The organism is Mesorhizobium sp. P2_D1, assembly GCF_056404455.1.
The window spans coordinates 1-55,695 of sequence record NZ_JBFUDZ010000024.1; the positions used below are offsets into that span (position 1 = coordinate 1).

General features: G+C 63.3%; 59 protein-coding genes and 1 pseudogene (1 of these 60 only partly in view). 34 read left to right on the forward strand and 26 right to left on the reverse strand.

Translation table 11 applies throughout. The features are described 5' to 3' along the window. Position 1: 1 nt before the first annotated feature. The 7 genes from AC1D0I_RS18135 to AC1D0I_RS18165 all read left to right on the forward strand — a co-directional run bounded on the left by AC1D0I_RS18135 (position 2) and on the right by AC1D0I_RS18165 (position 6,044). A complete protein-coding gene (locus AC1D0I_RS18135; protein ID WP_477396781.1) occupies positions 2-1,036 on the forward strand; it encodes a class I SAM-dependent methyltransferase in 1,035 nt (344 codons plus the stop codon). Positions 1,037-1,201: 165 nt separating this feature from the next. After that, a complete protein-coding gene (locus tag AC1D0I_RS18140; RefSeq protein WP_184874668.1) occupies positions 1,202-1,843 on the forward strand; it encodes a 50S ribosomal protein L25/general stress protein Ctc in 642 nt (213 codons plus the stop codon). Between the two features lie 23 nt (positions 1,844-1,866). Further along, a complete protein-coding gene (gene pth, locus AC1D0I_RS18145; RefSeq protein WP_477300340.1) occupies positions 1,867-2,589 on the forward strand; it encodes an aminoacyl-tRNA hydrolase in 723 nt (240 codons plus the stop codon). 98 nt (positions 2,590-2,687) lie between these two features. Continuing rightward, a complete protein-coding gene (gene ychF, locus AC1D0I_RS18150) occupies positions 2,688-3,791 on the forward strand; it encodes a redox-regulated ATPase YchF (protein WP_095090854.1) in 1,104 nt (367 codons plus the stop codon). A gap of 213 nt (positions 3,792-4,004) precedes the next feature. Next, the gene (gene corA, locus AC1D0I_RS18155; protein ID WP_095090853.1) at positions 4,005-4,979 is read left to right on the forward strand and encodes a magnesium/cobalt transporter CorA; all 975 of its coding nucleotides are present in this window, start codon (positions 4,005-4,007) and stop codon (positions 4,977-4,979) included. 127 nt (positions 4,980-5,106) lie between these two features. Next, positions 5,107-5,577: a MaoC family dehydratase gene (locus tag AC1D0I_RS18160; RefSeq protein WP_477396885.1), complete on the forward strand. Its 471-nt coding sequence runs from the start codon at positions 5,107-5,109 to the stop codon at positions 5,575-5,577. Further along, positions 5,574-6,044, forward strand: coding sequence for a MaoC family dehydratase (locus AC1D0I_RS18165; RefSeq protein WP_477289521.1), 471 nt, complete (start codon positions 5,574-5,576; stop codon positions 6,042-6,044). The genes AC1D0I_RS18160 and AC1D0I_RS18165 overlap by 4 nt, the downstream gene beginning before the upstream one ends. A gap of 124 nt (positions 6,045-6,168) precedes the next feature. On the opposite strand, the gene AC1D0I_RS18170 is transcribed toward AC1D0I_RS18165, so the two are convergent. From AC1D0I_RS18170 to petA, 6 genes are all read right to left on the reverse strand, one after another. Next, the gene (locus tag AC1D0I_RS18170; protein WP_095090850.1) at positions 6,169-6,714 is read right to left on the reverse strand and encodes an adenine phosphoribosyltransferase; all 546 of its coding nucleotides are present in this window, start codon (positions 6,712-6,714) and stop codon (positions 6,169-6,171) included. 9 nt (positions 6,715-6,723) lie between these two features. Then, the gene (locus AC1D0I_RS18175) at positions 6,724-7,869 is read right to left on the reverse strand and encodes an alpha-hydroxy acid oxidase (RefSeq protein WP_477396783.1); all 1,146 of its coding nucleotides are present in this window, start codon (positions 7,867-7,869) and stop codon (positions 6,724-6,726) included. A 181-nt stretch (positions 7,870-8,050) separates the two neighbouring features. After that, complete coding sequence (locus tag AC1D0I_RS18180; protein WP_184874675.1) at positions 8,051-8,746, reverse strand: acid phosphatase; 696 nt, start codon at positions 8,744-8,746, stop codon at positions 8,051-8,053. 129 nt (positions 8,747-8,875) lie between these two features. Further along, entirely contained in the window at positions 8,876-9,733 is an 858-nt protein-coding gene (locus tag AC1D0I_RS18185) for a cytochrome c1 (protein ID WP_477396785.1), read from the reverse strand. A 28-nt stretch (positions 9,734-9,761) separates the two neighbouring features. Next, positions 9,762-11,063 (reverse strand): cytochrome b, encoded by a 1,302-nt coding sequence (locus AC1D0I_RS18190; RefSeq protein WP_477396787.1) that lies wholly within the window; start codon positions 11,061-11,063, stop codon positions 9,762-9,764. 16 nt (positions 11,064-11,079) lie between these two features. Then, positions 11,080-11,640 carry a ubiquinol-cytochrome c reductase iron-sulfur subunit gene (petA, locus tag AC1D0I_RS18195; protein ID WP_457154199.1) on the reverse strand — a complete coding sequence of 187 codons (561 nt, stop codon included), beginning with the start codon at positions 11,638-11,640 and terminating at the stop codon, positions 11,080-11,082. A 314-nt stretch (positions 11,641-11,954) separates the two neighbouring features. On the opposite strand from petA, the gene AC1D0I_RS18200 reads away from it, so the two are divergent. Further along, positions 11,955-12,299 (forward strand): cupin domain-containing protein, encoded by a 345-nt coding sequence (locus AC1D0I_RS18200; protein WP_477396789.1) that lies wholly within the window; start codon positions 11,955-11,957, stop codon positions 12,297-12,299. A gap of 57 nt (positions 12,300-12,356) precedes the next feature. Here AC1D0I_RS18200 and AC1D0I_RS18205 read toward each other — a convergent pair whose 3' ends face one another. The 5 genes from AC1D0I_RS18205 to AC1D0I_RS18225 all read right to left on the reverse strand — a co-directional run bounded on the left by AC1D0I_RS18205 (position 12,357) and on the right by AC1D0I_RS18225 (position 17,299). Then, on the reverse strand, positions 12,357-12,662 hold the full coding sequence (locus AC1D0I_RS18205; protein ID WP_477396790.1) for a DUF6665 family protein: 306 nt from the start codon (positions 12,660-12,662) through the stop codon (positions 12,357-12,359). A gap of 1 nt (position 12,663) precedes the next feature. Then, positions 12,664-12,927: a GNAT family N-acetyltransferase gene (locus AC1D0I_RS18210; RefSeq protein ID WP_477396792.1), complete on the reverse strand. Its 264-nt coding sequence runs from the start codon at positions 12,925-12,927 to the stop codon at positions 12,664-12,666. A gap of 221 nt (positions 12,928-13,148) precedes the next feature. Further along, the gene (locus AC1D0I_RS18215; protein ID WP_477396887.1) at positions 13,149-15,032 is read right to left on the reverse strand and encodes an ABC transporter ATP-binding protein; all 1,884 of its coding nucleotides are present in this window, start codon (positions 15,030-15,032) and stop codon (positions 13,149-13,151) included. Positions 15,033-15,042: 10 nt separating this feature from the next. Beyond that, on the reverse strand, positions 15,043-16,926 hold the full coding sequence (locus AC1D0I_RS18220; protein WP_477396793.1) for an ABC transporter ATP-binding protein: 1,884 nt from the start codon (positions 16,924-16,926) through the stop codon (positions 15,043-15,045). A gap of 28 nt (positions 16,927-16,954) precedes the next feature. Further along, positions 16,955-17,299 carry a hypothetical protein gene (locus AC1D0I_RS18225; RefSeq protein WP_477396795.1) on the reverse strand — a complete coding sequence of 115 codons (345 nt, stop codon included), beginning with the start codon at positions 17,297-17,299 and terminating at the stop codon, positions 16,955-16,957. Positions 17,300-17,841: 542 nt separating this feature from the next. Here AC1D0I_RS18225 and AC1D0I_RS18230 point away from each other — a divergent pair. Beyond that, positions 17,842-18,300: a tRNA (cytidine(34)-2'-O)-methyltransferase gene (locus tag AC1D0I_RS18230; protein ID WP_477396797.1), complete on the forward strand. Its 459-nt coding sequence runs from the start codon at positions 17,842-17,844 to the stop codon at positions 18,298-18,300. Between the two features lie 134 nt (positions 18,301-18,434). Beyond that, positions 18,435-18,914, forward strand: a complete 480-nt coding sequence (gene soxR / locus AC1D0I_RS18235) for a redox-sensitive transcriptional activator SoxR (protein WP_457155080.1) — start codon at positions 18,435-18,437, stop codon at positions 18,912-18,914. Here soxR and AC1D0I_RS18240 read toward each other — a convergent pair. Further along, positions 18,911-19,168 (reverse strand): hypothetical protein, encoded by a 258-nt coding sequence (locus AC1D0I_RS18240; RefSeq protein ID WP_477228224.1) that lies wholly within the window; start codon positions 19,166-19,168, stop codon positions 18,911-18,913. The genes soxR and AC1D0I_RS18240 overlap by 4 nt on opposite strands. A 125-nt stretch (positions 19,169-19,293) precedes the next feature. Here AC1D0I_RS18240 and hemF point away from each other — a divergent pair, with 125 nt between their 5' ends. The 3 genes from hemF to AC1D0I_RS18255 all read left to right on the forward strand — a co-directional run bounded on the left by hemF (position 19,294) and on the right by AC1D0I_RS18255 (position 21,152). Continuing rightward, complete coding sequence (hemF, locus tag AC1D0I_RS18245) at positions 19,294-20,208, forward strand: oxygen-dependent coproporphyrinogen oxidase (RefSeq protein ID WP_095090838.1); 915 nt, start codon at positions 19,294-19,296, stop codon at positions 20,206-20,208. A 268-nt stretch (positions 20,209-20,476) separates the two neighbouring features. Beyond that, complete coding sequence (locus tag AC1D0I_RS18250) at positions 20,477-20,737, forward strand: DUF1344 domain-containing protein (RefSeq protein WP_457151226.1); 261 nt, start codon at positions 20,477-20,479, stop codon at positions 20,735-20,737. A 229-nt stretch (positions 20,738-20,966) separates the two neighbouring features. Continuing rightward, the gene (locus AC1D0I_RS18255) at positions 20,967-21,152 is read left to right on the forward strand and encodes a DUF1059 domain-containing protein (RefSeq protein ID WP_095090837.1); all 186 of its coding nucleotides are present in this window, start codon (positions 20,967-20,969) and stop codon (positions 21,150-21,152) included. Positions 21,153-21,154: 2 nt separating this feature from the next. On the opposite strand, the gene AC1D0I_RS18260 is transcribed toward AC1D0I_RS18255, so the two are convergent. From AC1D0I_RS18260 to AC1D0I_RS18270, 3 genes are read right to left on the reverse strand one after another with little or no spacing between them, the layout of a single operon-like run. Further along, complete coding sequence (locus AC1D0I_RS18260; protein WP_477396799.1) at positions 21,155-22,420, reverse strand: CCA tRNA nucleotidyltransferase; 1,266 nt, start codon at positions 22,418-22,420, stop codon at positions 21,155-21,157. Next, the gene (locus tag AC1D0I_RS18265) at positions 22,417-23,049 is read right to left on the reverse strand and encodes a CoA pyrophosphatase (RefSeq protein WP_477396800.1); all 633 of its coding nucleotides are present in this window, start codon (positions 23,047-23,049) and stop codon (positions 22,417-22,419) included. The genes AC1D0I_RS18260 and AC1D0I_RS18265 overlap by 4 nt, the downstream gene beginning before the upstream one ends. Next, a complete protein-coding gene (locus tag AC1D0I_RS18270; RefSeq protein WP_477396889.1) occupies positions 23,049-23,678 on the reverse strand; it encodes a DUF1285 domain-containing protein in 630 nt (209 codons plus the stop codon). Before AC1D0I_RS18270 ends, AC1D0I_RS18265 begins: the two co-directional genes overlap by 1 nt. Before the next feature lie 157 nt (positions 23,679-23,835). Between AC1D0I_RS18270 and AC1D0I_RS18275 the strand changes: the two genes are divergently transcribed. From AC1D0I_RS18275 to AC1D0I_RS18290, 4 genes are all read left to right on the forward strand, one after another. Continuing rightward, positions 23,836-24,840, forward strand: coding sequence for an AAA family ATPase (locus AC1D0I_RS18275; RefSeq protein WP_477396802.1), 1,005 nt, complete (start codon positions 23,836-23,838; stop codon positions 24,838-24,840). Then, complete coding sequence (locus AC1D0I_RS18280) at positions 24,840-25,805, forward strand: DUF58 domain-containing protein (RefSeq protein WP_477396804.1); 966 nt, start codon at positions 24,840-24,842, stop codon at positions 25,803-25,805. The genes AC1D0I_RS18275 and AC1D0I_RS18280 overlap by 1 nt, the downstream gene beginning before the upstream one ends. After that, positions 25,802-28,621, forward strand: a complete 2,820-nt coding sequence (locus tag AC1D0I_RS18285; RefSeq protein WP_477396805.1) for a DUF4159 domain-containing protein — start codon at positions 25,802-25,804, stop codon at positions 28,619-28,621. Before AC1D0I_RS18280 ends, AC1D0I_RS18285 begins: the two co-directional genes overlap by 4 nt. Positions 28,622-28,684: 63 nt before the next feature. Continuing rightward, positions 28,685-30,763, forward strand: coding sequence for a hypothetical protein (locus tag AC1D0I_RS18290; RefSeq protein WP_477396807.1), 2,079 nt, complete (start codon positions 28,685-28,687; stop codon positions 30,761-30,763). Between the two features lie 2 nt (positions 30,764-30,765). Here AC1D0I_RS18290 and clpS read toward each other — a convergent pair whose 3' ends face one another. The 4 genes from clpS to AC1D0I_RS18310 form a co-directional block, all read right to left on the reverse strand. After that, complete coding sequence (gene clpS / locus AC1D0I_RS18295) at positions 30,766-31,071, reverse strand: ATP-dependent Clp protease adapter ClpS (protein WP_095090829.1); 306 nt, start codon at positions 31,069-31,071, stop codon at positions 30,766-30,768. A gap of 138 nt (positions 31,072-31,209) precedes the next feature. Next, positions 31,210-31,575 carry a hypothetical protein gene (locus AC1D0I_RS18300; RefSeq protein WP_477396809.1) on the reverse strand — a complete coding sequence of 122 codons (366 nt, stop codon included), beginning with the start codon at positions 31,573-31,575 and terminating at the stop codon, positions 31,210-31,212. 214 nt (positions 31,576-31,789) lie between these two features. Beyond that, positions 31,790-32,023, reverse strand: a complete 234-nt coding sequence (locus AC1D0I_RS18305) for a hypothetical protein (protein WP_095090827.1) — start codon at positions 32,021-32,023, stop codon at positions 31,790-31,792. Between the two features lie 38 nt (positions 32,024-32,061). After that, a complete protein-coding gene (locus tag AC1D0I_RS18310) occupies positions 32,062-32,364 on the reverse strand; it encodes a hypothetical protein (protein WP_477396811.1) in 303 nt (100 codons plus the stop codon). A gap of 234 nt (positions 32,365-32,598) precedes the next feature. Between AC1D0I_RS18310 and AC1D0I_RS18315 the strand changes: the two genes are divergently transcribed. After that, positions 32,599-33,315, forward strand: a complete 717-nt coding sequence (locus tag AC1D0I_RS18315; RefSeq protein ID WP_095090825.1) for a response regulator — start codon at positions 32,599-32,601, stop codon at positions 33,313-33,315. Then, a complete protein-coding gene (locus AC1D0I_RS18320; protein WP_477396813.1) occupies positions 33,312-34,718 on the forward strand; it encodes an ATP-binding protein in 1,407 nt (468 codons plus the stop codon). The genes AC1D0I_RS18315 and AC1D0I_RS18320 overlap by 4 nt, the downstream gene beginning before the upstream one ends. A gap of 60 nt (positions 34,719-34,778) precedes the next feature. On the opposite strand, the gene choV is transcribed toward AC1D0I_RS18320, so the two are convergent. The 3 genes from choV to AC1D0I_RS18335 form a co-directional block, all read right to left on the reverse strand. Further along, positions 34,779-35,960: a choline ABC transporter ATP-binding protein gene (gene choV / locus AC1D0I_RS18325; protein WP_095090823.1), complete on the reverse strand. Its 1,182-nt coding sequence runs from the start codon at positions 35,958-35,960 to the stop codon at positions 34,779-34,781. Beyond that, the gene (gene choW / locus AC1D0I_RS18330) at positions 35,957-36,811 is read right to left on the reverse strand and encodes a choline ABC transporter permease subunit (RefSeq protein ID WP_095090822.1); all 855 of its coding nucleotides are present in this window, start codon (positions 36,809-36,811) and stop codon (positions 35,957-35,959) included. Before choW ends, choV begins: the two co-directional genes overlap by 4 nt. A 138-nt stretch (positions 36,812-36,949) precedes the next feature. Then, positions 36,950-37,885, reverse strand: coding sequence for a choline ABC transporter substrate-binding protein (locus AC1D0I_RS18335; protein WP_477396815.1), 936 nt, complete (start codon positions 37,883-37,885; stop codon positions 36,950-36,952). 259 nt (positions 37,886-38,144) lie between these two features. Between AC1D0I_RS18335 and AC1D0I_RS18340 the strand changes: the two genes are divergently transcribed. From AC1D0I_RS18340 to AC1D0I_RS18385, 10 genes and pseudogenes are all read left to right on the forward strand, one after another. Further along, a complete protein-coding gene (locus tag AC1D0I_RS18340) occupies positions 38,145-38,756 on the forward strand; it encodes a thymidine kinase (protein ID WP_477396816.1) in 612 nt (203 codons plus the stop codon). A gap of 184 nt (positions 38,757-38,940) precedes the next feature. Beyond that, entirely contained in the window at positions 38,941-39,330 is a 390-nt protein-coding gene (locus tag AC1D0I_RS18345) for a c-type cytochrome (RefSeq protein WP_457151215.1), read from the forward strand. A gap of 308 nt (positions 39,331-39,638) precedes the next feature. Next, complete coding sequence (locus tag AC1D0I_RS18350; protein ID WP_095091695.1) at positions 39,639-40,727, forward strand: hypothetical protein; 1,089 nt, start codon at positions 39,639-39,641, stop codon at positions 40,725-40,727. Between the two features lie 31 nt (positions 40,728-40,758). After that, positions 40,759-41,904: a hypothetical protein gene (locus tag AC1D0I_RS18355; protein WP_477396818.1), complete on the forward strand. Its 1,146-nt coding sequence runs from the start codon at positions 40,759-40,761 to the stop codon at positions 41,902-41,904. Continuing rightward, on the forward strand, positions 41,897-42,307 hold the full coding sequence (locus AC1D0I_RS18360; RefSeq protein WP_477396820.1) for a hypothetical protein: 411 nt from the start codon (positions 41,897-41,899) through the stop codon (positions 42,305-42,307). Before AC1D0I_RS18355 ends, AC1D0I_RS18360 begins: the two co-directional genes overlap by 8 nt. Before the next feature lie 12 nt (positions 42,308-42,319). After that, positions 42,320-44,230, forward strand: coding sequence for an AAA family ATPase (locus tag AC1D0I_RS18365; RefSeq protein WP_477396822.1), 1,911 nt, complete (start codon positions 42,320-42,322; stop codon positions 44,228-44,230). Between the two features lie 128 nt (positions 44,231-44,358). Further along, positions 44,359-44,775: pseudogene (locus AC1D0I_RS18370) on the forward strand (endonuclease domain-containing protein). Between the two features lie 103 nt (positions 44,776-44,878). Continuing rightward, positions 44,879-46,180 (forward strand): DUF6638 family protein, encoded by a 1,302-nt coding sequence (locus AC1D0I_RS18375; protein WP_477396824.1) that lies wholly within the window; start codon positions 44,879-44,881, stop codon positions 46,178-46,180. A 104-nt stretch (positions 46,181-46,284) separates the two neighbouring features. Continuing rightward, a complete protein-coding gene (locus AC1D0I_RS18380; RefSeq protein ID WP_477396826.1) occupies positions 46,285-47,409 on the forward strand; it encodes a DUF2333 family protein in 1,125 nt (374 codons plus the stop codon). Positions 47,410-47,725: 316 nt separating this feature from the next. After that, positions 47,726-49,405: a formate--tetrahydrofolate ligase gene (locus AC1D0I_RS18385; protein WP_477396827.1), complete on the forward strand. Its 1,680-nt coding sequence runs from the start codon at positions 47,726-47,728 to the stop codon at positions 49,403-49,405. Positions 49,406-49,480: 75 nt separating this feature from the next. Here the strand turns inward: AC1D0I_RS18385 and AC1D0I_RS18390 are convergent, their stop codons facing one another. Beyond that, positions 49,481-50,125, reverse strand: a complete 645-nt coding sequence (locus AC1D0I_RS18390; protein ID WP_477396829.1) for a cysteine hydrolase family protein — start codon at positions 50,123-50,125, stop codon at positions 49,481-49,483. A 123-nt stretch (positions 50,126-50,248) separates the two neighbouring features. Here AC1D0I_RS18390 and AC1D0I_RS18395 point away from each other — a divergent pair, with 123 nt between their 5' ends. After that, positions 50,249-51,241: a GlxA family transcriptional regulator gene (locus AC1D0I_RS18395; protein ID WP_477396831.1), complete on the forward strand. Its 993-nt coding sequence runs from the start codon at positions 50,249-50,251 to the stop codon at positions 51,239-51,241. 61 nt (positions 51,242-51,302) lie between these two features. Here AC1D0I_RS18395 and AC1D0I_RS18400 read toward each other — a convergent pair whose 3' ends face one another. Further along, the gene (locus AC1D0I_RS18400) at positions 51,303-51,911 is read right to left on the reverse strand and encodes a cytochrome b/b6 domain-containing protein (RefSeq protein ID WP_477396833.1); all 609 of its coding nucleotides are present in this window, start codon (positions 51,909-51,911) and stop codon (positions 51,303-51,305) included. Between the two features lie 5 nt (positions 51,912-51,916). After that, complete coding sequence (locus tag AC1D0I_RS18405; protein ID WP_477396835.1) at positions 51,917-52,183, reverse strand: PepSY domain-containing protein; 267 nt, start codon at positions 52,181-52,183, stop codon at positions 51,917-51,919. A 166-nt stretch (positions 52,184-52,349) separates the two neighbouring features. On the opposite strand from AC1D0I_RS18405, the gene AC1D0I_RS18410 reads away from it, so the two are divergent. After that, positions 52,350-53,009 (forward strand): response regulator, encoded by a 660-nt coding sequence (locus AC1D0I_RS18410; RefSeq protein WP_477228244.1) that lies wholly within the window; start codon positions 52,350-52,352, stop codon positions 53,007-53,009. Further along, positions 53,006-54,340, forward strand: a complete 1,335-nt coding sequence (locus AC1D0I_RS18415; RefSeq protein WP_477396836.1) for an ATP-binding protein — start codon at positions 53,006-53,008, stop codon at positions 54,338-54,340. The genes AC1D0I_RS18410 and AC1D0I_RS18415 overlap by 4 nt, the downstream gene beginning before the upstream one ends. Positions 54,341-54,450: 110 nt before the next feature. Here the strand turns inward: AC1D0I_RS18415 and AC1D0I_RS18420 are convergent, their stop codons facing one another. Next, positions 54,451-55,008, reverse strand: a complete 558-nt coding sequence (locus tag AC1D0I_RS18420; protein WP_477396838.1) for a sugar O-acetyltransferase — start codon at positions 55,006-55,008, stop codon at positions 54,451-54,453. 184 nt (positions 55,009-55,192) lie between these two features. On the opposite strand from AC1D0I_RS18420, the gene AC1D0I_RS18425 reads away from it, so the two are divergent. Next, positions 55,193-55,654, forward strand: a complete 462-nt coding sequence (locus AC1D0I_RS18425) for a DUF4126 domain-containing protein (protein ID WP_477396840.1) — start codon at positions 55,193-55,195, stop codon at positions 55,652-55,654. Further along, positions 55,651-55,695: the beginning of an FAD-containing oxidoreductase gene (locus AC1D0I_RS18430; protein ID WP_477396841.1), read on the forward strand. It continues 1,332 nt past the right edge of the window; 45 of the gene's 1,377 nt are visible here — the first part of the coding sequence; it begins with the start codon at positions 55,651-55,653; the stop codon falls past the right edge of the window. The genes AC1D0I_RS18425 and AC1D0I_RS18430 overlap by 4 nt, the downstream gene beginning before the upstream one ends.

The following is a 55,695-nucleotide window of genomic DNA, read 5'->3' on the forward strand; positions in this document are numbered from 1 at the left end:
GTTGCAAACCGTGTTTGATGGCAAAAGCCTGATTACTGCCAAGATGATCGCCAGCAGTCTCCGTCGAGGAACGATCGAGCATCATGGCGAAGAGTTCGAAAACGCTCGCGCGGAGCTGGCGCTCATTCTCAGCGCGACACAGCAGCAAATCGAACAACGAAAAGACCCTGCCGAGATCATTCGTCGCCTGATGTCGCACCTCAACGCGACGCGTTCCAAGGTGCATCCCGACGTTTGGCAAGCATTGATACCGGTGGTGCAGGGCCACCCGGTCCTGGAGTATTTTCTCGAGGATCCCCTGACACGGTGGTCCTTCAGCAAGCCCAGGGGGTATTCTGGCGACGCGGAGTTGCTCGACTACATCTATTGTGATCCGCACGTGGCCGAGAGCGTGGCAAACGCCTCGGAGACCGGCAAGGCGCTCTATACCCATACCCAGGACGTGCCGTCGTGCGTCGCGGCCCGGGAACGACGCGATCTTTTGACCCGATATGTCGACGAGGCTGCGGCCAAGAACGGACCGCAAACCGAGGTCCTGGCGATCGCGGCCGGCCATTTGCGTGAGGCCAATCGCTCAGTCGCCCTGGCGGAGGGCCGTCTCAAGCGCTGGGTTGCGCTCGATCAGGATCCCCAGAGCGTTGGATTGATTTCGCGCGACTTCCAGGGCACCGCGATCGAAGCCATCGACGGCTCGGTGCGCACCGTGCTCACGAGGGGCCACAAGCTGGGCCAGTTCGACTTGATCTACGCCTCAGGCCTTTACGACTACCTTGCGCACAACGTTGCCGTGAAACTCACGAAGACCTGCCTGCAGATGTTGAAGCCGAACGGGACATTCCTGTTCGCGAACTACGCGGAGGGCAATCCTGACGCCGGGTACCGCGAGACGTTCATGGACTGGGTGTTGCTGCTGCGCTCGGAAGTCGACATGTGGAACATCGTCAATGCCAGCGTCGACCGCAACACCGTCGAGGCCAAGGTGTTCTTTGGCGAGAACCGCAACGTGCTGTACGCCGTCATCGAAAAGCGCGGCTAGCCTTTGGCTTGCACCTCCGGCCACCTTCCGCTATAGAGCCGCCACCCGCGTAGACACCCTTGGAGGCAACGCGGCGGAAAGCCGCCTAACCCGGCGGCTTTCGACGTTTACGGCCAAGCACGTTGCCGGCCGCGAACGCTCCAGAACAAACCGAAAGGAAATGCCATGAGCCACGACACTTACGAGCTCAAGGCCGAAGCACGCGAACAGGTCGGTAAGGGGTCCGCCCGTGCAGTTCGCCGCAACGGTAAAGTGCCTGCAGTAATTTATGGTGACAAGCAGCCTCCCCTGGCCATCGCGCTCACCTACAAGGACATCTACTACAAGATCCATGGCGGCGGGTTTCTGACCACGATCGCCACGATCGATGTCGACGGCAAGAAGATCCAGGTCCTGCCGAAGGACTTCCAGCTCGACCCGGTCAAGGATTTCCCTGTCCATGTCGACTTCCTGCGCATCGGCAAGGACACCGAGGTCAATGTCGACGTGCCTGTCCACTTCATCAACGAGGACAAGTCGCCCGGCATCAAGCGCGGCGGCGTGCTCAACATCGTGCGTCACGAAGTCGAGTTCCACTGCCCGGCCAATGCGATCCCGGAATTCATCACCGTCGATCTCACCGGCGCCGACATCGGCGACTCGATCCACATCTCGGCGGTCAAGCTGCCGGCCGGTGTGAAGCCTGTCATCTCCGACCGCGACTTCACCATCGCGACCATTGCCGGTTCGTCGGCGATGAAGCCTGAGACGGAAGTCACGGCTGAAGTGGCGACCCCTGAAGCGGCCCCTGCCGCCGAAGAGAAGTAACTCTTTCACGCCCGGAGCAGGCGATGCTGCTGTTTGCAGGTCTCGGCAATCCGGGCGCGAAATACGCCAACAACCGGCACAATGTCGGCTTCATGGCGGCGGACGCAATCGCCCGCCGCCATTCCTTTTCGCCCTGGTCGAAGAAATTCCAGGGCCTGATTAGCGAAGGCACGCTTGGCGGCGAAAAGATCGTCCTGATCAAGCCGCAGACCTTCATGAACCTGTCCGGCCAGTCGGTCGGCGAAGCGCTGCGCTTCTACAAGCTCGAGCTTTCCGCGCTCACCGTCTTCTACGACGAGATCGACCTTGCCGAGGGCAAGCTGCGCATCAAGACCGGCGGCGGCGCCGGCGGCCATAACGGCATCCGCTCGATCGACGGCCATGTCGGCAACGCCTATCGCCGCGTGCGCATCGGCGTCGGCCATCCCGGCGTCAAGGAAATGGTCCAGCATCACGTGCTCGGCGATTTCGCCAAGACCGACCGCGAATGGCTGGAACCGCTGCTCGACGCGATCGCCGACAACGCCGCCATGATCGTCAAGGGCGACGAATCCGGCTTCATGAACAAGGCCAGCCTCGCCGTCCAGGGTAAGGCCGCGCCGGAGCCGGAAAAGCAGGCGCCAAAGCAGCCGGCGCCCAAGCAGCAAAGTCACGTCCGCCAGGCCCGCCCGCAGCAGCCGGCGGTCAAGCTGCCGGAAAGCGGCCCGATGGCCGCGATGCTGAAGAAACTCTTCGGCAAGGAGTGAACGCAGCAGGATCGTGCGGCGTTACAGGGCTTGACGTTGATCACCCCTATCGCTCATAGCCCTGATCAAATTTCGATTTCCCGATAGGACCGGACAAAATGGGTTTCAAATGCGGCATCGTTGGCTTGCCCAATGTCGGCAAGTCGACGCTTTTCAACGCGCTGACCAGGACGGCGGCGGCGCAGGCCGCCAACTATCCGTTCTGCACCATCGAACCGAACACCGGCGAGGTGGCGGTGCCCGATCCGCGCCTGCAGAAGATCGCGGCGATCGCCAAGTCGAAGGAGATCATCCCGACCCGCATCTCCTTCGTCGACATTGCCGGCCTAGTGCGCGGCGCCTCGAAGGGCGAAGGCCTCGGCAACCAGTTCCTCGCCAACATCCGCGAGGTCGACGCAATCGTGCACGTGCTGCGCTGCTTCGAGGATGACGACATCACCCATGTCGAGGGCCGCATCGACCCCGTCGCCGACGCCGAGACGGTCGAGACCGAGCTGATGCTCGCCGATCTCGACAGCCTCGAGCGGCGCATCGTGCAGATCCGCAAGCGCGCTGGCAGCAAGGACAAGGAAGCGACGACCGTGCTGCCGCTGATGGAGGCAGCGCTCGAGCTGCTGCAGGCCGGCAAGCCGACCCGCATCTTGCTCAAGGGTATTTCGGCGGACGACCTGCGCATCCTGCAGGGGCTGAACCTTCTGACCTCGCATCCCGTGCTCTATGTCTGCAATGTCGCCGAGGCCGACGCCGCCACCGGCAACGAGCACACAAGGGCCGTGGAAAAGATGGCCACCGCGCAAGGCGCCAGCACCGTGGTGATCTCGGCCGCGATCGAAGCGGAAGTCGCCCAGTTGTCGGACGAGGAGGAGATGGAATTCCTGTCGTCGCTCGGCCTCGACGAGCCCGGCCTGAACAAGGTCATCCGCGCCGGCTACGAGCTGTTGCAGCTGATCACCTATTTCACCGCCGGCCCCAAGGAAACGCGCGCCTGGACCGTACACAAGGGCGCCAAGGCGCCGCAGGCCGCCGGCGTCATCCACACCGATTTCGAGCGCGGCTTCATCCGCGCCCAGACCATCGCCTACAACGACTTCATCACGCTGGGCGGCGAAGTGGCGGCCAAGGAAGCCGGCAAGGCGCGCGACGAAGGCAAGGAATATGTCGTCCAGGACGGCGACGTCCTGCTGTTCAAGTTCAACACCTGATTTTGTGACGATCACGCCTGGCGGCAAGCCCTTCCGGTACCGGCATCTCTAAGAGTTCTTCCGAGCCGCCGGAGTCATTCGCCCGCCAGTTGCTTGTCTTGATTTTGTCACGCCACAGGACTAAGCGGCAGGTGCACGCGCCGGACCGCCGTGCCATCCGACACGAGCTTCAATCCGAACGCACCCTTTGGCCCCAACAAGGGAGACCCGGCGATGATCAAGGCCTTCGTCGTGGACAATGACCGCCTGCGCGTCATCGACGATCTCCTGGCAAACGGCGAGAACGTCGTCTGGGCCGACCTGCTCAACCCGACCAGGGAAGAGGAAGTGGCGATCGAAAGCTGGCTCGGCGTCGCCATTCCGACGCGCGAGGAGATGGAGGAGATCGAGATTTCGAGCCGCCTCTATGTCGAGGACGGCGCCTACTTCATGACCGCCACCCTGCCCGCCCAGACCGAGGTTGACGATCCCCTGATGTCGCCGGTCACCTTTGTGCTCGCCGGCTCCCGGCTGATCACCGTGCGCTATCACGAACCGAAGGCATTCAAGACCTTTCCGCAGCGCGCTGAAAAGGTGGCGACCGGCTGCACCAGCGGCGACACCATCTTGATCGGGTTGCTGGAGGCGATCGTCGATCGCCTCGCCGATATCCTGGAGCGCGCCGGCCGCGACATCGAGGCGATATCACGCGATATCTTCGAGGCGCGGTCGACCAAGGTTTCGAAGCGCAATCGCGACTTCCAGGAACTCCTGAAAGCCATCGGCCGCAAGGAGGACATCGCCTCCTCGATCCGCGACAGCCTGATCTCGCTGCAGCGCCTCGCCGGTTTCTTCGCCCACGCCTCGACCCGGACCAAGATGAGCAAGGACACCAAGGCACGCATCAAGACGCTGTCGCGCGACGTGCTGTCGCTCGCCGACCACGCCACCTTCCTGTCGCAGAAGATCAGCTTCCTGCTCGATGCCACGCTCGGCATGATCTCGATCGAGCAGAACGCCATCATCAAGATCTTCTCGGTCGCCGCCGTCATCTTCCTGCCGCCGACGCTGGTGGCTTCGATCTACGGCATGAATTTCGACATCATCCCCGAGCTCAAATGGCAGCTCGGCTATCCCTTCGCGATCGGCCTGATGATCCTGTCGGCGATCCTGCCCTTCTGGTATTTCCGCCGCCGCGGCTGGCTTTGACCCGTCCGCCAAAGGCCACGTGGCCGTGACGTGGCGCTATAGAAATCTCTTGACCAAACGGCGCCCTGCCTGCATCCGGAAACCCCGATCCGAAATCGTGGGTCTATGAGCCGGATTCCAGACTATGATGACCGCAAAAACCTGGGCCTATGAGGACTTCGTCGAGGGCGCCTTGTTCGACCTCGGCAGCACGCAAGTGAGCGCCGCCGAAATCATCGAGTTCGCCAGCGAATTCGACGCGCAGCCCATGCATCTCGATGAGGAAGCCGGCAAGGCGAGCATCCTCGGCGGCCTCTCCGCTTCGGGCTGGCATACCTCAGCCATGTTCATGCGCATGCTGTGCGATGCTTTCCTGCTCGACTCCACCTGCCAGGGATCGCCCGGCGTCGATCAGGTGAAATGGAAGAAGCCGGTGCTGGCCGGCGACATGCTGATCGGCAGTCTCGTCGTTGTTGCCAAACGGCTTTCCAAATCGAAGCCGCAGCTCGGCTTCGTCACCATGCGCGGCGAACTGCTCAACCAGCGCGGCGAAAGCGTCTTCGAGCTCGAAAACTCCGTCATGTTCCTCACGCGCGACGCTGCCGGGAGCCTGGCATGACACTGGACGAATTCTTCCGCATCGGCACCACCGTTACGCTCGGCTCGCACACATTCGAGCCAGAGGCGATCAAGGCGTTCGCGAGGAAATACGACCCGCAGATTTTCCATATCGACGAGGAAGCAGCCAAGAAGAGCGTGCTCGGCGGGCTCTGCGCGTCGGGCTGGCACACGGCCGCGACCTGGATGAAACTCAATCTGGCAAGCAGCATGGACGCCGAGATCGCTGCGTGGAGCGGGCCCGGCCCGGTGCCGGAATTCGGCCCCTCGCCTGGCTTTAAGAACCTGAAATGGCTGAAGCCGGTCTATGCCGGGCAAACGATCACCTTCACGCGTACGGCACTTTCCCACCGGCCGATCGCCTCACGCCCCGGCTGGCGGCTGCTGGCGTTGCGTTGCGAGGCCTTCGATTCGACCGGCGACAAGGTGCTGGAGTTCGAAAGCGCAGTGCTGGTGAAGGTGGAGTAAGCCCGGCGCTTCTTCCGTTCTCCCGCCTGTGGGAGAAGACGTCGGTGCTCCCTGGAACACCCCTCATCCGACCGAGCTTCGCTCGGCCACCTTCTCCCACAAGGGGAGAAGGCAAGAGGTCCCCTCAATGCCCCTCGAATCCGATCAGCGTCCTCACCGGCACGCCGAGCGCTTCGAGCTTGGCGCGGCCGCCAAGATCCGGCAGGTCGATGACGAAGCAGGCTGCAAGAATGTCGGCGCCGATCTGCCGCAGCAGCTTGACCGCCGCTTCCGCGGTGCCGCCGGTGGCGATCAGATCGTCGACCAGGATCACCTTCTCGCCCGGAGAAACGCCGTCCTTGTGCATCTCCATCTCGTCGAGCCCGTATTCAAGGCTGTAGGCGACGCGCACGGTCTCGAACGGCAGCTTGCCCTTCTTGCGGATCGGCACGAAACCGGCCGAGAGCTGATGGGCGACGGCGCCGCCAAGGATGAAACCCCGCGCCTCGATGCCGGCGATCTTGTCGATCTTCTGGCCGGCATAGGGATGCACCAGCTCGTCGATGGCGCGGCGGAAGGCGCGCGCATTGCCGAGCAGCGTGGTGATGTCGCGAAACAGAATGCCGGGCTTGGGATAATCCGGAATGGTACGGATCGCGGCAAGCAGTGAGTCTTCGAGGGAGGATTTCATGGGTCGAGATTACCTGAAACGGAGATTCTTGCGCGACAATTGTTCGATCGAACTGCAGCCCATCAGCTTCATGCCGCGTTCGATCTCGACCCGCATCTGTTCGAGCGCCCGTTCGACGCCCGGCTGGCCGGCCGCCGCGAGCGGGAACAGATAGTAGCGGCCGACGCCGACCGCCTTGGCGCCGAGCGACAGCGCCTTCAGCACATGAGTGCCGCGCTGCACGCCGCCATCCATGATGACGTCGATCTTGTCGCCGACCGCGTCGACGATCTCGGCAAGCTGGTCGAACGCCGCTCGCGAGCCATCCAGCTGCCGGCCGCCATGGTTCGACAGCACGATGCCGCTGCATCCGATCTCGACGGCGCGTTTGGCGTCCTCCACAGACATGACGCCCTTGAGGCAGAACGGACCCGACCACAGCCTGACCATCTCTGCGACATCGTCCCACGTCATCGACGGGTCGAGCATTTCGGTGAAGTAACGGCCGATCGACATGGTGCCGCCGCCCATGTCGACATGCTCGTCCAGTTGCGGCAGCTTGAACCCCTCATGGGTGAAATAATTGATCGCCCAGGCCGGCTTGATCGCGAACTGCAGCATCCCGGCCAGGTTGAGCTTGAAGGGGATGGCAAAGCCGGTGCGTTTGTCGCGTTCGCGGTTTCCCCCTGTGATGCTGTCGACGGTCAGCATCATCACTTCGACGCCAACCTCCTTTGCTCGCTGCATCATCGCCCGGTTGAGGCCGCGATCCCGATGGAAATAGAACTGGTAGACCTGCGGGCCGCTGCTGATCCCGCGCGCCTCCTCGAGGCTGACGGTACCAAGCGAGGAGACGCCGAACATCGTGCCGTATTTGGCGGCGGCCTTGGCGACCGCGCGCTCGCCCTGATGATGGAACAGCCGCTGCAAGGCGGTCGGCGAACAATAGACCGGCATCGCCAGCTTTTGACCCATCACCGTCACCGACATGTCTATCTCGCTGACGCCGCGCAGGACGTTGGGAACCAGATCGCAGGTCTCGAAGCTTTCGGTGTTGCGGCGATAGGTGACCTCGTCGTCCGCCGCGCCGTCGATATAGTCGAAGATCGGCCCCGGCAGCCGCCGTTGCGCCATGCGGCGGAAATCAGAAAAATTGTGACAGTCGCTGAGCCGCATCATTGATTTCCAGACGTCAAATCGTGGCAATCGCTTCGCCACCGTTTGGTGCGTCGAATATCAACCTGTTGTCTCCGTGCCAACGGCCTAATTGCCGAGCTGCCCCACGAGCTACAACCACCAGCACAAAAAGGGGCGCCCGAAGCGCCCCTTTCGTCGAAAACCGGCAGCCGGCGAAAGATTACATGCCGAGATCGGAACGAAGCTCGGCCTTGGCCACGTCGTATTCGGCCTTGAAGTCGTCCCGGTTAAGCAGGACGGCGGCGATCACGCTGCCGGAAATCTTGCCCATCTCGACATCGGACGCGTAATGGATACCGCCAACCTCGCGATTGTGGGCGTATTCAGCCGCACGCGCCATGATCTCGGCGCGCTTTTCCGGAACCATGTCGGACAGGATGATGCCCATCATGGTGCCGACGGTGGCGTGGCCGGAAGGCCATGAACCGGAGCTGGACAGCTTGACCGCGGGCTTGACAAGGTCGCTGAGCTGGTGCGGACGCGGACGCTTCCAGACATCCTTGGCCGGATCGACGACGGCGCCTTCGGTGGCCACCACACGATCGAAGAAAGCACTGAATTTCGGCAGCGTTTCCTTGTTGAACTTCGGCCCCATGACATTGGCGAAGCGCCAGACATTCTCCTCGGCGTCGGCAACAGCGCTGGCCACCATTTCGGGCGTGCGCGTCACCTGCAGCGTCAGCACCTCGCCAAGTTCGGCCTTGGTCTGCGCCGAGTCGTTCGCGGGCGGTGGCGGCAGGATCATCGTCAGGTCGACATCCTTGTTGGTGACGAAGGGCTGGGCATCTTCCGCTTGCGCAGCCGAGCCGACGATGAGCAGCAGAAGGCCTGCCGCGAGCGATGCGTATCTTTTCATGGTGCGATCCTTTGATGAGAGCGGCACAGGATCGCCAGATGCGGTGACGGCCATGTGACACCACCGGCCTCCACAAAAGCAAAAGGGCGCCTTTCGGCGCCCTTTTTTGATCGTATGGCTGTGCGCGGTTTAGTGCGCCACGCCTTCCCACACCTTGCGCTTGGTGAGATAGACCAGCGCGCCGAACAAAAGCAGGAACACCAGCACGCGGAAGCCGGTCTTCTTGCGGTCTTCCATATGCGGCTCGGCCGCCCACATCAGGAAGGCAGAGACGTCGCGGGAATACTGATCGATGGTCTGAGGCGCGCCGTCGTCATAGGTCACCTGGCCGTCGGACAGCGGCTTGGGCATCTTCAGCGACACGCCTGACATGAAGTACGGATTGTAGTGAGTGCCTTCCGGGATGACCATTCCGGCAGGCGGCGTCTGGTCGTAGCCCGTCAGCAGCGAATGGATGTAGTCGGGGCCGCCCGCGGCATACTGCGTGAAGATATCGAAGACGAAGCGCGGGAAGCCGCGCTCGACACCGCGCGCCTTGGCCAGCAGCGACATGTCGGGCGGAGCGGCACCGCCATTCGAGGCAGCGGCGGCTTCCTCGTTGGCGAATGGCGGCGGGAAGTGGTCGGACGGCTTGCCGGGGCGGTCGAACATGTCGCCGGCGTCGTTCGGGCCGTCGTGGATGGTGTACTCGGCCGCCAGCGTCTTGATCTGCGCGTCCGAATAGCCGAGGTCCGACAGCGTGCGGAACGCCACCAAATTCATCGAATGGCAGGCCGAACAGACTTCCTTGTAGACCTTCAGGCCACGCTGCAGCTGCGCCTTGTCGTAGGTGCCGAACGGCCCGGCGAAGCTCCAGTCGATCTCCTTCGGCTCGTTGATCGGGAAATGCGTCGGTGCGGCCGCGTTGTGTGCCTCCTCGGCGGCGATCGCCCCGGTGCCAACAACCACGAGGCCAAGCAACGCCAGCGAGGTGAGAATCTTCTTCATGCCAAATCCCCTTAGATTCTCTACCCGCTCAGCCCTTGGTTTCCGGCGCGGCCGTAGCCCCCGCAGGATGATGACCGCCACCCTTGTTCTTCTCGAGCACCGCTTCGGTGATCGAATTCGGCAGCCGCCGCGGCGTCTCGATCAGGCCGAGCACCGGCAGCGCGACCAGGAAGAAGGCGAAGTAGAACAGTGTCGCCATCTGCGCCATGAACACGTAGCTGCCTTCCGCCGGCTGCGAGCCCAGCCAGCCGAGCAGGATGGCATCGGCCACGAACAGCCAGAAGAACAGCTTGTACCAGGGCCGGTACACCGCCGACCGCACCTTCGAGGTGTCAAGCCACGGCACCAGGAACAGCATGACGATGGCGCCGAACATGCAGATCACGCCGCCGAGCTTGGAATTGATCGGCCCGATGTTGAAAGTGATGGCGCGCAGGATCGCGTAGAACGGCAGGAAGTACCATTCAGGCACGATATGCGCCGGTGTCTTCAGCGGATTGGCCACGATGTAATTGTCGGGCGCCATAAGGAAATTCGGAATGTAGAAGACGAAATAGGCGAAGAAGAACAGGAACACGATCATGCCGAACGCGTCCTTGATGGTCGCGTAAGGGGTGAAGGCGACGGTGTCGGTCTTCGACTTGACCTCGATGCCGGTCGGATTCGACTGGCCGACGACATGCAGCGCCCAGACATGCAGCACGACGACGCCGGCGATCATGAACGGCAAGAGGTAGTGCAGCGCAAAGAAGCGGTTCAGTGTCGGGTTGTCGACGGCGAAACCGCCGAGCAGCAGTTGCTGGATCCATTCGCCGACCAGCGGGATTGCGCTGAAGAAGCCGGTGATGACGGTGGCGCCCCAGAAGCTCATCTGGCCCCACGGCAGCACATAGCCCATGAAGGCCGTCGCCATCATCAGGAGGTAGATGATACAGCCGAGGATCCACAGCAGCTCGCGCGGCGCCTTGTAGGAGCCGTAATAAAGGCCACGGAAGATGTGGATATAAACGGCCATAAAGAAGAACGAGGCGCCTGTGGCATGGAGATAGCGCAACAGCCAGCCCGAATTCACGTCGCGCATGATCTTCTCGACCGAATCGAAGGCGAGACTGGTGTCGGCTGCAAAGTGCATGGCCAGCACGATGCCGGTCAGGATCTGCGACACCAGCATGATCGCCAGGATACCGCCGAAGGTCCACGCATAGTTCAGGTTGCGCGGCACCGGATAGGCGATGAAACTGTCATAGACCATCCGCGGCAGCGGCATGCGGGCGTCGAACCAGCGTTCGATACCGGTCTTGGGCGTATAGGTCGAGTGTCCCTCGCTCATCGAAATATCCCCTGCCTCAACCGATAAGGATCTTGGTATCGGAAATGAACTTGAATACCGGCACTGCCATGTTCTCGGGCGCCGGGCCTTTGCGAATGCGGCCGGCCGTGTCGTATTGCGAACCGTGGCACGGGCAGAACCAGCCGCCGAATTCGCCTTCCTGGCCGAGCGGAATGCAGCCCAGATGCGTGCAGACCTGGACCATCACCATCCAGGCTTCCTTGCCGGGCGTGGTGCGGTTGGCGTCGGTCGCCGGCGCGTCGGCCGGAAGGTTCGCGTTGCGGGCGATCGGATCCTTGAGGTCTGTCAGCTTGACCGCCTCGCCGTCCTTCATCTCCTGCTCGGTGCGGTTGCGCACCACGACAGGCTTGCCACGCCATTTGACGATCAGCGACATGCCCGGGGTGAGTGAAGCGACGTCGACCTCGACGGAAGCCAACGCCAGTGTCGAGGCGTCAGGGCGCATCTGGTCGATGAACGGCCATGCGAGGGCACCCGCGCCGACCACCGCGGCCATGCCGGTGGCGACATAGAGAAAATCACGACGGTTGGGATCCTGGGTGTCGGTTGCGCTCACGGGTGCCTGATCCTTTCGCCTATTCCGCGCCGGTGGCTGAGCCTTGTTCCCCGCTCAATTGCGCCAACCCGACAGCGCATGGCGAACAGGCTTGCGAATTCCTCCGGCATTTGGACTTCGGTTTATGCGTGAAGCCCGTTTTTGTCCAGACGGGTGAAGGCACAAGGGCAGATTGTCGCGGGGACAAAATCCGTCCTCGGTCAGCGCGGCGCCGGATGGCTGCCGAAGATCGCTAAACAACAGGGAAACAACCGCAATTCCGGGGTTCGCCTCCACCTCGACACCGGACACCGGCCCGGTCTATCCTCGCCGCCATGGCACACGTCATAGACCGCGACACATGGGCTGTTCGCTCCGACGGCTGGAAGGGCGAGCTGCAATGCGGCGCCTACGGCTCCAAGTCCTGCCTGATCTTCAACTATCTGCCTGATGTCGGCGGCGGCCCCCGGCTCCACACGCATCCCTACGCAGAGATCTTCATCATCCGCCAGGGCACCTGCCTGTTCACGGTCGGCGACCAGGAGATCGAGGCCTTTGCCGGCCAGATCGTGATCGTTCCACCCAACACGCCGCACAAATTCACCAATCTCGGCCCGGGCCCGCTGGAGACCACCGACATCCACGAGAACGGCACCTTCATCACCGAATGGCTGGAATGACCATGATCCCGAAAGCGGGAACCAGTTTTCGCCGGAGGTCATGGTCGAACAAAAGAGCTATTTCGCGCCGAGCCTGACCAGAACCGCCTTCGGGATGTTGTATTCGCGGATGACGGCGTCATGCTTTCGCAATCCGCACAGTTCGCGCTGGATGAAATAGCCGTGCACCGCCTCTGCGGCCTCCTTGAGGAGACGGGGACGCAGGTTCTCATCGCCATTGTCGCGCAGCCTCGCCAGCGTTTCCTCGACCCGCTGACCGGCGCGGCCGAGTGCTGCCGCCTTCTCGGCGAGGATTTCATGGCCGAGCGCATCGAAGGCGGCTTCGGCGGCCGTGGCGCTGGCAGATGGCGGACGCAGCGACATTTCAACCTCCTTTCCCAAAAATCATGCGGTGTGTGACGAATTCTTCGCCTATCACCGGCTGGAAGCCAAGCCGCTCATAGAACGCGAAGGCTTCTTGCGGCGCACGGGTGTTCAGCGCGGCAAAATGCTGACGCGCCCTTTCGATGACGGTCTCGACCATCATGCGGCCGAGGCCGGTGCGGCGGTGACGCGCGCCGACGAAAAGGTGCCGGACCCGGCCCTGGTCCCTGGCCTCGAAATAAGGATCGATGTTCAGCCCACACACGCCGGCGAGGTCGCGGCTGCCATGTGCCGTACAGCGCCTCGCCCCGCTTCAGGAACTTGTTGCGGCCGCTCGCCCAGCCATCCGCCAGGCGCACCAGCATCCAGTAGCCCTCCAGCCGGCTCTCCTCCTTCAGCGCGTCGAAGGCCGGCGTGGTTGGCCGGAGCCGTTTGAGCACATAGCCGACCTCCGTCGATCCACCCATGCCTCACTCCGCCGCCCCTTTATTCCGCCGGTCGTGTCTCTTCGAGCACGCTTTCCTCGTGATAGAGGAAGCCGCCGGACTGCCGTGTCCACAGCCGCGCATAGAGCCCGTCGAGCGCTACCAGTTCGTCATGCGTGCCTTGTTCGACGATGCGGCCGCCGTCGAGCACCACCAGCCGGTCGAGCGCGGCGATGGTCGACAGCCGATGTGCGATGGCAATGACCGTCTTGTCCTCCATCAGCAGCGCCAGGTTCTCCTGGATCGCCGCCTCGATGTCCGAGTCCAGCGCCGACGTCGCCTCGTCGAGGATCAGGATCGGCGCGTCCTTGAGGAAGACGCGGGCGATTGCCACGCGCTGGCGCTGGCCGCCCGACAGTTTGACGCCGCGCTCGCCGACAAAGGCCTCGTAGCCGGCACGGTCCCGGTTGTCGCGAAGGCCCACGATGAATTCGTGCGCCTCGGCCTTCCTGGCCGCAGCGATCACCTCGGCATCGGTCGCGTCAGGCATGCCGAGTTTGATGTTGTCGCGCAGCGAACGGTGGAACAGTGCCGTGTCCTGGCTGACGACACCGATATTGGCGCGCAGCGAATTCTGCGTCACACAAGCGACGTCCTGACCGTCGATGGTGATGGACCCGCTTTCCAGATCGTAGAGCCGCAGGATCAGATTGGCGAGCGTCGTCTTGCCGGCGCCGGACGGCCCGACCAGCCCGACCTTTTCACCCGGCCGCACGACTAGGTCGATGCCGTTGAGCACGCCGAACCCCTTGCCGTAGTGGAACTCGACATTCTTGACCTCGATGCGCCCACCGGCCACCACGAGTTCTTTTGCGCCGGGCGCATCGGTGAGGCCGAGCGGCTGCGAGACCAGGGCCTTGGAGTTTTCCAGCACACCGAGATTACGCAATATGCCGTTGAGCTGCATCATCACCCGGCCGAGCAGCATGTTGAGCCGCAGCACCAGCGACAGCGTGAAGGCGACCGCGCCGACGGTGATCGAGCCTTCGAGCCACAGATAGACGGCAAAGCAACCGATCGTCGTGATCATGATGCCCGACAGTGTCGTCAGCGCCATGCGCACGCCGGTCAGCCGGCGGGTGAACGGGCGCAGCGCGTCGAGATAGATGTCGAAGCCGTTCTTGATGTAGCGGTCGTCGCCATCAGACGAGAACAGTTTCAGCGTCTGCACGTTTGAATAGGAATCGACGATGCGGCCGTTGATCATCGAGCCGGCTTCGGCGGTTTCCTCGGCGTGCTTGCGGATTGCCGGCAGATAGAGCTTGGCCAGCCAGCCGAAGGCGGAAATCCAGATCACCACCAGCACCGCCAGCCTGAGGTCCAGCCCGGCGACCAGCGCCAGCGTCGTCACCGTATAGACGATCATGAACCAGATGACCTCGATGAAGCTTTCCATCAGGTCGCCGGTGGCTTGGCCCGCCTGCCAGACCTTGGTGGCGATGCGGCCGGCGAAATCGTTTTGGAAGAAGGCGTAGGACTGGCGCGACACGTACCGGTGCGCCTGCCAGCGCACCAGATTGTAGAAGCCGGGCGTGATTGTCTGTTCGTCGACCAGCGCCGACAGGCCGACGACGATGGTGCGGATGACCAGCACCACCGCGATCATGAACACCAGTTCGGGGCCGGCGGCATTCCACAGCGCGTGCCAGCTGCGCTCGCCGGGAAGCTGGTCGAGAATGTCGACCAGCCGCCCGACGAAGTAGAACAGGCCGGCTTCGACCAGCGGTGCGATGCCGCCGATGAGCAGCATGGCGAAAAAGGCGAATTTCGCCTGGCCGACATAGTGCCAGAGAAAACCGCCGACGCTGGTCGGTGGCCGAAGATTCGCCGGCTCCCTGAACGGATAGACCCAGTTCTCGAACCAGCGATAGACGGCTGTCATCATGCGGCGGCCATCATTCTGCGGCTTGCCCCTTCGCACGTGCGTCATTGGCGGCATCGGCCGGGCCGTCGTCGAGCAGGAACCCTCCCGACTGACGCTGCCAGAGCTGCGCGTAGAGCCCGCCCCGGGCGACGAGTTCCTCGTGCGAACCGTCCTCGATGACGTGGCCCCTGTCCATCACCACCAGCCTGTCCATCGCCGCGATGGTCGACAGCCGGTGCGCGATGGCGATGACGGTCTTGCCTTGCATGAGCTTGTAGAGATTCTCCTGGATGGCCGCTTCAGCCTCGGAATCGAGCGCGGACGTCGCCTCGTCAAGGATAAGTATAGGTGCGTCCTTCAACATAACGCGAGCAATGGCGATGCGTTGCCGCTGGCCGCCGGACAATTTGACGCCACGGTCGCCGACATGGGCGTCGAATCCCTTGCGGTCCTTGGCATCCGAAAGCCCGGAGATGAAGTCCAGCGCCTCGGCGCGCCGGGCCGCCTCGACGAGCAGCTCGTCGCTGGCGTCAGGGCGGCCATAGAGGATGTTCTCGCGCACCGAACGATGCAGTAGCGAGGTGTCCTGCGTGACCATGCCGATCTGGGCGCGCAGCGAATCCTGCGTCACGCCGGCGATCTCCTGGCCGTCGATCAGAATCCGGCCAGCTTCCAGGTCGTAGAAGCGCAGCAGGAGGTTGACCAGCGTAGACTTGCCGGCGCCCGAGCGACCGACAATGCCGACCTTCTCGCCCGGCTTCACCGTCAGCGACAGGCCCTCGATGACACCTTTCTGCTTGCCATAGTGGAAACGGATGTCGTCGAAGCGGATCTCGCCCCTGGTGACGGCGATGTCCTTGGCCCCCGGCTGGTCCTCGACCAGACGCGGCAACGAGATCGAGGCGATGCCGTCCTGCACTGTGCCGATGTTCTCGAACAGGCCCGACATTTCCCACATGATCCACTGCGACATGCCCCACATCCGGAGCACCAGCCCGATGACCACAGCGACCGCGCCGATCGTCACCGCCTGCCCCAGCCACAGCCACAGCGACAGCGCTGTGACGGAGAACAGCAGCAGCGCGTTCAGGATATAGAGGACGCCATACAGCACCGTCACCAGCCGCATCGACCGGTAGACCGTCTCGAGGAAGCCGGCCATGCCCTCCTTGGCGAAGGATGCTTCGCGGCGGGCATGGCTGAACAGCTTGACGGTCTGGATGTTGCTGTAGCTGTCGACGACGCGGCCGGTCATGGTCGATCGGGCATTGGCCTGTTCTTCGCCGACCTTGCCAAGCCGCGGAATGAAATAGCGCAGCAGCAGGACATAGCCGACGAGCCAGACGACAAGCGGCGTTGCCAGCCGCCAGTCGGCCGAGCCGACGATGAACAGCATGCCTAGGAAATAAACGATGACGTAGTTCAACACATCGATCAGCTTGATGACGCATTCGCGCACGGCAAGCGCTGTCTGCATCAGCTTGGTGGCGATGCGGCCGGCGAACTCGTCCTGGTAGAAGCTCATCGATTGCTTGAGCAGGTAGCGGTGCACCTGCCAGCGTATGCGCATGGGATAGTTGCCCATCAGCGTCTGCTGGTTGAGCAGCGAATGGAGCCACACCGTTCCCGGCAGCGCGAACAGCACGATGAACGCCATGCCGGCGAGCTTCCAGGCTTCCGTCTGCAGGAAGGTTTCGCGATTCTGCCCCGACAGCCAGTCGACGATCCGGCCGAGGAAGCCGAACATCCACACTTCGGCGATGGCGATGGCCGTCACCAGCACCGCGTCAAGAAGGATGTAGGGCCAGGCCCCGCGTGTGTAATGCACGCAGAAGGCGACCAGCGTCTTGGGCGGCTCGACCGGTTCCGCTGCGGGGAACGGGTCGAGCCTTTTTTCAAACCAGCCGAACAACATAAGTCATGCTCACAAATCTGTTTTCCGCTCACGCGGCGTGGGAACGTACGAAGTCGCCAGACCGCTCGGCGTCAAGGACCGATGGCTCGGCATCGTCCGAGCCATCGGTCCTGCTTCGCGCTATATAGGGGCTCGCGCTCTTTTCGCCGACAGCCGTGCTTGTCGATCCTGACGGCGCGGTGTCGACAACCCGCAGCTTCGGCCCCGGCCGGATCAGCCGGATGATCCGGCGCACCAGCGACGGCCGGCTCGGGTCGGGAACCGCGTGCGAGAAATCGACATCCGGCAGCATGCCGCGATGCGGCCGGCGGCGGACTTCGGCATGCACCGCCGACGAATAGGTTTCGCCGATCAGCAGCGCCCAGGTTGCCATTTTCTGGTCGTGCAGRCTCCTCGAGCCAGGTATTCTGTAGGGATCGAACATCGGTCCGTCCTCCGTGTGAAAATAGAGATGAAAAGGTGAATCTATATCGTCCGCCGGCATTCGGCCGGAGGCACGGATTGCGTCGGTCTGGACACGACGGTAGTCGTTGGTCTGGACATGACGGCGGGCGTCAGTCTGGACACGACAAGCGTCGGTCTGGACACGTTCAGGCGGGGCGTTCAGCCCCTTTGACAGTTTGAAAAACATCGCAGGATTCCTTCGAGAGCCGAAAAAGCGTTTCGGCGGGAATCGGTGCGATCAACTCTTAGAGAGTCAGGAGAATTGTCGTACCGAAACCGCCATGGGGCGAACAAGCCCACGAGAGGGGCGCTGGATGTGCATGGTCATCATGAATTTCCCCTCCATCGGTTCGGGTTGACAATGGGTCTGACATACCCGACTTCGCAGAAAATGGCCACCCGCAGGTCCAGCAATTTCCAAAACCGGGAGCCGGCTGTGGCCGATCTGCCACTTATTAGAAGGACGCGGAAATGAACGACCGTCTCCGCATCGCGCTCTACCAGCCTGATATCGCCGGCAACACCGGCACAATCCTGCGCTTTGCCGCTTGCCTCGGCCTTGGCGTCGATATCATCGAACCGGCCGGCTTTCCGCTCTCCGACCGGGCGCTTAGGCGAGCCGGCATGGATTACCTCGAAATGGCTGATCTGACCCGGCATGTCGATTGGCACGCCTTCGAGGACTGGCGCAGGGCGGGCGCCCGCCGGCTGGTGCTTCTGTCGACCAAGGCCGCGATTCCCTACACGAGCTTTGCCTTCGCCAGTGGCGACATCCTTTTGTTCGGCCGCGAATCCGCAGGCGTGCCGGATGCTGTCCATCAAGCGGCGGATGCGCGGCTGACCATCCCCATGCAGGGTGCCGCGCGCAGTATCAACGTCGCGCTGTCCGTCGCCATGGTGGCGGGTGAAGCCATCCGGCAACTCGGCTAGGAGTTCGCTGGCAACCCCCGTCAATTTGACCCAGGCGCACATCGCCCTCTCCTTCATTTGCACATCCTGGGTTTCTTGCTACAAGCTCAACTTAACTTGAGGTCAAGCGATAAAATCGAGGCGGGAAAGCAAGGATGGCACCAGTAACGGAATTAACGGTCGGCCAGGTGGCGATGCGCAGCGGGGTGGCGGTGTCGGCGCTGCATTTCTATGAGGCGCGCGGCCTGATCCGTAGCCACCGCACGTCCGGCAACCAGCGCCGCTACGGCCGCGACGTGCTGCGGCGCGTGGCGATCATCAAGGTCGCGCAGGAGGTCGGCATCTCGCTGGCCGAGATCGGTGCCGCATTGGCATCCCTGCCAGAGGGCCGCACGCCGACCCGCGACGACTGGAACCTTTTGTCCACCGCCTGGCGCGACGGGCTCGATCACAAGATCGCCCAGTTGAAGAAACTGCGCGACGGGCTGACCGACTGCATCGGCTGCGGCTGCATGTCGATCGACAAATGCCCGCTCAGGAACAAGGGCGACCGCCTGTCTAGGGACGGCACGGGGGCGAGACGGTTGGTGGCTACACCTTCTCTCCGTTCGGGGAAAAGGTACCTGAAATCCTAATCCGCCGCCGGCAGCCGCCTGATGGTGAATTCGATCAGGTCGCCCGGGCGCTCGAACCAGCTTTCGATCTCGGTCCAGTAGGCCTGCTTGGGAAAGCGCTCGAACCATTCCTTGGCCTTGAGGCGCGCATCGGAGCGCGGCAGCACGAAGGTCTCGCGCAAAAACCCGTCGCGTGGCATGCGCGTGCGCTCAGCCCGGCTTTGGTCGAGCCTTTTCTTCAGGCCATCCAGCGGTGGTCTTGCCGGGGTGCGCACGAAACAACTCCTTGCACCTTAATGACGCTTGGACACTTGACCCTTGCCCTTAAGAGATTAGGGATCGCGCCGGCAAAAGACGAGTCATTTGTAAGGACTCGGCCCCCCGCAACCGGAGACGGCACTTGGAACGACCTGAAATACCGGCAGGCCTGCCCGCCGACATCGAACAGAAGAAGATGAAGGCGCGCCTGTGGTTCGAGGCGCTGCGCGAACGCATCTGTGGCGCCTTCGAGCAGATCGAGCAGGATCTTGGCGGCCCGCTGGCCTCATGGTCGCCCGGCCGTTTCGAAAAGACGCCATGGGAGCGCGACGAGGGCCGCGGCGGCGGCGGCACCATGTCGATGATGCACGGCCGCGTCTTCGAGAAGGTCGGCGTCCACACCTCGACGGTCTATGGCGAGTTCTCACCCGAATTCAGGAAGCAGATGCCCGGCGCCGAGGAAGACCCGCGCTTCTGGGCCAGCGGCATTTCGCTGATCGCTCACCCCTGGAACCCCAACGTTCCGGCCGTGCACATGAACACCCGCATGGTCGTCACGTCTAGCCAATGGTTCGGCGGCGGCGCCGATTTGACGCCGGTGCTCGACCGTCGCCGCACCCAGGACGATCCCGACACCATCGCCTTCCACCGAGCCATGCAGTTCGCTTGCGAGAAGAGCCCCGAGGTCGCCGATTATCCGAAATTCAAGGCCTGGTGCGACGAGTATTTCTATCTGCCGCATCGCAACGAGCCGCGCGGCACCGGCGGCATCTTCTTCGACTGGCTGCATTCGGGCGAGGACAAAGGGGGCTGGAATGCCGATTTCAACTTCGTCCAGGATGTCGGACGATCTTTTCTCGTCGTCTACGGCCACCTCGTGCGCGCCAACTTCAATGAGAACTGGACCGATGGCGACCGCGACGAACAGCTCATCCGCCGTGGCCGCTATGTCGAATTCAACCTGCTTCACGATCGCGGCACCATCTTCGGACTGAAGACCGGCGGCAATGTCGCCTCCATCCTCTCCAGCCTGCCGCCAGAGGTCCGCTGGCCGTAACAAAATGGTGAGCGCGATGTGAGCCGCATTGATGTCCCATTTGCTCGAAATGGGCATGGAATGTGGCATGCAGCACCGCGAAAGATTTCTTTTTCGTCTAATAGGCGATTGAAAAAGCTGGCCTATTTCCTGCGCCGGGTCGGGAAGCGCCGGCGGTTCGCCTGAGAGCAAAGCAAAGCGAGCCGCGACCCGACGCGACCGGACGGCCCAGACGATGCGGGACATCTTCGTCAAAAAGGATACCCGCCTTTTCCAGGAGTACTTCGCAATGCGCAGGATCATTGTTTCGGCTGCCGCCGCTGCCCTTCTCGCTTCCGGTTCGGTGGCATTCGCCGCCGTCAAGCACACCACCGGAACGATCAAGACCTTTGACGCAACGGCCATGAGCCTTGTCCTCGATGACGGATCGTCTTTTACGCTTCCCAAGACCTTCAAGGATCCTGGCCTTCAGGTCGGTGAAAAGGTTCGCGTCTCATGGGAGATGAGCGGCAAGAACAAGGTTGCCGAGGCCGTCAAGATCGCAAAGTGACGGCCTGCCTGCCACAACAGGACGAGACGATCTCTGGTCCTGTTTCGGGGTAGCGTAAGAGGGCGGAGCAGCGCTGCTCCGCCTTTTCGCCGTTGACTGCGACCAATGCCGCCCCATCTGTGTTATGCTGTTCCCCCCGCTCGCGGCCCCAAGTTCCCATCCTGGATTTGGACCATGAGCCGAAAAACTATCGGAGCCTCGGGCTCCGCGGAGGAMAAGGAGAAATCCCATGAAACAATTTCACTGCGGGTCGCTCGTGCCCGGCTGTGACTGGCACACACGTGCCGACGAGGAGGCCGAGGTCATGCGCCGTGCCGTCGAGCACATGCGCGAGACCCATGGCGAAGCGGTCATCCGCGAGACGATGATCGAGGCGATCCGCTCGCGCATCGAGAAGACCCGCGACGCTGCGTGACTTCAGCCGGCTTTCAAGGCTTCCGCGGCGCGTTCAAGCAGCGCGCCGCGATCAGGCGAAAAGCCCGCTTCGACCCATTCCGTCTCAAGGTTCTTGAGGATTTCCCCAAGCTTCGGCCCTGGAGTTGCGCCGAGCCGCGTCAGATCGGCGCCCTTTAGCGGAAACAACGGCTTTTCCCATTTCAGGGCGAAGGCAAGCAGGCGCGAAAAGCCGCCGGCTTCGAGCAACGCGTCATTGTCCTGGACGGCGCGCATCCGCGCGCCCGCGAGCGACAGCCGCAGGCGGTCGACGAACCCTTGTCGGTCGCCGCGATAGAGCCGCTTTGCCAACTCGCCCTCCGTCGTCTTCGGCTCGGCGGCGGTGGCCAGCGTCCAGTGGCGCAGGCGATCCGCTTCGGCGGTCGAAAATTTGAGCCGCTCGGCGAGCGTCTTCATGCGCGCGGCATCCGGCGGCACGATCGCTTCTAGCCTGAGCAGCGGGTCAGGTGCCCAGTCCAGATCCTTCTCGGCCTTGGTCAGCGCATGGATCGCGTCGATGCCCCATTTCTCGCTTTCCGGCAGCGCGGCGGTCAATACGCCGGCCTGCCGCATCCAGAGCAACGCCCGCGAAGGATCGGGCGCCGACAGAAGCTTCTTCAGTTCCGACCAGATGCGCTCGGCCGAAAGCTGGGCCAGCCCTTCCTTCAGCCGGGCACAGGCTTTCAGCCCCTCGGCATCCGGCCGGCCATCGCCATACCAGGCGAAGAAGCGGAAGAAGCGCAGGATGCGCAGATAGTCCTCGCGGATGCGCGCTTCCGGATCGCCGATGAAGCGCAACCGGCGCGCCTCGATGTCCGCTATGCCGCCGACCAGATCGATCACCGTGCCATCGGCCTCGGCATAGAGCGCGTTGATGGTGAAGTCGCGGCGCTCGGCGTCAAGCTTCCAGTCGCTCCCGAATGACACCTTGGCGCGACGGCCATCGGTCTCGACATCGGCGCGCAAGGTGGTGATCTCATAGGGCTTGCCGCCGGCGACCACCGTGATCGTCCCATGCTCGATGCCCGTCGGCACCGCCTTGAAGCCTTCCAACTCGGCGCGGCGGATGGTTTCCTGCGGCAGACACGTGGTGGCGATATCGATGTCGGCGACCGGCTGGCCCATCAGCGTGTTGCGTACCGCGCCACCGGCAACACGCGCCTCTTCACCGCCTTGCGCCAATGCGGCAAGCAGGCGCTGCAGATGCTTGTCGCCGAGCCACTCGGCCCGGCCCGCGATAGAGACATTCACGCATAGAGCCTTTCGTAAAGCGTACGGATGATGCCGGCGGTGACGCCCCAGATGCGCCGGTCGCCATAGGGCATGTCGTAGAAGAACCATTCGAGATCGTTCCACATGCGGCTGTCGCGCTTGTGGTTGGCCGGGTCCATCAGGAAACGCAGCGGCACTTCGAAGGCGGCATCGACCTCGTCGGCATTCAAGCTGAGCCGGAAACCGGACCGCACGATGCCCAGCACCGGCGCGATGCGGTAGCCGCTGCCGGCGACATAATCGGGCATGCGGCCGATGATCTCGATGCGATCCTGGGCAAGGCCGATTTCCTCGAAGGTCTCGCGCACTGCCGCAGCTTCCGGACTGGCATCGGTCGGATCGATGGTGCCGCCGGGAAAGGCCACCTGCCCCGAATGGTTGCGCAGCCTTTCGGCCCGTTTGGTCAACAGAACCGTGGCTTCGCCCTCATGATCGACCACCGGGATCAGCACCGCGGCATTGCGCAGCGGCTTGCCATGGTTGAGGCGTGGATGGCCTGGATTGAAGCGGTGGTCACCATAGTCGTCGCCGGCATGCGCATCCGGCTGTGCCGCAAAGCGCGCGCGAAAGTCAGCTGCGGAAAACGGCGCCGTTGACATCTGGTCCATCACGCGCTCAGCCGCTTCAGCTGGTCCGCCGGCATGATCGCAAACACCGCGCCCTTGGAGCGCACGGCGAACATGGTCTTGCCGCCGATCTCGATCTCCTCGCCATGTCCGACCAGCTCATACATCACCGGCCGCGCAACCAGCGCTTCCAGCCGGCCGCGCACCAGCACATAGGGTTTCAGGCCACCGGTCTCGCTCTCGTCGACAAAGCGCAGCGGCCGTTCCGGTCCGGCTTCGACGACATCGCCGACATTGGTGCGGAAGGTGATGATCTGCGCGTCGCCGGTGCCCGAAACATCCATCTCGACGGCGATGAACGGCGCGTCGGCGACGCGGATGCCAACCCGTTCCACCGGTGTCACCAGATAGGTCCTGCCGTCCGCGTCCTTGCGCAGCACCGAGGAGAACAGCTGCACCAGCGGCATGCGTCCGATCGGCGTGCCCAGATAGAACCAGGTGCCGTCAGCCTTGATCTCCATGTCGAGATCGCCGCAGAAGTCGGGATTCCAGCGCTCGACCGGCGCCGCGCCCTTGCCGGCGCGGGCGGCGCGCGAGATCAGCGCCTCGAGGCCGCGCGCCTCGGTGGCGGTCGTAAGGCTTTGCTGGCGATGTTCGGAGTGTTCCGTCATGGTCACGAAATAGTCACTGTTGTTCCGCTTGTCAGCCTAAGTCTGTGATTTAAGTTTTGACATAGGCGCCACGCGAGGCCGAATCGCGGCAACCTATGCTATGGTGCGTGCCGGTATTTCCAACCATGGTATCTCCAACCAAAGGGATCGAAGCTGCATGAGCGTGATGGTCAAGGAAAGCCCGATGAGCGAAACGGACATGATCGCCGAGGCCGAGAAGGCGCTTGCCGACATCTCCAGGATCCGCGACGGGGTCGGCCGGGTCATCTTCGGCCAGGAGAGCGTCGTCGAGCACACGCTGGTGGCGCTGCTGGCCGGCGGCCATGCGCTGCTGGTCGGCGTGCCGGGCCTGGCCAAGACCAAGCTGGTCGAGACGCTGGGCGTCGTGCTCGGCCTCGATTCACGCCGTATCCAGTTCACGCCCGACCTGATGCCGTCCGATATCCTCGGCTCCGAGGTGATGGAGCAGGACGAGTTCGGCAAGCGTTCCTTCCGTTTCATTTCCGGGCCGATCTTCGCCCAGCTTTTGATGGCCGACGAGATCAACCGTGCCTCGCCGCGCACCCAGTCGGCGCTGCTGCAGGCGATGCAGGAGTACCACGTCACCATTGCCGGCGCCCGCCACGACCTGCCGGCGCCATTCCATGTGCTGGCGACGCAGAACCCGCTGGAGCAGGAAGGCACCTATCCCTTGCCCGAGGCCCAGCTCGACCGCTTCCTGATGCAGGTCGACATCCTCTATCCCGAAATCGAGGCCGAGAGGCGCATCCTTCTGGAAACCACGGGCATCGAGGACGCCAAGGCGCAGAACGTGCTGCAGCCGGTGCGGCTGAAGGAGATCCAGACGCTGATCCGCCGCATGCCGGTGCCGGAAAGCGTCGTCGAGGCGATCTTGACGCTGGTGCGCTCGGCGCGCCCCGGCCAGGGCAATGCCGAAACCGACAAGCATGTCGCCTGGGGCCCCGGCCCGCGCGCCAGCCAGGCGCTGATGCTGTGCATAAGGGCGCGCGCGCTTTACGATGGGCGGCTGGCGCCCTCCATCGATGATGTGCGTGCGCTGGCCGAGCCGGTGTTGCAGCATCGCATGGCGCTGACCTTCGCAGCCCGCGCCGAAGGCACCAGCGTGCGCGACGTGGTGGCAAAGCTGGTGAAAGGGATTTGATGGCGCGCATCGGCGAGGTCCAGGCTCCGGCAGCGACGCGCGACGCGCTCGCTCGTGGCCGGTTGCGGGCCTCGCTTGTGCCTGACCTGCTGGTCGAGGCGCGCCGCATCGTCAACACCGTGATCGCCGGCTGGCATGGCCGCCGCAAGCGCGGTATCGGCGAGAATTTCTGGCAGTTCCGGCCCTATGTCGAAGGCGATGCCTCGCGCATCGACTGGCGCCGTTCGGCCCGCGACGACCACACCTATGTGCGCGACCGCGAATGGGAAGCCGCTCATACGGTGTGGCTTTGGGCCGACCCGTCGCCGTCGATGCTCTACAAATCGACCGGCGCCAGCGTGTCCAAGCAATCGCGCGCGCTGGTGCTGACGCTGGCCATGGCCGAGCTATTGTCGCGCAGTGGCGAGCGCATCGCCTGGCCCGGCCTCACCGATCCGTTCACCGCCCGCAACGGCGCCGAGCGCATTGCCGCCCAACTCATGCACGCCGGCGAATTGCCGGCAAAACCCGACCTGTCCGACATCCGCCGCTTCTGCGACATCGTCATCGCCAGCGACTTCCTCGATCCGGTCGAGGAGACGATGGCCTGGCTCGACGTGCTCGCCCGCCACGGCGTGCGCGCCCATCTGATCGAGGTCGCCGACCCGGCGGAGGAAACCTTCCCCTACGCAGGCCGCACCGAATTCACCGATCCCGAGACCGGCGACAAGCTGACCGCTGGCCGCGCCGAAATGCTCGGCGATGAATACCGCCTGCTCTACACCGCCCGCCGCCACGAACTTGCCGCCTGGTGCAAGCGGCTCGGCTGGAGCTTTACCGTCAACCACACCGATCGGCTGGCTTCCGACGCGCTGGTGCGCCTGCACATGGCGATGACTGCCGACGGCGGTTATGCCGGGCTGACCGGAAGCGGTCATGCCGGCCTGGCCGCCGGTGGCGGTCGTGCCGGGAAGGCCGTCGCATGAGCTGGCTGCCGCTCTCCTTTGGCGCCCCCATGGTGCTGTGGGGCCTGTTGGCGCTACCGGTGATCTGGTGGCTGTTGCGGCTGACGCCGCCCAAGCCGCAGACCGAGATCTTCCCGCCGCTGAAGATCCTGGCGCGTGTGTTGAAGCGCGAGGAAACGCCGCAACAGAGCCCGTGGTGGCTGACGCTGCTCAGGCTGTTGATGGCGGCGCTCATCGTCACCGCCCTTGCCGAGCCGGTGTTCAACCCGCGCGAAAAATTGCCGGCCGAGGGCGCGGCCCTTGCGCTGGTCATCGACAATGACTGGGCAAGCGCCGCCGACTGGAACAAGCGCGTCGCCACCGCCGAGCGGCTGATCAAAGACGCCGGCTCGAACGGCGTGCCGGTCATCGTCGCCTTCACCGCCGAAAAGCCCAATTCGGAAATCGGCCCGTTCGATGCCGCCGCCGCCCTCGACCGGCTGCGTGCCGCCAAGCCACGGCCGATCCCGACCGACCGGCCCGCCGTCTATGCCCGCGTCGCCGGGGTGCTGGACACCTTGCCCGGCGCCAGCGTTGCCGTGCTTGCCGACGGCCTGGCGGCGAAGGGCGACGAGGCCGCCTTCAACACGCTGTTGTCGAAAAATGCCGCCCGTGTCGTGTGGGCCAGTTCAGACCGGCTGTCGCTGACCGGCCTGACCACCGCCGACAACCAGGTCGACGGCTTTGCGCTGACCGCCATCCGCGCGCCGGGCGACCCGGCACCGGCACAAGTCACCGCCGGCGCTTTCGACGACAAGGGCCGCCGCATCGCCGATGCGACGCTGACCTTTTCCCCTGGCGAAACCACCGCCACCGGCACCATGGCGGTGCCGTTCGAGCTGCGCAACGACTTTGCCTCGATCGCGCTCGACGGCGAGCGGCAGGCCGGTGCGGTGCGCGTGCTCGACGAAAGCTCCAAGCGCCGTCGCGTCGGGCTGCTGTCGCAGGCCGAGGCCGACCAGGCGCAGCCGCTTTTGTCGCCGCTCTACTACATCAGGCGCGCGCTGCAGCCCTTCGCCGATCTCGTCGAACCCTCCAGCGCCGACCTCGCCGACGCCATCCCGCAGATCCTCGACCAGAAGCCGGCGATGATCGTCATGGCCGACATCGGCACCATTCCCGCACAGGTTCGGCAAAGGCTGGTCGACTGGGTCGACAATGGCGGCACGCTGGTGCGCTTCGCCGGCTCGCGGCTGGCCGCCGCCGGCAATGACGACGACCTGCTGCCGGTCCGCCTGCGCACCGGTGAGCGTTCGCTAGGCGGCGCCCTGTCATGGACGTCACCGCAACCGGTCACCGAATTCCCCAAGGCCGGTCCGTTCGCCGATCTTGCGCCGCCGACCGAGGTCACCGTCACCAGGCAGGTGCTGGCCGAGCCGACGCCCGACATCGTCGAGCGCACCTGGGCCGCCCTCGCTGACGGCACGCCGCTGGTCACCGGACTGAAGAAAGGCAAGGGCACGCTGGTGCTGTTCCACGTCACGCCCGAGGCGACCTGGTCGAACCTGCCGATCTCGGGCAGCTTCGTCGAGATGCTGCGCCGCATCGTGCAGCTGTCGCGCAACCAGGGCGCGGCGATCGCCAATGCCGAAGCCGCGGCCACCTCGCTGGCGCCCTACCGCATGATATCAGCCGACGGCTCGCTGGTGCCGCCGACGCCGGATGCACGGCCGCTGGTGCCGGGTCCCGCGCTGGCGGTGACCTTCGAGAACCCGCCCGGCCTCTACGGCTCCGAGACCGGCGTCTTCGCCCACAACCTGCTCGATGCCGCAAGCAAGCTGGCGCCCCTGGCGCGTCCGCAAATCACCGTTCCGGTCACATCGATCCAGTATGCCTTTGACGAATCGCGCAACTTGAAGGGCGCGCTGGTCGCCGCCGCTCTGGTGCTGATGCTGCTCGACACGCTGGCGGTGTTCTGGATGGGCGGCCTGTTTACGCGTCGGCCGCGCCGTGCCCGTGGCGTGGCCACCACCGCCGCGATCCTGATTGCGCTCGGCGCGCTGTTTGGCCATGCCGATCCTGCCCGCGCCGACGACGCCAAACCTGGCGACGAGGTCGCCATCGAGGCGATATCGAAGACCCGCATCGCCTATGTGCTGACCGGCGTGCCGGGCGACGATTCGATCAGCCGCGCCGGGCTCGAAGGCCTGACCCGCTTCCTGGTCGAGAAGACAGCGCTGGAGCCCGGCGCGCCGGCCGGCGTCGACATCGCGAAGGACGAGCTGTCGTTCTATCCCTTGATCTACTGGCCGATCGATCCGGCCGCACCGATGCCGAGCCAGGCCGCGATCGCCCGCATCGACGCCTATATGCAGCAAGGCGGCACGGTTCTGTTCGACACCCGCGACCAGTTCGCCAACGGCATCGGCGCCGATTCGACCAGCCCGGCGACGGAACGGCTGCGCGACATCCTCGGCAACCTCAACGTGCCGCCGCTGGAGCCGGTGCCGTCCGACCACGTGCTGACCAAATCCTTCTTCATCCTGCCCGAATTTCCCGGCCGCTTCAGTGGCAGCCCGCTCTGGGTCGAGGCCTCGCTCGACGCCAGCAATGCCGAGAACCGGCCGGTGCGCACCGGCGACGGCGTCTCGCCGATCATGATCACCGCCAATGATTTCGCCGGCGCCTGGGCGGTCGACGAGAATGGCGATCCGCTGCTGCCGACCGTGCCGGYCGACCCGATGCAGCGCATCTACGCGCTGCGCGCCGGCGTCAACATCATGATGTACATGCTGACCGGCAACTACAAATCCGACCAGGTGCATGTGCCCATACTGCTCGAACGGCTGGGGCAGTAGGATGACATGCTTTGTTGCGTTCCCAACGCGGAATTGCCCTCCCCGCAAGGGGGAGGCTAATTCATGAACTGGTCGATCTCCCTCGAGCCGCTGATCTCCTGGCCCCTGTTGGCTCTGGTGCTGGTGCCGCTGGCGCTGCTGGCGCTCATCGGCCTGTGGTTTCGCCAGCGCGGTGCCGTCTTCCGCTTCGTCGCCCTGCTGGCACTCGCCGCCGCCCTGTTCAATCCGGTGTTCCTCAACGAGGAACGCGAGCCGCTGAAAAGCGTCGTCGCCCTCGTCGTCGACCGCAGCCAGAGCCAGGATATCGGCGAGCGCACCAAGCAGACCGACGAGGCACTGGCCGGGCTGCAGCAGCGTCTCGGCCGCTTCAAGCAGTTCGACGTGCGAGTCGTCGAGGCCGGCAAATCCCAAGCCGCCGAGGAGCGCACCGAGACACGGCTGTTCGGCGCGCTCGAAGGCGCTTTCCGCGACGTGCCGCCGTCGCGCATTGGCGGCGCCATCATGATCACCGATGGCGAGGTGCATGACGCGCCCGCGGGCAGCCCCGATTTCAACGCGCCGCTGCATGCCCTGATCACCGGCAACGATCACGAGAAGGATCGCCGCATCCGCTTCGAGAACGCACCGCGCTTCGGCCTTGTCGGCAAGCCGCTCGACATGACCTACCGCGTCATCTCGACGGAAAACGAGACCGGCCCGGTCGAAGTGCGCGTCTCGGTCAATGGCGAGCAGGTCGCGGTCGAACATGCCACCGTCGGCCAGGCCATGCCGCTGCAGGTGACCATTCCCGGCGCTGGCCGCAACATCGTCGAGCTCGCCATCGACCGCGAGYCGGGCGAACTGACCGACACCAACAACCGCGCCATCGCGCTCATCGACGGCATTCGCGAAAATCTGCGTGTGCTGCTCGTCTCCGGCGAGCCGCATGCCGGCGAGCGCACCTGGCGCAATCTCTTGAAATCCGACGCCTCGGTCGATCTCGTCCATTTCACCATTTTGCGGCCGCCGGAAAAGCAGGACGGCACGCCGATCAACGAATTGTCGCTGATTGCCTTCCCGACCCGCGAACTGTTCGTCGAGAAGATCAAGGATTTCGATCTCATCATCTTCGACCGCTACCAGCACCGCGACGTGCTGCCGATCCTCTACTACGACTACATCTCCGAATATGTCGAAAAGGGCGGCGCGCTGTTGATCGCGGCCGGCCCCGAATATGCCGGCGAAAGCTCGATCGCGCGCACGCCGCTGATGTCGGCCCTGCCGGCAATGCCGACCGGCGAAGTGGTCGACAAGGCCTTCTATCCACGCCTCACCGACCTTGGCCAGCGCCACCCGGTGACGCGCGGGCTCGACGGTTCGGCCACCGAGCCGCCGCACTGGAGCCGCTGGTTCCGCACCATCGGCGTGCAGAATCCCGAAGGCGAAGTGGTGATGAAGGGCGCCGACAACCGGCCCCTGCTCTTGCTCGACCGCAAGGGAGAGGGCCGCGTCGGCATGCTTCTGTCTGACCAGGGCTGGCTGTGGGCGCGCGGCTTCGAAGGCGGCGGCCCGCATGTCCAACTCTACCGGCGCATCGCGCACTGGCTGATGAAGGAGCCCGATCTCGAGGAGGAGCGGCTGACCGCCGACGGCCGCGGCATGGTGCTGGAAATCCGCCGCCAGACCATGGCCGATGCTCCCGGCCCGGCGCAGATCATCACCCCGTCCGGCAAGACCTTGACCGTCAAGCTCGACAAATCCGATCCCGGCGTCTTCCTCGGCAGTGTTGAGACCAGCGAGATCGGCCTCTACCAGGTCGCCAATGGCGACCTGACCGCGCTCGCCCATGTCGGGCCGGTCAACGCGCCGGAATTCGCCGATGTCATTTCCACGGAAAACCGGCTGAGAACGCCGGCGGAAGCCACCGGCGGCAGCGTGCGGCGACTGGCGTCATCCACGGCCCTTGGCAGTGACATTACGCTGCCGTCGATCGTGCCCGTCCGCTCGGCCGGCGATGCCAGCGGCAGCGACTGGATCGGCCTGCGCACGACTGACGACAGCGTGCTCAAGGCGGTCTCGCGCGTACCGCTGTTCGGCGGCTTCCTCGGCCTCGGCCTGCTGCTTCTGGCGATGGGTTCGATGTGGTACCGCGAGGGGCGGTAGGGCTACTCTTCCGGCTCGGTCGTGAACAGCAGCGGATAGCCCTTGGCCTTGCCGGCATCGGTCGCCCGTGTCGCCTTGGTCTCGGCGACATCCTTGGTGAAGACGGCAACAACGCACACGCCGCGCCGGTGCGCGGTGATCATGATCCTGTGCGCCTGGTCTTCGCTGAGCTTGAACTCGCCCTTCAGCACCGTCACCACGAATTCGCGCGGCGTGAAATCGTCATTGATGAGGATGACCTTGTAGAGCTTTGGCCGCTCGGTCTGCGGCTTGACCTCGGTACGCGGTTTTGTGGTGATTTCAGGCATCGGAACCGACAATTTTGCGCAAGCGACCTGGCCCGCATTCTGACACCAGCGAATTCAGYCGTCCATTTTGATTGACGCGCAAAGCCGGTCCGGAGGGCGCCGCCATTCACGACTATGTGGGAAAGTCTCGGTTGCCGTTCAACGGTCCTGGCGGCCGAAGATGCGGCGGCCGGGAATCTGCCGCGCGGCTGTGATGGACGGCACATCGGACCGAAGGCGGTTTCCGCCCGCATCCGCCCGGCGTTCCAGCCATGCCGCGATCGGCCACGCGACGACGCAGATCAGCGTTGTGCCGGTGAGCACGATCAGCACCCAGGTCTGTGCCGGCGTGATGTAGTCCCAGTTGGTGGAAATCTCCGGTGCGAACAGCGAAGGCTCGGTGCGTCCGCTGGCCGGATCGGGCACCGGGCTGGCGGTGAGCAGGATCAGCACCCTGGCGGCGCCGGTGGCGACCAGACCGCCAAGCACCAACGAACGCAGAGTGGACGAAAGCCGCTTCTTCATGCGGATTGTCCTACAGGGCCGGCATTGCAAACGGGTTAAAGTCGGTCGGGGCGGAAGCTGCCGGCGCGAGGCTTCGGCCAAACATCGGTAGGCTAAGCGTCCGCTACATCGCCGATATCAGGGCTTTCAGCGGTCGGACAGGAAAAAGGCCGCCCCAGCCGAAAAACAACTGGAACGGCCTTGTCGCAGACGGGCAAGTTATGCCCGATCTGGATTAAGCCTTCGGGGCGTCCTTCTTGACGGCCTTCGTCGGAGCCTTCTTGTGCTTCTTGGTCTTCTTGACGACCTTCTTCGGGGCAGTCTTGGCCGGGGCGGCAGTAGCCGGAGCGGTGGTGGTCGTCGAAGCAGCCGGAGCAGCGGTCGTGGTGGCAGCGGCGTTACCGAGAGCCGGCATCGCGAAGGCGAGAGCGACGGCGAGACCGGTTGCGGAGAGGATGGACTTCTTCATGGCTTCACTTCCTTTTTTAGCGGGTCGAGTTTCGAGCGTCACTGAACCGGGTCGTTCGGCGTCACTCCAAGCAGCTTCAAAGCGTTGGCGAGCATCCGGATGCCCTGTGCCTGTTTCTTGGCGGCGCAGTACCGGTTACCCTTTCTCTGAAGTGCCTTTGCCGCGGTGACCTGCGTTGCCGCGGCATGGGTTTCGAGGGCTTCATCAAATTGGTGGCTGAGATTGGCGCACCGTTCGCTCCGGGTGGTGGGCGTCACCTTCGCGTCCGATTGTTCGACAGCGGCAGTAGCCAGGCAAATGCCCAGCAACGCACCCAACAAACTGATCGACAACCTTGGCATCGGTTTATCCGTAAACCCCGAGACTAGCGTCGCAGCCGATGACCTGACCGCCACGAGACCAGTTATGCCTTTGTATTTTTTCAGGAGTTTTTCTGAACTGTAGAATTTTGTTTCTGGATTGTGTCTAAGGAAGCCGGTGTGGACGCATCATCACCACTGGCCAACATATGGCCTGAATTCTATCGTGTGGGTTGCGACAGAACGGCTTGGCAATCAAACAATGACAGGGCTGCTGTGAAATCCGACGCACACATACTGATCGTCGACGACGACAAGGGCATCCGCGACCTGCTGCAGGAATTCTTCCAGAAGCGGGGCCTGCACACCTCGGTTGCCGCAGACGGCACCGAGATGGAGGCCATCCTGCGCCGCGCGCAGGTGGACCTCATCGTCCTCGACGTGATGCTGCCCGGCAAGAGCGGGCTGGAACTGTGCCGCGACCTTCGCGCCCAGTACTCGACACCGATCATCATGCTGACCGCCGTCACCGAGACCACCGACCGGGTGGTCGGCCTGGAGATGGGCGCCGACGACTATGTGCCCAAACCATTCGACCCGCGCGAGCTTCTGGCGCGCATCCGCGCCGTGCTGCGGCGCAACGGCGCCGCCGAGCCAAAGCGCGCCACTACCAAGCAGATCTACCGCTTCGCCGGCTGGACGATGGACTGTTCGCGACGTCGGCTGATCGCCCCCGACGATGTCAGGGTCGAACTGACCATGGCGGAATTCAACCTGCTGCAGACCTTCGTCAAGAGCGCGCAGCGCGTGCTGACGCGCGACCAGCTCATCGAACTGTCCGGCGGTGACAGCGACTATTCCTTCGACCGCAGCATCGACATCCTGGTCAGCCGGCTGCGGCGCAAGATGGAAGACGACCCGAAAACGCCCAAGCTGATCCTGACCGTGCGCAGCGGCGGCTACCAGTTCCTGCCCGAGACGACCTCCGAATGAGACGTTTCCTGCCGCAGACCCTGCCTGTCTGGGTGCTGCTGATCGTCATCGCCGGCCTGCTGATCAGCCAGGTCGCGACCCTCTACATCGTGTCGCGCGACCGTGCCGCGGCCAACGACGTTGTCGACCTCTACCGTCTCAACGACCGTGCCTTCTCGCTGGTGCAGCTCATGCATGACGCCAGTCCGGAGCAACGCAAGGCGACGGCGACCGGCCTGTTCAATTCCACCTACGCGCTTACCGTCACCGACACGCCCGCGGTCACCTCGTCGATTGCCGGCGACGACGAACTGGCGGAACTCGAAGACATCCTCGTCGGCCGGCTGTCGAAATTCGGCATCACCGATGCGCGGGTGCGGCGCGACCCGGCGACGCGCGAGGCCGACGATGCCACCGGGATGGCGCCGGGACCCGATATCGGCCAGGTCGAGCGCGACCTGCTGGTGCTGGCCGCCGACTTCGCCCAAAGCGACAAGCTGACTGCGTCGCTGCGCTTTGCCGACGGCCAGTGGCTGAACTTCACCGAGCCGATCACGCCCGTCGGCCCGATCCTAAGCTTCGACAGCCTGCCGCTCTATTCGCTGATCGCCGGCCTGGTGGTGATCATGTCGATCTGGTCGTTGCGCCGGCTGACGGCGCCCTACCGGATGATGGAAACCGCCGTGAACCGCATCGGCAAGGATCTGAAAAGCCCGCCGATCGCCGAGAGTGGCAGCCGCGAGGTGCGCGCTGCCGCCAAGGCGATCAACGCCATGCAGGCCAGGTTGCGCGAATATGTCGAGGACCGCGAACATCTGGCGGCGGCGCTGGCGCATGATCTGCGCACGCCGATGACCAGGATGCGCCTACGCCTGGAGCTGTTGCGCAAATCGGCCGTTCGCGAAGCGCTGGCGCACGATCTCGCCGATGTCGAGAGCATCGCCAGCTCGGTGATAGACTTCGCCACCTTCGAGGTGACCGAGGAAAAGAGCGAACGCATCGACTTCTGGTCGCTCGTGGAGTCGATCGCCGACAGCTATGACGACGTCTCGTTCGACGACGACACCCGCTCGCGTGGCCTGATTTGCATGGCGCGGCCGGTCGCGCTCAGGCGTTGCGTCACCAATCTGATGCAGAACGCGATCACCTACGGCAAGAAGGCGCATATCAGCTTGCGCCGCTCGGAGAACATGATCCTGCTCACCATCCGCGACGAAGGGCCGGGCATACCGCAGGCGCAGATCGACGCCGTGTTCGGCTCGTTCGTACGCCTCGAACAATCCCGCAACCGACAGACCGGCGGTCTCGGTCTCGGCCTGACCATTGCCCGCAACATCGCGCGGGCCGCCGGCGGCGAGATCAGCCTGTCCAACAACCCGGGCGGTGGCCTGCTGACGCAACTGCGCCTCCCGCTGGCGGCGTAGGGCGATTTGGGACCACCAGGCAGCCTTCGCTGCAGCGAAGGCTGCAGCCGAAGCCTGGCGCTACCGCCGCAGCACCGCGCTCAGCACGTCGCGGATGCCGATGGCGCCGACAAAGCGCGACTGGTCGTCGAACAGCGCCACGGGTGCGGTCTGCGAGCGATGCATGGCCAGCATCACGGTTTTCAGCGAGGTGCCGGGGTTGGCCCAGAACACTTGCGCCGCTTCCTCGGACTGGCCCTCGACATCGGCACATGACACCCAGACCGCCGGCTTGCCGTCGCGTTCGGCCGCCGCCACCAGCCCGTGGTCGTCGATCTTGAAGCGCGTCGTCTTGCGCCGGTCGAGCCACACCCAGCCATTGTCGCCGTGCTCCAGGTCACGACGGTCGCGCATGACGTTCCAGGCGGTCAGCACCGACAGCGGGTTCACATTGGCAATGAAGTCGCGGACATAGTCGTTGGCCGGCCGCAGCACGATGTCTTCCGGCGCGCCGGTCTGAACGATGCGTCCGCCCTCCATGATAGTGATGTGGCTGCCGATCTTCAGCGCCTCCTCGAGGTCGTGGCTGACGAAGATGATGGTCTTCTTCAGCTCGGCCTGCAGCTGCAGCAATTCATCCTGCAGCTTGGTGCGGATCAGCGGGTCGAGCGCCGAGAACGGCTCGTCCATCAACAGGATTGGTGCCTCGGTGGCGAAGGCGCGGGCCAGGCCGACGCGCTGCTGCATGCCGCCCGAAAGCTCGTGCGCGTATTTCTTCGACCACTGGTCGAGATGAACGAGCTCCAACTGCTTTTTGACGCGCTCCTTGCGCTCGGCTTCCGGAACACCGGCGAGTTCGAGGCCGAGGCCGACATTCTCCTCGACAGTGCGCCAGGGCAGCAGGCCGAACTGCTGGAACACCATAGCTACCTGCTTCTGCCGCAGCCTTCTCAACGTCACCTCATCGCAGGTGACGACGTCGACGGTCTTGTCGCCGTCCTTGACAAGCACCTGACCGCGGGACACCACGTTCAGCCGGTTCACGGCCCTCAACAATGTCGACTTGCCCGAACCGGACAGGCCCATCAGCACGGAAATCTCGCCCTCGTTCACGGTTAGACTGGCGCCTGCGCAACCCAGCACATTGCCGGTCTTTTCGAGGATCTCGGCGCGGGTGGCTCCAGCGTCAATCATTGCCAGAGATCCGGCCTGGTCGGCGCCGAAGACGATATCGACGTTTCTGAAATCGACGGCGACGGTCATTTCTTGCCTCCAACGGCAATGCGGGTCATCCGGTCAAGCACGATGGCGAGGACAACGATGGCCAGGCCCGCCTCAAGCCCGAGGTCGATGCGGCGCGAGCCGAGCGCTCTGTTGATTTCAGTGCCGAGGCCGCCGGCGCCGATCAGCGCCGCGAACACCACCATCGACAGCGACAGCATGATCGATTGCGTCAGACCGGCCATGATGGTTGGCAGCGCCGAGGGCAGTTCCACCTTCCACAACAGCTGGCTCTTGGTGGCGCCGAACGCTTCGCCTGCCTCGACGATCGACTTCGGTACCGAGACGACGCCGAGATGGGTGAGCCTGACCGCGGTCGGGATGACGAAGATGATGGTGACGATGAGGCCGGGCGCGTTGCCGAGACCGAACAGCGTCAGTACCGGGATCAGGTAGACGAAGGTCGGCAGCGTCTGCATCAGGTCGAGCACCGGCAGCATGATGCGGTAGACCTTCGGCTTGTGCGCGGCCCAGATGCCGAGCGGCACCCCGATGGCCATGGCCATCGCAGCAGCAGCCACCACGAGCACCAGCGTCTGCACCGTCTGCTTCCACAGGTTCTGGTTGATGATGAAGATCAGGCCGAGGAAGACGCCAATTGCGAGCGGCCTTGAGCGCTGCAGCAGCCAGGCGATGGCGGCGATGACAAGCGCCAGCAGCACCGGCGGCACCAGCAGCAGGATGTCGACCAACCCGTCGAGCAGGAAATTGAGGCCATTCGAAAAGGCCCTGAAGACAGTGTCGAAATTGTCGGTGAGGAAGCCGAAGAACGCCTTTCCCCAGGCGCCGATCGGAATCTTGTGATCGACCATGAATTTCGAAATCGGATCCATATCGCCCCTCTCATGCAGGAGACCGCCCTGCCCTCGGCCTCTGATGTCGCAACGTCATCTTGTCACAGGATATGAAAAAGGGCAGCCTTTTCCAGAATGGCTGCCCTTTATTTCGGTCATGCCGAAATCACAGTCGGCTCAGCTTCCGAGCGCGGTCTTGATCGCCGCCGCGGCGTCGCCGCCATCAAAGGTGGTGACGCCGGCGATCCAGGGCGCAACCGCGCCGGGATTCTTCTTCAGCCAGTCGCTCGCCAYCGTGTTGGCATCGCCGCCCTTGAGGATCGCGTCCATCATCTGGCCTTCCATGTCCAGATTGAACTTCAGATTGGCGATGAACTTGCCGGCATTCGGGCACTCCGTGGTGTAGCCCTTGCGCACATTGGTAAACACGGTGGCAGCACCGAAGCCGCTGTCGCCCATGCCGTCGAGATAGGTGATCTTCATGGCGCCCATCACCGGATGCGGCGTCCAGCCGAGGAAGGCGATCCACTCATTGTTCTTCATCGACTGCTCGGCCTGCGTCAGCATGCCGGCTTCCGAGGATTCGACCAGCTCGAACCCTTCGAGATTGTCCTTCGGGTTCTTGATCATGTCGAGGATGATGCGGTTGCCGTCATTGCCGGCCTCGATGCCGTAGATCTTGCCGTTGAACTTGTCCTTGAACTTGCCGATATCGGTCAGCGACTTGACGCCGGCATCCGCCACATAGGTCGGCACCACAATGCCGTAGCCGGCGCCGGTCAGGTTCGTGCTGATGGTCTCGACCGAACCGTCGGCGGTGTAATCCTTGATGTCGTTGGTCATCGACGGCATCCAGTTGCCGAGGAATACATCAAGATCCTTGTTCTTCAGCGACGCCATGGTCACCGGCACCGACAGCTGGATCGTCTGCGGCTCGTAGCCGAGCGCGGTCAGCAGAACGGAAGCGACACCGGTCGTCGCCTGGATGTCGGTCCAGCCGACATCGGAAAGACGCACCGCCTTGCAGCTTGCCGGATCGCCGGCGAAGGCAGCGCTCGTAGACAACAGAGCCGCCAAGCCGAGGCCGGCGACGAAGGAATTCATGCGCGACATAGATATTCTCCCATTGCGATTCTTAGGCGAAGCGAAGTTACGGTTTCTCTGCCCGCCTTGTTTCGTCAGCCAAACACCATTCTGGTGTGGTTTCAAGCATTAAGGCAATCACGATCAACGGCGCAGGCTGGCCAATCAGCGACACGCTTCCTGCTTTTGCATTGCGCGGCTGTCGTTTTTTGAGAGCGGGGGTCGTTTTTTGGGGGAATGCGGCGGCGCCCCCTCCCCGCGCCGGGACAAGTCGGCTTAAAAGGGCGGCATGGCCAAGCTCTACTTCCACTATGCGACGATGAATGCCGGCAAGACGACGATGCTGCTGCAGGCGTCGTACAACTATCGCGAGCGCGGCATGCGCACGATGCTGTTCGTCGCCGGCCACTACCGGAAGGGCGACAGCGGCCTCATCTCGTCGCGCATCGGCCTGGAGACGGAAGCCGAGATGTTCCGCGACGGCGACGATCTGTTCGCCCGCGTCGCCGATCACCACGAGCATACGACCGTGCATTGCGTCTTCGTCGACGAGGCGCAGTTCCTCGAGGAGGAGCAGGTCTGGCAGCTCGCCCGCATCGCCGACCGGCTGAACATCCCGGTCATGTGCTACGGCCTGCGCACCGATTTCCAGGGCAAGCTGTTCTCCGGTTCGCGGGCGCTGCTGGCCATCGCCGACGATTTGCGCGAGGTGCGCACCATCTGCCGCTGCGGCCGCAAGGCGACGATGGTGGTGCGCCTCGGCCCCGACGGCAAGGTGGCACGCCAAGGCGAGCAGGTGGCGATCGGCAAGGACGTCTATGTCTCGCTCTGCCGCCGCCACTGGGAGGAAGAGATGGGCCGCGCCGCACCCGACGATTTCATCGGCTTCACCCAGGCCTGACGTGCCAGCGGCCCGATGCATGTCGCCCAAAAGTGCGCAGCGATTCGGGACAACGACAAGCATATAGACAAACGCCTCTGCCCGGTGCGGCCGGATCTGGCAACTTGCCAATCCCGCGACAATCCAGCGTTTGTTAAGGCCTCGGTCCTATAAGACCGCCAGCCAGAGCTCTCCGGGGTCAGCCATGTTTCGAGCCGCTTCGTCCGCCAGCATTGTTCTCCTAGCCACATCGCTTGCCGCTCATGCCGGCGGCGACCCGGCACTGGGCAAGCATGTCTTCAACCGGTGCATCTCCTGCCATGAAGCGGCCACCGACCGCGACAAGGTCGGCCCGCATCTGCTGGGCGTCGTCGGTCGCACCGCCGGCAGTGCCGAGAGCTTCCTTGGTCACTACTCCGAGGCGATGAAGAGCGCCGGTGCTGGCGGCCTGGTCTGGGATGAAGCCAACCTCGCCGAATATCTCAAGGCGCCTCGGCTCAAGGTGCCCGGCAACAAGATGGCCTTTGCCGGCCTGACCAACGACGACGACATCGCCAATGTGATTGCCTATCTGAAGGCCGATCCCAAGCCCTGAGCAACAGCCGGCTGCGTTGCATGACGACGCAGGCTTGGCCGGATATGTTACGCCCGCAACTGGAATTCCAGAGCGTCCGCGCCAGCGGAGATTGACTGCTTTGCCGGCACAGAAGTTCAATGACAGTTGAACTACGCTTGACTGTAAGCTAATCACGCCATGACCACGCCTTCACTACCTTTCAAGACCGTGGCGAATTCTTTTGTTTTCGGGGCGGGTCTTGTCTTGCGTCTTTCAATCCCCGGATGCCCCACATATATTCGCCGCTGTTCGCGACCAGCGACGTGATGCCGAAGCGGGAGGCCCCAATGGCGACATTGCAGAATTTCGATGCCGAAATTGCCAAGACCAAGCAGGTCGTGCAGGACATGCGCACCAAGATCGAGCAGTCCGGCACCGTGCTTGATACGCTGGCCACCGCCGACAAGAAGATCGGCGACGCCAATTTCGACATCGAGAACGCCCGCATCGAGGACGTGCTGAAACAGCAGAAGGTGATGGAAGGCAACATCGCCGACCTGATCATCGGTCTGGAGGACGCCACCAACGTCTTCGGCGCCGAATTCGAAAGCATGAAGAACTACACCGGCTGGGAAAACTTCGTTGGCATGTTCTCCAGCCAGAGCAAGCAACGCATGCGCACCGATCGCGTCCGCAACATGTCGCTGGCCGGCAACCTGCAGGAACTGTTGGCCAAGTCCGACACCATTGTCGGCATCCTGAAGGCGCAGAAGGAAGTCCTCGACCAGCGCTACAAGACCTCCGAGGCCAGCCTGTCGCAGGTCATCGAGCGCCGCAAGACCACCATGTCCAACCTCGAAGCCGTGCAGAAGCGCATCGAGGAACTCAACCCGATGCTGCTCGACATCGAAAACAAGATCGCCGCGTCCACCAGCCAGAAGGACCGCACGCAACTCGAAGGCGAACGCTCCAAGCTGGCGACGGAATACAATGAAAAGCAGGCCAAGGAGCAGGAGTTGCTGGCCGAGAGCCAGACGCTGGAACGCTACACCTCAATGTTCCAGACCTTCGTCGATTCGCTCAACAACCAGATCGCCGCTCAGTCGACGCTGATCAACAAGCTGACCATCGATACCGAACAACGCATTGTGCTCTACAAGGCGCTGGAGGATTCGCTGAAGACCGCCGCCCAGCAGGACGTCGCCCACAAGATCAACACGCTTGGCAGCCAGGTCGACAACACCGCCGAGGAAACCATGGCCGGCATCGGCGCCGCCTCGCAGAAACACATCGGCGACCTGCTTGAAATGCACGAGAAGAACATGGTCGCCAGCTCCGACATCCAGCGCCGCAAAAAGCTGGCCGACGATGCCTTTGCCCGTCGCTTCGACGAGGTGCTGAAGAAGCACAACGCGTCAAACTACGTGCAGTCTTAGGCGTGACTGGACTGCCCGCGAGCGCACAGGCATGACCCCCGAAAACGAAGCGGCCGCACGGTATTTCTCGGCCATCACGGCCGCACTGAGCGGCCTTGAAGTGTTCATGCGCGACGATCGCTCGCCGCTCTACCGGCATGGCATCGTCGCCAAGATCGTCGCCGAATACATCGCCCGGCTCGACAAGTCCTTTGCCTGCTGGCGCAACCGGTTGGGCTTCATGGACACGTTCCGCATTTCGCGTGCCGAAAGCGGTTTTCCGGTCTTCCAGAACCTGCTCGAACTCGAAAACGACCGTCGCCAGGCCGACGCGCGGCTTGCCAACATTCCGCTGGCCGGCGAGTTGCGGGAGGAAATGGCCGACTTCATCCTGCGCCACAAGGAATTCCCCGAGGCGCTGCAGAAGTCGATGGCCGAACGGCTCTATCTCGAGGACGTGAAAAGCGAGAACACGTTCGGCCCGTTCACCTTGGCGCAGACGGCTAAGGTCTCGGTCAATCCAAAGACAGCGCGGCCGTATTACCTCGTCCACTGGGCAACGTTCGACGGCAGCGCCAACCTGCCGCTGGTCTACATGGTGACGGTGGAGGATTCTTCCGACGCGATGGTGCGTCAGCTCGTCGACAGCAACGGCAAGCTCRATGACAAGGTCGACATTCCGCTGCCGGTCGATGGCCTGCTCAACCCGGAGCTAGCCCACCGTTTCGACGATTTCACCGAGAAGAATTCCGCCTACACGCTGTCGCCGGCGACCATCGCGGTCAACCTCGACAAGGATTTCGAGCCGCTGCACCCCAAGCAGTTGCGCCGCGTCGTGCTCGGCCCATTCTATTCGGCGGGGATCACCGACAACAATTCGACGGTGACCGAGGTGCTGGCCAAGGTGCGCAAGCCGGAAAATGCCTGGCTGCTGACCTGGACCATCCAGGAGGTCTATTCCAAGAGCGAGAAAACCGGCCGCAAGGGGCTGTTTTCGAGCGAGAAGACGACGCAGGAATTCTTCATCAACACCGATGATCTGGAAGCCGCGCGCCAGGGCGTGTCCAGCTACGAAAATCATGCGCTGATCCCGCACGAGGCCTACCAGGCACTCTACGCCGCCGGCGAGGCGCAGAGGATCTTTGCCGGCTACAAGGTCCACATCCTGTCCAACGGACAGGTGATATCAGATGTTTGACGGCGAAACGACAGCACCATCACGTACACCCTACCGCGGCACAGCCGTGGTCATTGTAAATTTAGCGGCGTGGCTCTTTGCCTTTTTGTGGGACTATTTCGTTCCAGAACAAATCTTCGACGCGGTCGCTCGCGCGGCAGTGTTGTCTGGAACTTTTGGCGGGGCGTTGGCATCGACAAATTCGCTCAAAAATGCCGGTCTCACAGCATTTGCCGGAATTGGATCGACGGTCCTCATCTTGTACGTACCGTTGACAGGCTTTCGTATTGGCATGGCCGTCGGCGGTATAGGGACTTCTTTCGACGCGATTTTGTCTCTTACCGCCTTCTATGCGTTGGTGTTTCTGCTCATTTTCGCAATCACGTCCGTGGCCATTTGGCTCGGTTGGAGACCGAACGATTGACATGAGGTACGCATGGATACCGGCCTGACCACCATTCCGGAAGCTTCGATCGAAAAGCACCGCGCCACCGCGCAGAGCTTCATCACCCGCATCGTCGTGCTGGAAGACCCTTCACGCGAGTCCGGCACGGCGCTGGCCGGCACCAACCGCCGCTTCGTCTCGACCGTCTCGGTCGGCTCGGTGCGGCGCACGCGCGAGGTCGAGCTGTCGAGAACCGTCGGCGCCGTCCATCCCGACGACCAGCTGCTGACCATCCCGCAGCACACTCTGTTGTTTCGCGCCCGGCGCGGCACGGCGATCGCACTCGCCATATCGGACGTCTTTGCCGAAGGCTCCGACCTCGAAAGCCTGCAAGCGAAAAACACCCGCGCGCCGCTCGAGGGCGACGAGGCCTCGGCTTTCAAGAAGCTTCTGTCGGCCTCGGCCTATATCTCCGCCTTCAGCCTCGCTTCCTATCTGTTCCAGCTGATCGACAGCGATGGCGAAGCGCCCAACGACATCCCGGAGCCGGACTTCCTGTTCGACACGCCGCAGGATGCGGTGAAGTCGATCCTGGCCGGCCTCGACAAGGCGATATCGGGCTCGTCCGACGATGCCGACCTGATGACCAGGGCACGCGCCTTTGCCCGCGTCGCCATAGACGGGCTGTTGGCGCGCAAGGGTCGCTTCGACGGCATTGGCCCGTTCGAGAACGCGCATATCCGCATCGATGCCGATAGCTTCACCCTCGACGGTTTCGACGTCGCGCCGGGCAAGCGCTCGAAGCCGCTGGTGATGACCTTCAAGACGCCGGAAGAGGTGGTCGGCAACCACATCGCCAAATACCAGTCGGTCAAGCTCGCCAAGATGCTGATGGCCTACGACTTCGAGCGTGAGCTCAACCCCTTCGTCGAACTCGGCGGCTTCCTGTTTACCTTCATCGGCGACGGCGCCCCCGGCACCGGCAAGACGACGCTGATCCAGATGATCGCCGGCCTCGTCAACGGCTACTGCCAGGTCGCCGGCTATCCCTTCGCCTATGAGAATTTCGGCGTCGACCAGATCTCGTCCTACCAGGGCAAATCAGGCCAGAACTGCCGCCAGTTCATCAACAATGTGCTCAATCCGCGCGTCATCGGCTTCGGCACCATCGACGACATCGACCAGGTGGCGGCGCGCCGCTCCGACGACCGCGCCTCGGCTGGCCAGCAGGAGATCACCGGCGTGCTGATGGATGCCTTCGCCGGTGCCGGCACGGTGGTGCGCGGCAACTGCTCGTTCGGCATGTTCTCCAACTATCCCGAAAATGTCGACGATGCGCTGCGCCAGCGCGCCGGTGCCCGCTGGCTGGTCGACGGCCCGCAGACGCGCGATGACTACATCGACATCTTCGTGCTGCTTGCCGGCAAGAACCACAAGATCCCGCTCGGCGACCACGATCTCTACGCCGCGCAGGAAATCCAGCGCGCTGTGACCGAGGCCTACGAGGACCATGAGAAGCCGCAGGAAGACGGGCTGATGAAAGTCTACGAGCGCTACATGAAGGAGAACGGCGCGCCGAAATCGATGGCCGACATTGGCACCTATCTGCACCTGATCAAGGATGCCGAGCCGCGCTTCACCGGCCGCGCCATCAAGAACGTCACCGACGCCATCAAGATGCGCGCCATGGATATCGAGCTTCCCGACGACTGGTTCGAGAAGCCGGAAGCCTTCATGCACAAGGGCTACGACGAGAAGAGAGCGATGATCGAGGAACTGCGCGGGCCGTTCTCTATGGACATGGTCATGCAGGAGATCAACCGCTACGCCGACAGCGAGTTCCGCTATTCCGACAAGTCAGACGATGCCGCGGTCGAAAAACTGCTGCGCGACGCACGCCTGCGCGAACGGGCCGCACGCGAGATGGAGGAAATGAAGAAAAAGGGTCTGTGGAATGCGTGAACTTCCTCCCTCTGCAAATACTCATAAACCGACGGACTGCAATCGCAACGCTGAAGCACAAGGCGCATACGCTGGCGCCCCCCTCTCCCCGTTCTTCACGGGGAGAGGGTAAGGGTGAGGGGCGGCGCATGCGTGGACCAGAAAGCGTAACAACGGGCCGGGCAAGGCGTCTACGTCAATCGGACAATGACGCTGAGAACGCCCTTTGGCTCGAACTGCGCGATCGGCGATTGAACGGCCACAAATTCGTGCGGCAGTTTCCGATAGGCAGCTATTTTGCCGATTTTGTCTGAAGGGAAAGCCAGCTTGTTGTCGAGATTGACGGCAGCCAGCACGTCGGGAGCAATTATGACCAGGCCAGGGATCAGTTCATGATTTCAAATGGTTGGTCTGTCCTTCGCCTTTGGAATATCGATGTGTTGAAGGACCGGGAAGCCGTGCTCGAAACCATACTCGCCGCGATCGAGGCGCGCCTTGAGCGTCATATCGAAACGCATGAGCTCCGATTTGTTGCCGCTAAACGCTATGGGGAGACATGTTCTTGATCCGTCGCGCCGCCCCTCACCCTTACCCTCTCCCCGTGAAGAACGGGGAGAGGGGGGCGCCAGGGTTGGCGCTTTTCAGGTACAGCCGCTCGGAACTTTCCTCATGACCGCCAAGAAACCCGACCTGCTGCGCGACAATGAGCTGATCTATGGCCGGCTGCTGACGGTCGACGAGCCGCATTTGATCCAGCGCTACAACAAGGCGCTGGCGGCRTTCGGCCTGAAGCCGACGAAGTTGAAGAGCTTCCAGATCGACCGCACAGGGTTCTCGCCAGAAGTGGCCGAGGAATGCGGCGACTATGACTATCTCGACCCTAACGAGGTCAACCGCCGCTTCATCATCCTGACGCCGTCGCAGATCGACCTGCCGGTGGTGCACACCGCCTTCTCCAACACCTCGCAGCTGATGTTCGAGTTCATGTCCAAGAACCAGCGCGCCATCGACGCGCTGACCATCAAGGACGTGATCTACGGCGAGATCGAGGATTCCGTTCCCAAGGTCAACGACATCGAGGACCTCCTTTCGATCAGCCAGGTCGAGTTCAAGGTGCTGTCGGCCGAGGATGTGCTGGGCAAGGCCGCCGAGCTCGGCAAGCTCGTCGACCGGCTGAAGCAGGAGCCCGACGCCTGGCGCGACAACGCCATGCTGACCCGCATGGTGGATCTGGCCAAGATCTGCGGCGACATCCGCGAGAACGCGCTGGTGCCCGACCAGGTGATCTTCCGCCACAATGCCTACTGGACCAGCCATTTCGGCGGTCTCTACGTGTTCGTCGATCCGGACATGACGACGGTGATCGGCGATCCGGCCGCACCTGGCTTCCGCCGCTCGCGGCCGTGGCAGGTCAGTTATCTTTCGATCAACGACGCCGACAAGGTGTTCAAGTTCCTCGCCACCACCGGCCGCATCGAGCTGCCGCGCGCCTCCTGGATCGAGGCCTCGGGCTATCTCGAGCATCGCGCCGAGATGGTGGTGCGCGCGCTGATCCGCGACGCCGAGCCAGACCGCAACCTGACCGATGTCGACAAGGTCTGGCTGCAGACCTGGATCCAGAGCCATGCCGACCTGATCACCAGGGACGGCAATTTTCCCTTCCTCAACGCCGCCAAGCGCGAGATCGCCCAGCTCGGCTACCTCAAGATCGAGGATGTGTTCCCGCAGCAGCGCTTCCTGGTGATCCGCGCCAAATCAGACCACCCCGACGCCTGGCTGACCAACCGGCTGATTTCGGATTTCGTGCCGTCGGACTTCGTCTCGCGCTACATCTTCAACAAGCAGGGCTTCTACAGGGACTATGACGGCTTCAGCGACGCTTGGCGATCGCATGTTGTGGACGTTCTCAAAACCACATATTTGAAGGACAAGGTGGCGTTTCGCACACGCCTCTATGGCCTGACTGACTAGAACGAAATGAACCGTCATTTCGTTCTAACTTGTTGTTTTGGCGCATGATGCTATCCAAAAGTCTGCAACTTTTTGGCATCATGCTTTGAGGGGGTGACATCGCCATGCTCGATCCGATCGTGAACTTCTTCACCTGGATTTTCCAGTGGATCGGCCGTGGCATCGGCCTCCTGATCGGCGTCATCCTGTGGCCGTTCATGTGGGCCGGGCGCTGGTACACGCAGCGCGGCTGGATCCTCAAGGCGGTGGTCGGCATCGCCTTGCTGGTGCTTATCGGCCTCTATGCCAACTTCTTCTACGCCACCCAGTGGTGGAACAATTTCAACCCGAATTACCCCGACACCTACACTTTCGAGAAGCGCAACGTGTCCGCCGGCGAACAGGTTGCCGCCGGTTCCGGCACGGATACCGCCAAGACCTGCGGTAACTCCGGTATTGCCCAGATCGCCGCCGACCTGACCGACTTCAACGTCAACCAGAATGCCTGGATCTCGTCGATGATCCTCTACAAGATCGGCCTGTTCGGCATCGACTGGGACCACACGCCGTGGATGGACAACAAGGCCTCGTTCCAGCGCGGCATCAACCAAGCGGTGCGGCGCACGGCGACGGAACTCGCCGACAATCTCGGCCGTGTTCGCACCACGTCGCAGATCGATGCCGACCTTCAGGACGCGCGCGGCAATCTGCAGTTCGACGAATACACCTGGTATTTCGGCCTGAGCCCGTTCGGCCCGAAGACGCCGACACCGAGCTATTACCGCGACGCGGTGCGCAAGCTGCGCTCCTTCAACGCCCGGCTCGCCACCTGCCAGGCAACCTTCGATGCCCGCGCCGACAATTTGAAACAATATATCGATCGCATCGCTTCGGACATCGGCTCGACCTCGGCCATTCTCAAGGAACGCGCCGAAAACCATAACAATGGCTGGTTCGATTTCCGCGCCGACGACCGCTACTGGTTCGCCTATGGCCAGCTCTATGCCTATTACGGCCTGATGAAGGGTGCCCAGGCCGACTTCGACGACGTCATCAAGGAAAAGCACCTGCAGAGCCTGTGGGACACGATGGACGCGCAGTTCGTCTCGGCGCTGCGCATCCAGCCCTTCATCATCGCCAATGGCCGCGAAGACGGCTGGCTGTTGCCGACGCATCTGACGACGATGGGCTTCTACGTGCTCAGGGTGCGCTCCAACATGGTCGAAATCAGCAACGTGCTGACACAATAAGGCTTGCCGGCCGCAGCCGAAGCGATGGCGAATTTGCGCCGTCGCTTCTGTCGCATTCGGTGCATTGTGCGGCTGTTTTGAGACGGCGGAACGACGCGTCCTCTGGCTTCTATACGGCGCGGCAACGGAGCCGGGAAGAACCGATGACAAGATCGGCCGGTCCGCAGATGAATTTTCTTCATAGGAAACATAGTTGCATGCAAGTTGACGCCGCGGCAGCGACAGGGTTAAAACATGCCCGCGCCCCGGTTCCGGCCTGCATGCGAATGAGATCAAACCCCGTACCCTCCACCGACCAATCCAGAGGATAGCCGTCATGGCCGAAGTGAAGTCCGACATCGAGATCGCGCGCGGCGCCAAGAAGAAGCAGATCCAGGAGATCGGCGCCAAGATCGGCATTCCGACCGAACACCTTTTGCCCTACGGCCACGACAAGGCCAAGATTTCCGCCGAGTTCATCAAGTCGGTGAAGGGCAACAAGGACGGCAGGCTGATCCTCGTCACCGCCATCAACCCGACGCCCGCCGGCGAAGGCAAGACGACGACCACCGTCGGCCTCGGCGACGGCCTCAACCGCATCGGCAAGAAGGCGATCGTCTGCATCCGCGAGGCTTCGCTCGGCCCGAACTTCGGCGTCAAAGGCGGTGCCGCCGGCGGCGGCTATGCGCAGGTCGTGCCGATGGAGGACATGAACCTCCACTTCACCGGCGACTTCCACGCCATCACCACGGCACACAACCTTCTGTCGGCGCTGATCGACAACCACATCTACTGGGGCAATGAGCTCGGCATCGACACCCGCCGCGTCGTCTGGCGCCGCGTCATGGACATGAACGACCGCGCGCTGCGCGAGATCATCTGTTCGCTCGGCGGCGTCGCCAACGGTTTTCCGCGCGAGGGCGGCTTCGACATCACCGTCGCCTCGGAGGTCATGGCCATCCTGTGCCTGTCGACCGATCTGAAGGACCTCGAGAAACGCCTCGGCGACATCATCGTCGCCTATCGCCGTGACAAGTCGCCGGTCTATGCCCGCGACCTCAAGGCCGACGGCGCCATGGCCGTGCTCCTGAAGGACGCCATGCAGCCCAACCTGGTGCAGACGCTGGAGAACAATCCGGCCTTCGTGCATGGCGGCCCGTTCGCCAACATCGCGCATGGCTGCAACTCGGTCGTCGCCACCACGACGGCGCTCAAGCTTGCCGACTATGTCGTCACCGAAGCCGGCTTCGGCGCTGACCTCGGCGCGGAAAAATTCTTCGACATCAAGTGCCGCAAGGCTGGCCTGAAGCCGGCCGCTGCCGTCATCGTCGCCACCGTGCGCGCCATGAAGATGAATGGCGGCGTCAAGAAGGAATACCTCGGCAAGGAAAACATCGAGGCGGTGAAGAAGGGCTGCGCCAACCTTGGCCGCCACATCGAGAACATCCGCCAGTTCGGCGTGCCGGCGGTGGTCGCCATCAACCACTTCTATTCCGACACCGACGCCGAAATCCAGGCGATGAAGGACTATGTCGCCTCGATGGGTGAAGAGGCGATCCTGTGCAAGCACTGGGCCAAGGGTTCGGCCGGCATCGAGGAGCTCGCCAACAAGGTGGTGGCGCTGGCCGAATCCGGTGCCTCGCAGTTCGCGCCGCTCTACCCCGATGCGATGCCGCTGTTCGAGAAGATCAACACCATCGTCCAGCGCATCTATCGCGGCTCGGAAGCGATCGCCGACAAGTCGGTGCGCGACCAGCTGCACGCCTGGGAGCAAGCCGGCTACGGCCACCTGCCGGTGTGCATGGCCAAGACGCAGTACTCCTTCTCGACTGACCCGAACCTGCGCGGCGCGCCGACCGGCCACACCGTACCGGTGCGCGAGGTCAGGCTGTCGGCCGGTGCCGGCTTCGTCGTCATCATCTGTGGCGAGGTCATGACCATGCCCGGCCTGCCCAAGGCGCCATCCTCGGAAAAGATCTTCCTCAACGAGGCAGGACAGATCGAAGGCCTGTTCTGAGAATTTCGAGATCGTCGCGAGACTTGAAAGGGCGGCCACTGGCCGCCCTTTCTGCTTTCCGAGGACAAACTCTGGCTACGCGGCGTTGCGCGCCAGCGCCCGTTGGTTGGAGGCATAGATCGTATCGCGCTCGGGCAGCACGCCCGTCTTCAGGCATTCGATCCATTCGGCGGTCTTGAGCACCGCCGCGAAGCGCGACTGCAGGATGATCGTCACCACGCGGTGGATCTCCTCGGCCGAGGCATAACCGGCGCTGTTGGCGTAGGGCAGCGAGCCGGTCGCGTCGGACAGGAACTCGACGGCGAAGCCCATATGCACGGCATGGAGGATTGTCGACAGATCGCAATTGTGCGTCATGTAGCCGACGACAGTAATCGTATCGATGGCGTTGGCGCACAGCCAGTCTTCGAGATCGGTGCCTGTGAAGGCGGAGGGCAGGTTCTTTTCGACATAATGGTCGCGGCTGCGCTTGGCGATCTCGGGATGGAGTTCGGCGCCATGGCTGCCCTTGGCGAAAACTGGCGATGTCTCCGGAGCCAGTTGCTTGATTACCACCACCTTGACGCCGGCCGCGGCGGCCGCGTCCATGGCGCGTGCCACATTGACGACGCTGTCGCGGAACGGAGGATGCTGGATGGCGAGATTGCCGCCATCATAATCGTTCTGGACGTCGACGACGACAAGCGCGCGACGTGGCGTGGCGTTGGCTGGGTCAGACATGGTGTTTCCTTCCGGCTTGAATGCGATGGATCGAAAATAGGTGACATGCCAAGCGATCGAAAGTGTCCCGATTGACATCATTCGAAAGAATTGGGACAATCCACATCCACTCGCGGAAGCCCCATGACCGACCCCATCATCGCCGTCCTTGCCTTCGACGGCATCAGCCCGTTCCATCTCTCCGTGCCATGCCTGGTGTTCGGCGAGGACAGGACATCTCTTGGCCTGCCGCGCTTCGAGTTCCGCATCTGCGCGGTCAAGGCCGGCCCGATCCACACCGAAGCCGGACTGACGGTTGCCGCGCCGCATGGGCTCGAAGGGTTCGACGGCGCCGACATCGTCATCATCCCAAGCTGGCATCTCGGCGAGGCACCATCGCCGCCGCTGGTGGAGGCGCTGTGCCGGGCGCACCAGCGCGGCGCGTTGATCGTCGGCCTGTGTCTGGGAACCTTCGCCATCGCCGCCGCCGGGCTGCTTTCAGGCCGCCGTGCCGCGACGCACTGGGCCTTTTCCGAGCGGCTGCAAAAACTCCATCCCGACATCGCGGTCGATGCCACGGTGCTCTATGTCGACAATGGCGATGTCGTGACCTCGGCCGGCGTCGCGGCTGGCCTCGACTGCTGTCTCCACATCGTGCGCGCCCGCTATGGCGCGGAAGCCGCACTCCGGCTCGCCCGCCAGATTGTCCTTTCGCCGCATCGGCAAGGCGGGCAGGCACAATTCATCGAGCATCCGGTGGCAAAAAGCGCTGATGCCGACCGGTTCACCCAGGCGCTTGACGCGGTTCGCGCGACGCTTGGCGAGACGCACAGCCTCGACCGCGTCGCCGAGGCCGCCGGCCTGACCCGGCGCACCTTCACCCGCCGCTTTCAGAAATCGATCGGCACCAGTTTCGGCGAATGGCTGACCAGCCAGCGGATCGAACTGGCGCAGCGGTTGCTGGAGGCAACGGAGAAGTCGATGGACATGGTGGCCTTCGAGGTCGGCTTCGGCAGCGCCACGTCGCTGCGCCAGCATTTTTCGGCACGGCTCAAGACGTCACCGGCGCAATACCGTCGCGAGTTCTCGAGGCGAGCCGATCAGGACGTACCAGTGCCGCACGCCCTGCCTTCCTGAGAAAGAACGGCCAAAGGCGCCGCATCACTGCGGCGCCTTTGGTATTCCCTGATCCAGGCAGTCAGGCAACGTCTCCCGGCGATGGCGCGCGTTTGCGGCCAGTGAGCATGGCGCGAACCAGATTCTCACGATGGCGCAGGCTGGCCAGCAGCACGCCGCCGACATGAAGCCCGACGAGCACGAGAATTCCATTGCCCAGGATCTTGTGCGTGTCCTCCACCCAGGCCACGCCCCACCAGGCATCGGTGGTCTGCATCCAGCCCGTAAGCGCAATTCCCGCCACGCAGGTCAGAAGCGCCAGCACCATGGCGCCGCCGGCAGGGTTGTGGCCGAGATGACGCTTTTCGCGACCCTGCGCCACATCGGCTATGTACAAGCTCACCGCGCGCGGCCCACGCACGAACTGACGGAAGCGCGTGTGACCCGATCCCGCCAGCCCTGCGATCAGCCGTGAAGCTATCAAGACCCCCGCACTGTAACCGGCCAGTTCATGCAGCTTCATGATTTCTCCCGAGGAAAGCCAGGCCACCGCAACGCACAGGACCAGCGACCAATGAAAGAGGCGGACGTAGGAACTCCAGACCCTGACCGAACCTTCTCGTGTCGACCCTACCGAGGTGTCTCGTGTCGACTCGACCGAGGTGTCTCGTGTCGAAACGGTGGCGTTCATGGCGATCAACCGTCGTCGGAATCGGGGCCGACCGACTCGAGCGTCTTGGGATTGAACACGGCTTCCAGCTTCTTGCCGTTGGCGTCGAGTGCCTTGGCTTCGTAGCAGCCGTTCTCGGTCTTGATGCTGCGAACCTTCCAGCCTTCGCTTTCAAGTTTCTTTTGCAGCGCCTCGCGCGGTTGCCACTGGTCGGTTGGCACATCGCATTTGTCGGCAGCGAAAGCCGGTCCGGCAACAGCCATCACCAGCGCGGTCATGATCAAGGTCTTCATCTTGTTTTCTCCATCGGCCAATTCCGATGTCGCGAACCCTGACCGTGAAACCTGACAGCAGCCTGAACGCGTATCGTATCGCTCAAAAGCCGCAGTTGGCTTTCGTTCAGGTTCCTGTCAGCCTTGTTCCGCATGGAGGTGGCGTGTTGCTGAACACGGAGGCAAGGTGCGCGTTCTACTGATCGAAGACGACCCCGTGCTGGGCGAGGCGGTGCGCGATCATATCGCCGCCGACGGTCATGCCGTGGACTGGAGCACGACGCTTGGCGATGCCGGCGATCACCTTCATGTCGTCTCCTATGAACTCGTCCTGCTCGATCTCCATCTGCCGGACGGCAGGGGGCTCGAATTCCTGAAGACGCTGCGCCGTGAAGGCACCGATACGCCGGTCATCATCCTGACCGCGCGCGACCAGCTCTCCGACCGGATAGAGGGCCTGAATTCCGGAGCAGACGACTATCTGGTCAAGCCGTTCGATCTCGGCGAGTTGTCCGCGCGCCTCGCTGCGGTCGCGCGCCGCTATGCTGGAAACCCAAATCCCCTGGTTCGGCTCGGGCCGGTCGAAATCGACCAGGCCGCCCGCCGCGTTGTCGTGGACGGCAGGGAGGCCATGCTGACGTCCCGCGAATGGGCTGTGCTGGAGCAGTTTTTGCGCCGCCCCGGCATGACCGTGGGCAAGAACCAGATCGAGGATGCGCTCTATGCCTTCGGGGCGGAGATCGAAAGCAACACGGTCGAAGTCTATGTCAGCCGCCTGCGCAAGAAGATCGGGCGCGAGGCCCTCACGACCGTAAGGGGGCTGGGCTACCGCCTGGCATTCCCATGAGGTTCTTCGACAGCCTTGCCGGTCGTCTCGTTGCCTCCCTGATCCTGGTCACGGTCGCCTTCGGCCTGGTCGCCGCGGTCACGGGAAGCATCACCCTGCATCGTGAAATCAACGAAGCCATGGACAATTCGATGCAGGAAGCGGCCCGCCGGCTGCTGCCGCTGGTCATCGACGATCTTTTCGGGCGCGAGGTTTCGCAATCGCCCCGCAGGCTGGCAGAGGCCGTCTCGGACGATATAGGCGGTCGCCTCATCTTCCAGGTGCGGGACGGCAGTGGCCGTGTTCTCCTGCACTCCTACAATGCTCCCGCGGAGCCGCTCACGGCTGAACTCGCGCAGGGCTTTTCGGAGGCCGCCGGATGGCGCATCTACACCGAGCCCGCGGTTGGCGGCACGATCTTCATCCAGGTCGCCGAGCTCGATGCACGGCGCAACGAGGAGACCTTCGAAGCCGCCACCGGTTTCCTGATACCGATGGTCATCCTGATCCCGTTGAGCGCACTTGTCGCGTGGCTGACCCTGGCGCGTTTCCTGAGGCCGATTGCAACATTGCGCGGCGAGATCAGCGCCCGTCACGGCGACAACCTCGCTGCGATCCGCACCACCGAACTGCCTTCGGAACTCGCCGCCATTGCCAAGTCGGTCAACAGCCTGATGCGGCGCCTGCACATGGCGCTTGAGGCGGAAAAAGAATTCACCGCGAATGCCGCGCATGAATTACGCACGCCGATTGCCGGCGCATTGGCACAGACGGAGCGCCTGATCGCGGAAGCTCCGGACGACGCGGCAAGAAAACGTCCGCGCCAGATCAAGGCAGCGCTGTCCGACCTCGCCGGCCTGTCCGAAAAGTTGATGCAGCTGGCGCGCGCCGACGCCGGAGTGGCCGCCGCCGGCAAGCCTGCCGACCTTGCCGCGGTCGCCGCACTGGTGGTCGAAGACTTCGAGCAGCACAGCGAAAACAAGGGCCGCCTTCGCCTCGAAATACCGGTGAAAGGCAAGGCGCTGGCCGCGATCGACACGGATGCACTGGCCATCGTCCTGCGCAACCTTATCGAGAATGCCTTGCGGCATGGCCCCGAAGGCGGAGAGGTTGTCGTGCGCATCGACGAAGACGCCCGACTTGGCGTGATCAACAAAGGTCCGGTGGTTCCAGCCCCAGGCAGCCTGATCAAACGGTTCGAGCGCGGAGCAACGCGCGCCGAGGGATCGGGCCTCGGGTTGGCGATCGTCAGCCGGATCCTGCAACAGATCGATGCGACGCTGGTTCTGAACTCCCCGGCATCCGGCCGGCAGGACGGGTTCGAAGCGACGATCCGGTTTCCCGCCGCCTAGAGCCGGATGATTTCAGGTCGACTTGAAATCTGAATCCGCCTCTAACTCGAAGAGATAGAGCATGATGTCGTCCGAAACCGCTTCACACTTTTCGGCATCATGCTCTAGCGTCAGCCGCGCTTGACCGCCCGCGCCGGATTGCCGACCACTGTGGTGTTCGCGGCGACGTCGCGCGTCACCACCGCGCCGGCGCCGACGATGGCGCCCTCGCCGATGCTGACTCCGCCAAGGATGATCGCGCTGCCGCCGATCCATGCATTGGCGCCGATCTCGACAGGCCTCGCGATCTCCAGCCCCGCTTGCCGCCCGGCGACCTCCCTGTGGTGCTCGGCGCAATAGATCTGCACATTGGGGCCGAGCAGCGTTCCCCTGCCGATGCGCACGCTTGCCGTATCGAGAATGGTGCAGCCGGCGTTGAGAAAGGCGGCATCGCCGAGAAAGATGTTGAAGCCGTAGGCGCAGTGGAACGGCGCCTCGATGCGGGCGCCCTCGCCCGCCCTGCCGAGCAATGCCTTCAAGCCCGGCCCGAGGTTTCCGCGCTGCCGGGGCGGCAGGCAATTGTGCTCGAACACCGCGTCGCGCGCCATGACGCGCAAGGCCTCCAGTTCGTCATCGAGGCAGGTGTACCATTCGCCGGCCGCCATCTTGGCGCGCTCGCTTCCAGCCATGACGGTGTCCTCCCTTTGGCATCCCCGCCAAAGCACAAATGCCGCGGACGGAGAAGTGCCAGCTTCTGCCAATTCCGGGCGCAAAATCCATTCCGATTTTGCGAAGTCATGTCTGGTCAAAGGCCAAGCCTATGCTAGCCTGCTCTTGCTGGGCTGTCCTGGCCCGGCGATGAGGGGATCAATCATGCTGTATATTCTCGCACTTCTGATCGGCGTCATTGCCGGTCTTCGCGCGATGACCGCGCCGGCCGCCGTCGCCTGGGGGGCTTATCTCGGCTGGCTGCCGGTCGCCGGCACCTGGGCCAGCTTCATGAGCCATTGGGCCGCTGTCGGCATCTTCACCATCCTGGCCATCGTCGAACTGGTCACCGACCAGTTGCCTTCGACGCCGAGCCGTAAAGTGCCGCAGCAATTCGGCGCCCGCATCATCATGGGCGCCTTTACCGGGGCTGTCATCGGCGCCACCGGCGGTTCCACCATCGGCGGCCTGATCGCCGGCGCCATCGGCGCTGTGATCGGCACGCTGGGCGGCGCCGAAGCGCGCGGCCGGCTGGCAGCCGCCTTCGGCAAGGACCCGCCCGCCGCCTTCATCGAGGACGCAGTGGCGATCATCGGCGGCTTGCTGATCGTGGTGGCGGTGGCATGACGGCAAAGACCTTCGACGCCATCATCATCGGCGCCGGACAG

Excerpts from the sequence above, each read along its gene's own strand:
- AC1D0I_RS18305 (WP_095090827.1), bottom strand. The coding sequence starts at position 32,023 with ATGAAGAAGTCCATCCTCTCCGCAACCGGTCTCGCCGTCGCTCTCGCC.
- AC1D0I_RS18420 (WP_477396838.1), bottom strand. The coding sequence starts at position 55,008 with ATGGCTGGAAGCGAGCGCGCCAAGATGGCGGCCGGCGAATGGTACACC.
- AC1D0I_RS18360 (WP_477396820.1), top strand. The coding sequence starts at position 41,897 with ATGTTTGACGGCGAAACGACAGCACCATCACGTACACCCTACCGCGGC.
- AC1D0I_RS18385 (WP_477396827.1), top strand. The coding sequence starts at position 47,726 with ATGGCCGAAGTGAAGTCCGACATCGAGATCGCGCGCGGCGCCAAGAAG.
- AC1D0I_RS18390 (WP_477396829.1), bottom strand. The coding sequence starts at position 50,125 with ATGTCTGACCCAGCCAACGCCACGCCACGTCGCGCGCTTGTCGTCGTC.
- AC1D0I_RS18415 (WP_477396836.1), top strand. The coding sequence starts at position 53,006 with ATGAGGTTCTTCGACAGCCTTGCCGGTCGTCTCGTTGCCTCCCTGATC.
- soxR (WP_457155080.1), top strand. The coding sequence starts at position 18,435 with ATGGCACCAGTAACGGAATTAACGGTCGGCCAGGTGGCGATGCGCAGC.
- AC1D0I_RS18140 (WP_184874668.1), top strand. The coding sequence starts at position 1,202 with ATGAGCCACGACACTTACGAGCTCAAGGCCGAAGCACGCGAACAGGTC.
- ychF (WP_095090854.1), top strand. The coding sequence starts at position 2,688 with ATGGGTTTCAAATGCGGCATCGTTGGCTTGCCCAATGTCGGCAAGTCG.
- choW (WP_095090822.1), bottom strand. The coding sequence starts at position 36,811 with ATGGATCCGATTTCGAAATTCATGGTCGATCACAAGATTCCGATCGGC.
- AC1D0I_RS18165 (WP_477289521.1), top strand. The coding sequence starts at position 5,574 with ATGACACTGGACGAATTCTTCCGCATCGGCACCACCGTTACGCTCGGC.
- AC1D0I_RS18300 (WP_477396809.1), bottom strand. The coding sequence starts at position 31,575 with ATGAAGAAGCGGCTTTCGTCCACTCTGCGTTCGTTGGTGCTTGGCGGT.
- AC1D0I_RS18225 (WP_477396795.1), bottom strand. The coding sequence starts at position 17,299 with ATGGCAACCTGGGCGCTGCTGATCGGCGAAACCTATTCGTCGGCGGTG.
- AC1D0I_RS18425 (WP_477396840.1), top strand. The coding sequence starts at position 55,193 with ATGCTGTATATTCTCGCACTTCTGATCGGCGTCATTGCCGGTCTTCGC.
- AC1D0I_RS18200 (WP_477396789.1), top strand. The coding sequence starts at position 11,955 with ATGGCACACGTCATAGACCGCGACACATGGGCTGTTCGCTCCGACGGC.
- AC1D0I_RS18185 (WP_477396785.1), bottom strand. The coding sequence starts at position 9,733 with ATGAAGAAGATTCTCACCTCGCTGGCGTTGCTTGGCCTCGTGGTTGTT.
- AC1D0I_RS18265 (WP_477396800.1), bottom strand. The coding sequence starts at position 23,049 with ATGGACCAGATGTCAACGGCGCCGTTTTCCGCAGCTGACTTTCGCGCG.
- AC1D0I_RS18340 (WP_477396816.1), top strand. The coding sequence starts at position 38,145 with ATGGCCAAGCTCTACTTCCACTATGCGACGATGAATGCCGGCAAGACG.
- AC1D0I_RS18230 (WP_477396797.1), top strand. The coding sequence starts at position 17,842 with ATGAACGACCGTCTCCGCATCGCGCTCTACCAGCCTGATATCGCCGGC.
- AC1D0I_RS18380 (WP_477396826.1), top strand. The coding sequence starts at position 46,285 with ATGCTCGATCCGATCGTGAACTTCTTCACCTGGATTTTCCAGTGGATC.
- AC1D0I_RS18345 (WP_457151215.1), top strand. The coding sequence starts at position 38,941 with ATGTTTCGAGCCGCTTCGTCCGCCAGCATTGTTCTCCTAGCCACATCG.
- AC1D0I_RS18160 (WP_477396885.1), top strand. The coding sequence starts at position 5,107 with ATGACCGCAAAAACCTGGGCCTATGAGGACTTCGTCGAGGGCGCCTTG.
- AC1D0I_RS18215 (WP_477396887.1), bottom strand. The coding sequence starts at position 15,032 with ATGATGACAGCCGTCTATCGCTGGTTCGAGAACTGGGTCTATCCGTTC.
- AC1D0I_RS18250 (WP_457151226.1), top strand. The coding sequence starts at position 20,477 with ATGCGCAGGATCATTGTTTCGGCTGCCGCCGCTGCCCTTCTCGCTTCC.
- AC1D0I_RS18170 (WP_095090850.1), bottom strand. The coding sequence starts at position 6,714 with ATGAAATCCTCCCTCGAAGACTCACTGCTTGCCGCGATCCGTACCATT.
- AC1D0I_RS18205 (WP_477396790.1), bottom strand. The coding sequence starts at position 12,662 with ATGTCGCTGCGTCCGCCATCTGCCAGCGCCACGGCCGCCGAAGCCGCC.
- AC1D0I_RS18395 (WP_477396831.1), top strand. The coding sequence starts at position 50,249 with ATGACCGACCCCATCATCGCCGTCCTTGCCTTCGACGGCATCAGCCCG.
- pth (WP_477300340.1), top strand. The coding sequence starts at position 1,867 with ATGCTGCTGTTTGCAGGTCTCGGCAATCCGGGCGCGAAATACGCCAAC.
- AC1D0I_RS18310 (WP_477396811.1), bottom strand. The coding sequence starts at position 32,364 with ATGCCAAGGTTGTCGATCAGTTTGTTGGGTGCGTTGCTGGGCATTTGC.
- AC1D0I_RS18275 (WP_477396802.1), top strand. The coding sequence starts at position 23,836 with ATGAGCGTGATGGTCAAGGAAAGCCCGATGAGCGAAACGGACATGATC.
- AC1D0I_RS18220 (WP_477396793.1), bottom strand. The coding sequence starts at position 16,926 with ATGTTGTTCGGCTGGTTTGAAAAAAGGCTCGACCCGTTCCCCGCAGCG.
- AC1D0I_RS18400 (WP_477396833.1), bottom strand. The coding sequence starts at position 51,911 with ATGAACGCCACCGTTTCGACACGAGACACCTCGGTCGAGTCGACACGA.
- AC1D0I_RS18365 (WP_477396822.1), top strand. The coding sequence starts at position 42,320 with ATGGATACCGGCCTGACCACCATTCCGGAAGCTTCGATCGAAAAGCAC.
- AC1D0I_RS18255 (WP_095090837.1), top strand. The coding sequence starts at position 20,967 with ATGAAACAATTTCACTGCGGGTCGCTCGTGCCCGGCTGTGACTGGCAC.
- AC1D0I_RS18190 (WP_477396787.1), bottom strand. The coding sequence starts at position 11,063 with ATGAGCGAGGGACACTCGACCTATACGCCCAAGACCGGTATCGAACGC.
- AC1D0I_RS18270 (WP_477396889.1), bottom strand. The coding sequence starts at position 23,678 with ATGACGGAACACTCCGAACATCGCCAGCAAAGCCTTACGACCGCCACC.
- clpS (WP_095090829.1), bottom strand. The coding sequence starts at position 31,071 with ATGCCTGAAATCACCACAAAACCGCGTACCGAGGTCAAGCCGCAGACC.
- choV (WP_095090823.1), bottom strand. The coding sequence starts at position 35,960 with ATGACCGTCGCCGTCGATTTCAGAAACGTCGATATCGTCTTCGGCGCC.
- AC1D0I_RS18280 (WP_477396804.1), top strand. The coding sequence starts at position 24,840 with ATGGCGCGCATCGGCGAGGTCCAGGCTCCGGCAGCGACGCGCGACGCG.
- AC1D0I_RS18175 (WP_477396783.1), bottom strand. The coding sequence starts at position 7,869 with ATGCGGCTCAGCGACTGTCACAATTTTTCTGATTTCCGCCGCATGGCG.
- AC1D0I_RS18350 (WP_095091695.1), top strand. The coding sequence starts at position 39,639 with ATGGCGACATTGCAGAATTTCGATGCCGAAATTGCCAAGACCAAGCAG.
- AC1D0I_RS18180 (WP_184874675.1), bottom strand. The coding sequence starts at position 8,746 with ATGAAAAGATACGCATCGCTCGCGGCAGGCCTTCTGCTGCTCATCGTC.
- corA (WP_095090853.1), top strand. The coding sequence starts at position 4,005 with ATGATCAAGGCCTTCGTCGTGGACAATGACCGCCTGCGCGTCATCGAC.
- AC1D0I_RS18320 (WP_477396813.1), top strand. The coding sequence starts at position 33,312 with ATGAGACGTTTCCTGCCGCAGACCCTGCCTGTCTGGGTGCTGCTGATC.
- AC1D0I_RS18405 (WP_477396835.1), bottom strand. The coding sequence starts at position 52,183 with ATGAAGACCTTGATCATGACCGCGCTGGTGATGGCTGTTGCCGGACCG.